The organism is Ruegeria sp. N4, assembly GCF_056531425.1.
Genome location: NZ_JBQFLT010000012.1, coordinates 111,612 through 159,048 on the forward strand (window position 1 = coordinate 111,612; position 47,437 = coordinate 159,048).

52 protein-coding genes and 3 tRNA genes (2 of these 55 only partly in view) are annotated in these 47,437 nt (G+C 57.3%); 32 read left to right on the forward strand and 23 right to left on the reverse strand.

The window, feature by feature from the left end; genetic code table 11:
* A protein-coding gene (bfr, locus tag ACR0LW_RS17160; protein ID WP_170452473.1) for a bacterioferritin crosses the window boundary here: on the reverse strand, positions 1–29 show its 5' portion. It extends 457 nt beyond the left edge of the window; only the first 29 of its 486 coding nucleotides appear in the window; its start codon is at positions 27–29; its stop codon lies off the left edge, out of view.
* Positions 1–270 carry the 5' portion of a (2Fe-2S)-binding protein gene (locus tag ACR0LW_RS17165; RefSeq protein WP_170452471.1) on the reverse strand. The gene continues 24 nt to the left of window position 1, outside the view, so the window shows 270 of its 294 coding nt (coding positions 1–270); it begins with the start codon at positions 268–270; its stop codon lies beyond the left edge, outside the window. The genes bfr and ACR0LW_RS17165 overlap by 53 nt, the downstream gene beginning before the upstream one ends.
* A 134-nt stretch (positions 271–404) precedes the next feature.
* Positions 405–1,676, reverse strand: a complete 1,272-nt coding sequence (locus ACR0LW_RS17170) for an imelysin family protein (protein WP_480883514.1) — start codon at positions 1,674–1,676, stop codon at positions 405–407.
* 270 nt (positions 1,677–1,946) lie between these two features.
* Between ACR0LW_RS17170 and ACR0LW_RS17175 the strand changes: the two genes are divergently transcribed.
* Positions 1,947–2,483: a ZrgA family zinc uptake protein gene (locus ACR0LW_RS17175; protein WP_170521835.1), complete on the forward strand. Its 537-nt coding sequence runs from the start codon at positions 1,947–1,949 to the stop codon at positions 2,481–2,483.
* Between the two features lie 71 nt (positions 2,484–2,554).
* Here the strand turns inward: ACR0LW_RS17175 and ACR0LW_RS17180 are convergent.
* The 6 genes from ACR0LW_RS17180 to ACR0LW_RS17205 form a co-directional block, all read right to left on the reverse strand.
* Positions 2,555–2,631: transfer RNA gene (locus ACR0LW_RS17180), tRNA-Met, on the reverse strand.
* A 73-nt stretch (positions 2,632–2,704) separates the two neighbouring features.
* Positions 2,705–3,691 carry an alpha/beta fold hydrolase gene (locus ACR0LW_RS17185; protein ID WP_480883516.1) on the reverse strand — a complete coding sequence of 329 codons (987 nt, stop codon included), beginning with the start codon at positions 3,689–3,691 and terminating at the stop codon, positions 2,705–2,707.
* Between the two features lie 4 nt (positions 3,692–3,695).
* Complete coding sequence (locus ACR0LW_RS17190) at positions 3,696–5,165, reverse strand: flavin-containing monooxygenase (RefSeq protein ID WP_480883518.1); 1,470 nt, start codon at positions 5,163–5,165, stop codon at positions 3,696–3,698.
* 133 nt (positions 5,166–5,298) lie between these two features.
* Positions 5,299–5,538, reverse strand: a complete 240-nt coding sequence (locus ACR0LW_RS17195; protein ID WP_480883584.1) for a hypothetical protein — start codon at positions 5,536–5,538, stop codon at positions 5,299–5,301.
* Positions 5,539–5,548: 10 nt separating this feature from the next.
* Positions 5,549–6,703, reverse strand: coding sequence for an aromatic ring-hydroxylating oxygenase subunit alpha (locus ACR0LW_RS17200; protein WP_170521842.1), 1,155 nt, complete (start codon positions 6,701–6,703; stop codon positions 5,549–5,551).
* A gap of 99 nt (positions 6,704–6,802) precedes the next feature.
* Positions 6,803–7,708, reverse strand: coding sequence for a LysR substrate-binding domain-containing protein (locus ACR0LW_RS17205; RefSeq protein WP_170521845.1), 906 nt, complete (start codon positions 7,706–7,708; stop codon positions 6,803–6,805).
* Between the two features lie 460 nt (positions 7,709–8,168).
* Here ACR0LW_RS17205 and ACR0LW_RS17210 point away from each other — a divergent pair, with 460 nt between their 5' ends.
* The 5 genes from ACR0LW_RS17210 to ACR0LW_RS17230 all read left to right on the forward strand — a co-directional run bounded on the left by ACR0LW_RS17210 (position 8,169) and on the right by ACR0LW_RS17230 (position 14,338).
* A complete protein-coding gene (locus ACR0LW_RS17210; RefSeq protein WP_480780223.1) occupies positions 8,169–9,995 on the forward strand; it encodes a BCCT family transporter in 1,827 nt (608 codons plus the stop codon).
* 146 nt (positions 9,996–10,141) lie between these two features.
* Positions 10,142–11,689 (forward strand): trimethylamine methyltransferase family protein, encoded by a 1,548-nt coding sequence (locus ACR0LW_RS17215; protein WP_480883521.1) that lies wholly within the window; start codon positions 10,142–10,144, stop codon positions 11,687–11,689.
* A gap of 69 nt (positions 11,690–11,758) precedes the next feature.
* Entirely contained in the window at positions 11,759–12,862 is a 1,104-nt protein-coding gene (locus ACR0LW_RS17220) for a mandelate racemase/muconate lactonizing enzyme family protein (protein ID WP_480582489.1), read from the forward strand.
* Between the two features lie 13 nt (positions 12,863–12,875).
* On the forward strand, positions 12,876–13,607 hold the full coding sequence (locus ACR0LW_RS17225) for an SDR family NAD(P)-dependent oxidoreductase (protein WP_480582487.1): 732 nt from the start codon (positions 12,876–12,878) through the stop codon (positions 13,605–13,607).
* Positions 13,604–14,338, forward strand: coding sequence for an SDR family NAD(P)-dependent oxidoreductase (locus tag ACR0LW_RS17230; RefSeq protein ID WP_480582485.1), 735 nt, complete (start codon positions 13,604–13,606; stop codon positions 14,336–14,338). Before ACR0LW_RS17225 ends, ACR0LW_RS17230 begins: the two co-directional genes overlap by 4 nt.
* 11 nt (positions 14,339–14,349) lie before the next feature.
* On the opposite strand, the gene ACR0LW_RS17235 is transcribed toward ACR0LW_RS17230, so the two are convergent.
* Genes ACR0LW_RS17235 through ACR0LW_RS17250 form a run of 4 tightly spaced genes read right to left on the reverse strand, consistent with a single transcriptional unit; the run spans position 14,350 to position 18,819 of the window.
* Positions 14,350–15,690 carry an NAD(P)/FAD-dependent oxidoreductase gene (locus tag ACR0LW_RS17235; protein ID WP_480883524.1) on the reverse strand — a complete coding sequence of 447 codons (1,341 nt, stop codon included), beginning with the start codon at positions 15,688–15,690 and terminating at the stop codon, positions 14,350–14,352.
* Positions 15,687–17,183: an aldehyde dehydrogenase gene (locus ACR0LW_RS17240; RefSeq protein WP_480883526.1), complete on the reverse strand. Its 1,497-nt coding sequence runs from the start codon at positions 17,181–17,183 to the stop codon at positions 15,687–15,689. Before ACR0LW_RS17240 ends, ACR0LW_RS17235 begins: the two co-directional genes overlap by 4 nt.
* Positions 17,184–17,186: 3 nt before the next feature.
* Positions 17,187–18,104 (reverse strand): dihydrodipicolinate synthase family protein, encoded by a 918-nt coding sequence (locus ACR0LW_RS17245; protein ID WP_480883528.1) that lies wholly within the window; start codon positions 18,102–18,104, stop codon positions 17,187–17,189.
* A gap of 7 nt (positions 18,105–18,111) precedes the next feature.
* A complete protein-coding gene (locus ACR0LW_RS17250; protein WP_480883530.1) occupies positions 18,112–18,819 on the reverse strand; it encodes a GntR family transcriptional regulator in 708 nt (235 codons plus the stop codon).
* Positions 18,820–18,975: 156 nt separating this feature from the next.
* Here ACR0LW_RS17250 and ACR0LW_RS17255 point away from each other — a divergent pair, with 156 nt between their 5' ends.
* Positions 18,976–19,926, forward strand: coding sequence for a GlxA family transcriptional regulator (locus ACR0LW_RS17255; protein ID WP_170521863.1), 951 nt, complete (start codon positions 18,976–18,978; stop codon positions 19,924–19,926).
* A 294-nt stretch (positions 19,927–20,220) separates the two neighbouring features.
* Here ACR0LW_RS17255 and ACR0LW_RS17260 read toward each other — a convergent pair whose 3' ends face one another.
* The gene (locus tag ACR0LW_RS17260; protein ID WP_480780226.1) at positions 20,221–21,228 is read right to left on the reverse strand and encodes an endonuclease/exonuclease/phosphatase family protein; all 1,008 of its coding nucleotides are present in this window, start codon (positions 21,226–21,228) and stop codon (positions 20,221–20,223) included.
* Positions 21,229–21,493: 265 nt separating this feature from the next.
* Positions 21,494–21,568: transfer RNA gene (locus ACR0LW_RS17265), tRNA-Thr, on the reverse strand.
* Between the two features lie 83 nt (positions 21,569–21,651).
* On the opposite strand from ACR0LW_RS17265, the gene ACR0LW_RS17270 reads away from it, so the two are divergent.
* From ACR0LW_RS17270 to ACR0LW_RS17345, 16 genes are all read left to right on the forward strand, one after another.
* A complete protein-coding gene (locus ACR0LW_RS17270) occupies positions 21,652–21,807 on the forward strand; it encodes a hypothetical protein (RefSeq protein WP_170521867.1) in 156 nt (51 codons plus the stop codon).
* A gap of 6 nt (positions 21,808–21,813) precedes the next feature.
* A complete protein-coding gene (gene murA / locus ACR0LW_RS17275; protein WP_480883532.1) occupies positions 21,814–23,082 on the forward strand; it encodes a UDP-N-acetylglucosamine 1-carboxyvinyltransferase in 1,269 nt (422 codons plus the stop codon).
* The gene (locus tag ACR0LW_RS17280) at positions 23,079–23,555 is read left to right on the forward strand and encodes a DUF2948 family protein (RefSeq protein WP_480883534.1); all 477 of its coding nucleotides are present in this window, start codon (positions 23,079–23,081) and stop codon (positions 23,553–23,555) included. Before murA ends, ACR0LW_RS17280 begins: the two co-directional genes overlap by 4 nt.
* Positions 23,556–23,598: 43 nt before the next feature.
* Positions 23,599–24,072, forward strand: a complete 474-nt coding sequence (locus ACR0LW_RS17285; RefSeq protein ID WP_480883536.1) for a GNAT family N-acetyltransferase — start codon at positions 23,599–23,601, stop codon at positions 24,070–24,072.
* Positions 24,073–24,125: 53 nt separating this feature from the next.
* Positions 24,126–25,427: a histidinol dehydrogenase gene (hisD, locus tag ACR0LW_RS17290; RefSeq protein WP_480883538.1), complete on the forward strand. Its 1,302-nt coding sequence runs from the start codon at positions 24,126–24,128 to the stop codon at positions 25,425–25,427.
* 99 nt (positions 25,428–25,526) lie between these two features.
* Positions 25,527–26,006: a UPF0262 family protein gene (locus ACR0LW_RS17295; RefSeq protein WP_170452413.1), complete on the forward strand. Its 480-nt coding sequence runs from the start codon at positions 25,527–25,529 to the stop codon at positions 26,004–26,006.
* A 3-nt stretch (positions 26,007–26,009) separates the two neighbouring features.
* Positions 26,010–26,462: an arsenate-mycothiol transferase ArsC gene (locus ACR0LW_RS17300; RefSeq protein ID WP_170452411.1), complete on the forward strand. Its 453-nt coding sequence runs from the start codon at positions 26,010–26,012 to the stop codon at positions 26,460–26,462.
* Positions 26,463–26,465: 3 nt separating this feature from the next.
* Positions 26,466–26,864 (forward strand): ketosteroid isomerase-related protein, encoded by a 399-nt coding sequence (locus ACR0LW_RS17305; RefSeq protein ID WP_480883540.1) that lies wholly within the window; start codon positions 26,466–26,468, stop codon positions 26,862–26,864.
* Positions 26,857–27,450, forward strand: coding sequence for a GNAT family N-acetyltransferase (locus ACR0LW_RS17310; RefSeq protein WP_480582469.1), 594 nt, complete (start codon positions 26,857–26,859; stop codon positions 27,448–27,450). The genes ACR0LW_RS17305 and ACR0LW_RS17310 overlap by 8 nt, the downstream gene beginning before the upstream one ends.
* 167 nt (positions 27,451–27,617) lie before the next feature.
* The gene (locus ACR0LW_RS17315) at positions 27,618–27,881 is read left to right on the forward strand and encodes a hypothetical protein (protein ID WP_170521877.1); all 264 of its coding nucleotides are present in this window, start codon (positions 27,618–27,620) and stop codon (positions 27,879–27,881) included.
* A gap of 126 nt (positions 27,882–28,007) precedes the next feature.
* Entirely contained in the window at positions 28,008–28,883 is an 876-nt protein-coding gene (locus ACR0LW_RS17320) for a carbon-nitrogen hydrolase family protein (protein WP_480883543.1), read from the forward strand.
* 90 nt (positions 28,884–28,973) lie between these two features.
* Positions 28,974–29,192, forward strand: a complete 219-nt coding sequence (gene infA, locus ACR0LW_RS17325; RefSeq protein ID WP_005978431.1) for a translation initiation factor IF-1 — start codon at positions 28,974–28,976, stop codon at positions 29,190–29,192.
* An 11-nt stretch (positions 29,193–29,203) separates the two neighbouring features.
* On the forward strand, positions 29,204–29,782 hold the full coding sequence (locus ACR0LW_RS17330; RefSeq protein ID WP_480883545.1) for a Maf family protein: 579 nt from the start codon (positions 29,204–29,206) through the stop codon (positions 29,780–29,782).
* Positions 29,779–30,801, forward strand: a complete 1,023-nt coding sequence (locus tag ACR0LW_RS17335) for a ribonuclease E/G (RefSeq protein ID WP_480883547.1) — start codon at positions 29,779–29,781, stop codon at positions 30,799–30,801. Before ACR0LW_RS17330 ends, ACR0LW_RS17335 begins: the two co-directional genes overlap by 4 nt.
* Positions 30,798–30,980, forward strand: a complete 183-nt coding sequence (locus ACR0LW_RS17340; protein ID WP_480883549.1) for a DNA gyrase inhibitor YacG — start codon at positions 30,798–30,800, stop codon at positions 30,978–30,980. The genes ACR0LW_RS17335 and ACR0LW_RS17340 overlap by 4 nt, the downstream gene beginning before the upstream one ends.
* 79 nt (positions 30,981–31,059) lie before the next feature.
* A tRNA-Phe gene (locus ACR0LW_RS17345) sits at positions 31,060–31,134 on the forward strand.
* Between the two features lie 223 nt (positions 31,135–31,357).
* Here the strand turns inward: ACR0LW_RS17345 and ACR0LW_RS17350 are convergent.
* The 3 genes from ACR0LW_RS17350 to ACR0LW_RS17360 all read right to left on the reverse strand — a co-directional run bounded on the left by ACR0LW_RS17350 (position 31,358) and on the right by ACR0LW_RS17360 (position 35,184).
* Positions 31,358–32,176, reverse strand: coding sequence for an outer membrane protein (locus ACR0LW_RS17350; RefSeq protein ID WP_480883551.1), 819 nt, complete (start codon positions 32,174–32,176; stop codon positions 31,358–31,360).
* 69 nt (positions 32,177–32,245) lie between these two features.
* A complete protein-coding gene (locus tag ACR0LW_RS17355; RefSeq protein WP_480883553.1) occupies positions 32,246–33,910 on the reverse strand; it encodes a sulfatase-like hydrolase/transferase in 1,665 nt (554 codons plus the stop codon).
* 14 nt (positions 33,911–33,924) lie between these two features.
* Positions 33,925–35,184 (reverse strand): DUF3179 domain-containing (seleno)protein, encoded by a 1,260-nt coding sequence (locus tag ACR0LW_RS17360; protein ID WP_480883555.1) that lies wholly within the window; start codon positions 35,182–35,184, stop codon positions 33,925–33,927.
* 428 nt (positions 35,185–35,612) lie between these two features.
* On the opposite strand from ACR0LW_RS17360, the gene ACR0LW_RS17365 reads away from it, so the two are divergent.
* A complete protein-coding gene (locus ACR0LW_RS17365; protein WP_480883557.1) occupies positions 35,613–36,968 on the forward strand; it encodes a tetratricopeptide repeat protein in 1,356 nt (451 codons plus the stop codon).
* Between the two features lie 358 nt (positions 36,969–37,326).
* Here ACR0LW_RS17365 and ACR0LW_RS17370 read toward each other — a convergent pair whose 3' ends face one another.
* Positions 37,327–37,671, reverse strand: a complete 345-nt coding sequence (locus ACR0LW_RS17370) for a type II toxin-antitoxin system RelE/ParE family toxin (RefSeq protein WP_480883559.1) — start codon at positions 37,669–37,671, stop codon at positions 37,327–37,329.
* Positions 37,661–37,918 (reverse strand): ribbon-helix-helix domain-containing protein, encoded by a 258-nt coding sequence (locus ACR0LW_RS17375; protein WP_480883561.1) that lies wholly within the window; start codon positions 37,916–37,918, stop codon positions 37,661–37,663. Before ACR0LW_RS17375 ends, ACR0LW_RS17370 begins: the two co-directional genes overlap by 11 nt.
* A gap of 216 nt (positions 37,919–38,134) precedes the next feature.
* Between ACR0LW_RS17375 and ACR0LW_RS17380 the strand changes: the two genes are divergently transcribed.
* Positions 38,135–38,332: a hypothetical protein gene (locus ACR0LW_RS17380; RefSeq protein WP_480883562.1), complete on the forward strand. Its 198-nt coding sequence runs from the start codon at positions 38,135–38,137 to the stop codon at positions 38,330–38,332.
* A gap of 12 nt (positions 38,333–38,344) precedes the next feature.
* Here ACR0LW_RS17380 and ACR0LW_RS17385 read toward each other — a convergent pair whose 3' ends face one another.
* Positions 38,345–38,725 (reverse strand): VOC family protein, encoded by a 381-nt coding sequence (locus tag ACR0LW_RS17385; RefSeq protein WP_480883564.1) that lies wholly within the window; start codon positions 38,723–38,725, stop codon positions 38,345–38,347.
* A gap of 61 nt (positions 38,726–38,786) precedes the next feature.
* Here ACR0LW_RS17385 and ACR0LW_RS17390 point away from each other — a divergent pair, with 61 nt between their 5' ends.
* On the forward strand, positions 38,787–39,563 hold the full coding sequence (locus ACR0LW_RS17390; RefSeq protein ID WP_480883566.1) for a DeoR/GlpR family DNA-binding transcription regulator: 777 nt from the start codon (positions 38,787–38,789) through the stop codon (positions 39,561–39,563).
* Positions 39,560–40,741, forward strand: coding sequence for an MFS transporter (locus tag ACR0LW_RS17395; protein ID WP_480883568.1), 1,182 nt, complete (start codon positions 39,560–39,562; stop codon positions 40,739–40,741). The genes ACR0LW_RS17390 and ACR0LW_RS17395 overlap by 4 nt, the downstream gene beginning before the upstream one ends.
* Positions 40,742–40,774: 33 nt before the next feature.
* Here the strand turns inward: ACR0LW_RS17395 and ACR0LW_RS17400 are convergent, their stop codons facing one another.
* Complete coding sequence (locus ACR0LW_RS17400) at positions 40,775–42,109, reverse strand: tetratricopeptide repeat protein (protein WP_480883570.1); 1,335 nt, start codon at positions 42,107–42,109, stop codon at positions 40,775–40,777.
* Between the two features lie 99 nt (positions 42,110–42,208).
* On the opposite strand from ACR0LW_RS17400, the gene ACR0LW_RS17405 reads away from it, so the two are divergent.
* The 4 genes from ACR0LW_RS17405 (at position 42,209) to ACR0LW_RS17420 (ending at position 45,876) form a co-directional block, all read left to right on the forward strand.
* Positions 42,209–42,427, forward strand: a complete 219-nt coding sequence (locus tag ACR0LW_RS17405) for a hypothetical protein (RefSeq protein WP_170624857.1) — start codon at positions 42,209–42,211, stop codon at positions 42,425–42,427.
* A gap of 25 nt (positions 42,428–42,452) precedes the next feature.
* Positions 42,453–43,919, forward strand: coding sequence for a guanitoxin biosynthesis MBL fold metallo-hydrolase GntH (gene gntH / locus ACR0LW_RS17410; RefSeq protein WP_480883572.1), 1,467 nt, complete (start codon positions 42,453–42,455; stop codon positions 43,917–43,919).
* Between the two features lie 14 nt (positions 43,920–43,933).
* Entirely contained in the window at positions 43,934–44,914 is a 981-nt protein-coding gene (locus ACR0LW_RS17415; protein WP_480883574.1) for a CobW family GTP-binding protein, read from the forward strand.
* Between the two features lie 164 nt (positions 44,915–45,078).
* Positions 45,079–45,876 carry a transporter family protein gene (locus ACR0LW_RS17420; protein ID WP_480883576.1) on the forward strand — a complete coding sequence of 266 codons (798 nt, stop codon included), beginning with the start codon at positions 45,079–45,081 and terminating at the stop codon, positions 45,874–45,876.
* A 314-nt stretch (positions 45,877–46,190) separates the two neighbouring features.
* Here ACR0LW_RS17420 and ACR0LW_RS17425 read toward each other — a convergent pair whose 3' ends face one another.
* Complete coding sequence (locus ACR0LW_RS17425) at positions 46,191–46,409, reverse strand: GDCCVxC domain-containing (seleno)protein (RefSeq protein WP_480883578.1); 219 nt, start codon at positions 46,407–46,409, stop codon at positions 46,191–46,193.
* 82 nt (positions 46,410–46,491) lie between these two features.
* Between ACR0LW_RS17425 and ACR0LW_RS17430 the strand changes: the two genes are divergently transcribed.
* Positions 46,492–47,085 carry an ATP-binding protein gene (locus tag ACR0LW_RS17430; RefSeq protein WP_480883580.1) on the forward strand — a complete coding sequence of 198 codons (594 nt, stop codon included), beginning with the start codon at positions 46,492–46,494 and terminating at the stop codon, positions 47,083–47,085.
* Positions 47,086–47,437: the final 352 nt, after the last annotated feature.

Below are 47,437 nucleotides of genomic sequence, written 5' to 3' on the forward strand. Positions count from 1 at the left end.
TATTCTATGACCTTGGGATCGCCCTTCATCAGCTTTCTCCTGTGATACTCCGCTGCGCAACGCGCGGAGTTGCATGGGGACTTCCAGATTATCGCTTGAACGCATCGTGTCTAGGAAAAGCGGCATGCACCCGCCGCAATCCGCCGACTTTCCGAGGGCGTGGTAGATTTTGCCCGGCGTGATGATGGCCTGCGAATCCGCCGCGCGCATCCAGTCAATCGCGGCGCGGATGTCGTGGTCAGAGATGTTGGTGCAGTGGCATACGATCATGGCGAATCGAGGCTCGTTAGATTTCTTACTTAAATAGTAGGTTATTTGTTTCAGGTCCAGCGCGCTTTCATACGTCTTCGTGACCAGACCGGTCGGAACCGAGGTGTCGCCCCGTTTCCGACCGACGGGGCCGTTTAGTGGAAAACCGCGTCGGGGTTGTCCAGGCTGTCCGAGCCTTCGAACTCGATGTTGTCAAGCTCAAGTGCTGTGACGATGCGTTCGATGGTCTTGGTCTGGTCGATCAGGCCGTTGACGCCGCCCATGATCAGCGCCTCGCCACCGGCATTGCCGCGTTCCAGCATCTGGTCATAGGCAAATCCGGCCTCGGCGGTCGATTTCATCACGCCAAGCGCCAGCATCGTGTTTGCCAGCTTGGTCTTCATTTCCGCGTCCAGCGCAGGATCGCTTGCGATCACCAGCTCCGACAGCGATGCGCCGCTGACCGGCGTACCGTCGATACGGGTATAGCTGCCCAGATAGACGTTCTGGATGCCAACCCCGTTATAGTAGTGGTCGTTATGGGTGTTGTCGGCAAAGCACGAATGCTCTTCTTCTGGATCGTTCAGCATCACGCCCAACCGCATGCGTTCACCTGCGGTTTCCCCATATGACAGCGAACCCATGCCGGTCAGGATTGCACTGATGCCAGCGTCTTCGTTTTGGGTCAGAGCGGCGCGGGCTTCTCCACCTTCGGCCCACTGTGCCGCCATCCATTCCAGATCGCTGACCAGCAGATCGGTGGCAGCGCTCAGATATTGCGCGCGGCGGTCGCAATTGCCGTTGGTGCAGTCATCGCCCTGCGCATAGTCGGTGGCCGGACGGTTGCCCGCGCCAGCACCGTGGCCGTTCAGATCCTGACCCCACAAAAGGAACTCGATCGCGTGGTAGCCGGTGGCGACGTTTGCCTCGACCCCATCTGCCTCGTGCAGCGTGTCGGCCAGCAGCTCTGGCGTGATCCGGGACGCGTCAACAGTGTTACCCGACAGATCAAAGCTGGGGTTGGCGATCACGTTCAGAACGGCGAACTCGTTTTCGTCGCTGGGCCCACCATAAGAGGCGTCAACATAGTCGATCAGCCCCTCGTCCAGCGGCCATGCGTTCACCTTGCCTTCCCAGTCATCGACGATGGCATTCCCAAAGCGATAGACCTCGGTCTGCTGATAGGGAACACGCGCCGCCAGCCATGCTGCGCGGACGGCGTTCAGCGTGGCATCCGACGGATCGGTGATCAGGGCGTTAACGGCCGCTTGCAGCGTTTTTGCCGCGATCAGGCTGTCGTCATATTTGGCTTCGGCGATGTCGGCATAGGTGTTCAGAACATCGGCTTTTGCGGGCGCATCACCGGCAAAAGCGCTGGTTGCGGCACAAAGTGTCAAAGCGCTGGCAGCGGTCAATAATCTGGTCATGAGGTTTGAGTCTTTCCTGTCAGAAACGGCTAAGTGGGCGAGTGGCCACATGGAGTTATGCAGCAATAACTGAGTGATTAAGTAAGATTTGTCAACCTGAGTTTTATTGTCAGAAATTAAGCCGGGCAAGGTAGCAATCACCCGCTTATTCCCCATATCTGGCGAGGCCTGAACGCCGGGCTTGCGTTGCGCAACAGGGGATTCGGGCTAAACTGATCGGTGTGATTCTATTTTGGTGGTACTTGGTTAATGAAATGCGCGGTTTTGGCATTGTCCCTTTTGCCGGCGGCTGTCACGGCCCAGGCAACGCAGCTGGAAAGCCAGCCTGAACGTGGGACCGGACGGTTAGCCATTCAATTTTCGGGTGCCGAGTTTGCACTGTCTCTGGCGGTTCCCAGCGCAGATATCGTCGGGTTCGAGCGGCCTGCCGCCTCGGATGAGGACCGCGCCATGGTTGCGGTGGCAATTTCGGACTTGTCTAAACCATTGGAGTTGTTCGTACTTCCGGAAGAAGCCGGGTGCTTTACTGCTTCGGCCAATGTGGCCCTGACATCTGATACGCAAGGCGAGCCAACTCAGGCGATCGGAACCGAAACAAGCCCATCCGAGACCCCCGAATTGTCCGAGTTTCAGGCCGATTACGTGATCCAATGTCAGAGCATCGAGGCGCTGAACACAATCGAATTCGCCTATTTTGATCGGTTCGAAGCGACTCAGAAATTTCAGGTCAGCGTCGAGCGGTCTGATGGGCTGCACACATTCGACGTCACCCGCGCCACGCCACTGGTGGATCTGTCGGGGCTTTAGAGACAATCCTAGCGCTCAACGCCCAATGAGCCCGCCAAGGGGACATTCAAACCATCTGTTGTCGGGAATTTTGGTAGCGGAGGAGGGACTTGAACCCCCGACACGCGGATTATGATTCCGCTGCTCTAACCAACTGAGCTACTCCGCCATGAGTGAGAGGCGATTTAAGGGAGCCGCTGGGGAGGGTCAAGGGGGAAAAGACCGGATCACAGCGGATTCTTTCAGATCGTTTGCGTGTTTTCGTCCTCGCCGGAATTCGATGTGTCCGCAGCGGATTGAATGACCCTGCGGATGAAATCTGCGCACTGGTCCGGAACCGTGATTGGCGTCATGTGGCCCAGTCCGTCAACCTCTTCGTAGAACAACCCAAACTCCGTCATCGGAGGTCCGTGCAGCGCCGGAGACAGGATCGTGTCCTGCGCGCCGTAGAACACGCCGCCCGGGGTTCGCAGTTCGGGGTAGCGGGCGCTTTGGGCTGCGATGCTGTCATCCACGCCGACAAGATCCTGCGAGGCGGTGACGAAGGCTGACGGCCTTAACCCCAATGCGCCGCCCGCGCGGCTTAGAAAGTCGTCTGGCACCGGTTCCGGGTCAAAGGCGAAATGCAGGGAATGGGGGGCCGTTTTGGCGGCAATCGGAACCGCCAGCGTGTTGCCAACCAGATTGCGTATCCATTCCGAACGGATTTCCAGCGATTTGAAGATCACTGGCGGGGCGGGCATCTTGTGGGTCAGGGGTGCCAGCAGGGCAAGGGCTGCCACCCGGTCCGGGTAATCCAGTGCGATGGCCAGTGACAGCGCGCCGCCCAGGGAATGCCCCACCAGCACCGCGTCGGATATGCCTTTGACCTCAAGAAATTCGTTGATCATCCGGGCCTGTTCCGGCAGCCGCCCGACCTCGGGCGCTTCGCGGGTCGAGTAGCCGCAGCCGGGGCGATCCAGGGCGATGACGTGATATTCATCGGCCAGCGCGTCGACCAAAGCATAGGTGAAATGCTGCAACTGCCCGGCCAGACCGTGGATCATGACAATGGTTTGCGCCTCGGGGTTGCCTTTTTCAACATAGTGAATGCTGCCCCCGGTGACAGGAACGATCTGCCCCAACTGCGGAACAGTTTTGAACCCCTCGTTGGTCAGATGCCGGGTCCAGAGGTGCATAACCAGCAGGACGGCCACCAAAAGGGCGATTAGGATCAGCACAATTGTCATCTCATCAATCTCCTGCCGCGTCAGGCGCGGGCCCGTAGTGTTCCATTCCTGACCGGGCCATACGCTTTTGGAATTCTGCGACGGTTCCGGGCCACAGCGTCGTGTTGCGCCCCTTGGCATCCAGATACCAGGACGTGCAACCGCCGGATTTCCAGACACCGTCTGCGTGGCGGTCCTGCATTTCTTTGGTGAACGCCTCTTGTTTCTCGGCATGCGGCGTGATGGCGTCCAGCCCTTGATCCGCCATCGCGCTCAGTACTTCGCCGATATGGCTGACCTGCGCTTCGATCATCAGCACGACCGAGTTGTGGCCAAGCCCGGTATGTGGCCCGAGCAGAATGAAGAAATTCGGGAATCCCGCGACGGCGGTGCCCAGATTGGCCTGCATCCCGTCCGACCACGCCTGCCTCAGCGTCAGCCCGTCCAGGCCGGTAATGTCCAGACGTTCGGCAATGTCGGTGACGTGAAAGCCGGTGCCCCAGACCAGAATGTCGGCCTGCGTTTCTGACCCATCGGTCGCAAGTATCTTGTCGCCGTCGATGGATGCCACGCCCGACGGGATAACGTGAACATTGTCCCGTGTCAGGGTGGGGTACCAGTCGTTGGAACTGAGGATGCGCTTGCAACCGATCTGATAGTCCGGGGTCAGCTTCTCGCGCTCGGCCGGATCGGATATGGCCCCGTGCAGCGATTTGCGCCACATGTTCATCGCATACGCCACCATGAGCTTTTCGCCCCGGAACACGCGGTGGCGAAACTCGAAAAAGGCGAAAATCAACCCGCGTCTGATCCGGGCCAGCAAGGGGACGCGCCGGTACAGCCGCCGGACCCAGGGCGCAATTGGACCGTCCGGGCGCGGCAGGACATAGGGCGCACTGCGTTGAAAGACCGTCACCTGTTTCGCGGTCTTTGCGATTTCGGGCACAAACTGAATGGCCGATGCCCCGGTTCCGACAACAGCAACGCTCGCGCCGGTCATGTCAACGTCGTGGTTCCATTCCGCTGAATGGAAGCTGGGACCGGGGAAGCTGTCGGCACCGGGAATGGTCGGAATGCTTGGAATATGCAGCGCACCGATTGCGGACACCAGAAACCGTGCCGTCCAGGTCTGGCCGCTTTCGCTTTCGACATGCCAGTGATCCCCATCCCATTTGGCGGATTTCAGGCGTTGGTTGAAATGGCACAGATCGTACAGTCCTTCATCCCGCGCGACGTTCTGCAGGTAAGCCTGTATTTCCGCGCCGCCCGCATAAGACTGGCTCCAGTCCGGATTCGGATGCGTTGCCATGGAATACAGGTGCGAGGGCACATCGCAGGCAACACCGGGATAGGTGTTCTCGCGCCAGGTGCCGCCGATGTCATCGGCCTTTTCAAGAATGATGATGTCGCGAATGCCGCGTTTGCGGGCCTCCAGCGCCATGGTCAACCCGGCGAACCCCGCGCCGACGATCAGCATCTGTGTCTTTTGCGTCAAAACCTTGCCTCCCGGCACAACCATATGGAGATAAACCAAAGATAGGAAGGGGTGTGGTTTTGAGAAGCAAGTTATCGGGAATAAAAGTAAATCAGCGGGTGCTTGCGCTGTGAACAATTGGCACGTGTGCGTGTCACAGGTGCAGCCGATTGGCCCGCCCGTGTTGCACCAATCGCAGGTTCAGCTCATCCGCCTCGGGTGCGCCGTGTTCCAGTGCAAAGACAAAGGCGTGGGTCAAGTAAAAACAGGCGGCGTCAATGTCGCCTGCCTCCTCGCGTTCATCTGCGGCCATGGTGTAGTATCGGACAAGGGCCGCGTGATCGTTGCGGGCGTGCGCAGCCAGAAGCAAATCGTCAAGCGCGGCCCTGTCCATGCCCAACGGCCTATTCTGACCGTCCATTTTCAATCTGTGTCGCCACCCAATGGTGGAAATTATGCGTGGGGCCGTCCATCGCGGGTGAAAAGCGGCCACCGTCGAACAGCATACCATGACGCCCCTTTTGCATCCCTTCGACGACAAAGACATCCTCTTCGAACACGGTTTTCCAAAGCTGCGCGTTTGATGCCCGCAGACCGTCATGCTGGGGTGTCTCAGCTTCGCTTTTGGCATAGTAGAGCTCGATATGTTCGACGGTGTTTTCCTGATCCACCGGTTCCAGCACAATTGCAAAGCTGTGATCGCGCTGAACGCCCAACAGCACGTTGGGATACAGCGCCACATATTCCGCGCCCTCATCCCATTTGTCGCTAAGGCCTTCGAAATCCGGCAGGGTCGCACCGTCCTGATCTGTCAGTTGCCGGTAGACCAGCGTGCCCTGACCCGAGTAATGCCCGCGCTTTTCGATGTTGTAGTGGTCCTCCAGCCGGGAATAGCTGTTCAGGCCGGGATGCACCCAGGGCAGGTGATAGCTTTCGCAGTAATTTTCGACCGCCAGCTTCCAGTTGGTTTTCACCTCCAGCTTGAAAGAGGATTCGTCGCCGCCGTGAAACAGCGGGGTTTCGAATTCTTTCCAACGTTCCAGCAGCTCGCCGTGGGCGTCTTCGAAAGAGGGCGCATTGCCGTCGACATTCACAAAGATCACATCGCGCCAGACATGCGAGCGGATACGCACCAGCCCGAGGTCTTCGTTCTTGACGTCTTCGTGCTTGTTCTGACCGGGGCCGCCAACATGAGGGGTCGCACGCAGCTCACCCTTCAGGCTGTAGCACCAGCTGTGATAGGGGCAGCGGATGGCCCCGCCGATCTTCTTTGGCGCGTCCACAAGGATCATGCCCCGGTGGCGGCAGGTGTTTTGAAACACGCCGATCTGCCCATCGCGATCCCGGACGATCAGCAGCGGCATTCCCAGAAAATCGACCGGCTTGGCATCACCGATTTCAGGCACGTCCTTGCCGAACCCGATGCCTGACCAATTCGCGTACAGGACAGATTTCCGTTCCTCCGCGAACATGGCCGGATCGACGTAATGTTCATTCGGCAGACCATTGGCTGTGTTCACATCGGTCAGAACCGACGAGAGCGGGCTGTGCTTGTTCATCGAACTCTCCTGCGGTTGGGAATTGCCTTTCAGTTTCCTATTGGCGGACAGGTTGGGGGGACATCAATATCAGAAAAGCTCATCAATGGATGAGTTGAACTAAACCGAGCCATCGCGCACCTCGTCGATGATCCAATTTTTCAGGGCTCGGGCGTTGTCGGACAATTCCTCATCCGGGCGTCCGACAAGGTAAAACTGGTTCGGCGCTTCCAGAAAATGTGATCCGATCGGCACCAGTTTGCCGGATTGCAGCATCGGTTGAATCAAGCGTTTCCACCCCAGGGCCAGACCCGCCCCCTTGCGGGCCATCTGCAATGCGACCGAATAGCTGTTGACCCGCGTTTCCATCGTGATCCGGTCTGTATGGCCGAGTTGACGAAACCAGTCGGGCCAGGTTGTCCAACTGTTGTCTTCGGAATCAAGATGTATCAGCCGCTGTTGCGCAAGGGTTCTTAGCCCGGTGCCCGCCAACTGTTCGGCAAGTTCGGGGCTGCCAACCGGCATCAGGTGATCCCGGTACAGCGGCGTATGATCCAAGTTGGGATCACCATCGCGCCCGTAGCGGATAAAAAAGTCCAGATCGGAACGATCCTTGAACGGGCGATCCTGCGAGATCTGGTCGATGCTTACTTCGGGCATGTCTCGCCAGAACCGGATCACGGATGGCGACAGCCACAAAGCAGCGACGGAGGTGGTCGATCCGACCGTGACCTTACCGCCATATGACCGATCCCGGATGGTCGACAGCGATTTCGAGATGCGTCCGAAGGATGATGACAGCGCCTCGTACAGGGCCTTGCCGTCATCCGTCAGGGCAACGCTGCGGTGTTTGCGCTGAAACAGCGGTGCCTCCAGATAGGCCTCCAACGCCTTGATCTGATGGCTGACCGCGCCGGGTGTCACCGAAAGCTCTTCGGCGGCGTTTTTGAAGCTGAGATGGCGGGCGGCCGCCTCAAAAGCCGACAGGGTTGTCAGGGGCGGCAGTTTGTAGTGGCGACGGGACATAGAGACCTGGCTGGCTTCGGGTTAGTCATGCTCGTGCGACTATGAAAATTTTTATCGTTGAACGCCAGCATTTGATGCATTGAGAATGTGTCAAATTTCAACGTTTGCGATTTTGGAGTCGCGAAAAACATCAAACAGGTCGGTTCCTGCGCGCCGGTTCGGCGGACGCCCCGTTACGCAGGCATACCAAGCAAAGTCAATTCCGATACACAGTCGGACATAAGTGTTCAGGGTCGCATTCGGGCCGCCTTCCCGGAGATGCGGTTCAAGCGTGCTGGTCTAAACCTGCAAAGGACCAAGGATGGAAATGTGCGATGCAAATTCAAAAGGCAAGCATTCTTGGGACCTTGTTCTAACTTCGCATGTGGCATGGAAAGTCACCCATTCAAAAAGAATCTGAGAGGGCTTCGCCTTTGTAGCGGCCCCCAAAAACCACGGATCGACAACACGGAGGAGAATTATGTCGGTACCTGAACCATTCACGGATCTAGAGATAGAAACGGCAGATGCCGGATTCTATGAAAATTACAGCGTGCCAATTGCGCTGATCAGCAAGGGCATCATGGTGGCCTTGGTGCTGTGGGCGCTGGTGTTTCCGGCAAACGCAAACAGTACATTGGGCAGCTGGAACGGTCGGCTGCTCGAAAGCTTCAACGGCTTTTACGTGATTATTGTTGGCCTGTTCTTTTTCTTTCTGGCGATTGTCGCGATCATCCCCTCGACCGGAAAGCGGATCATGGGCACGCCTGGCGAAAAGCCCGAATTCTCGAATTTCTCGTGGTTTTCGATGATGTTTGGCGCTGGTCTGGGCGTTGGCCTGATGGTGTTTGCCACCGCCGAACCGCTGGGCCTGTGGGGGTCGAACCCTGTTGTCGTGTCCGGCTCGGTCGAAGGCAACAGCCCCGAGGCGCTGCAATCGGCCTACCGGTTCACCTATCTGCACTATGGCTTCCACGCCTGGGCGATCTATGTGGTGACCGGCCTGTCGCTGGCCTATTACGCCTATACGCGCAACATGCCCCTTACCATTCGCTCGGCGCTGACACCTTTGTTCGGTCGACTGATGAACGGGTTCCTGGGCCATGTGGTTGATGTGCTGGGCGTTGTGGCAACGATCCTCGGTGTTTCGGTGACCATCGGCTACGGTGTCAGCCAGTTCATCGATGGGGTCTACGCCATCACCGGCATGCAGTGGGTCATGGATCTGGGCGGTGACGTGCCAACCCCCAGCAAAGTGGGTCTGATTGCAGGTCTTCTGGTCATCATGTGCCTGTCGATCATCTCGGCTGTTTCGGGTGTCGGGCGCGGGGTAAAGTACCTGTCGAACCTCAATCTGGTGCTTTCGATCATCCTGCTGGGAACGTTCGTCGTGTTCGGATCGTTCGTCTTTGCCATGACGACCTATGGTTCGGCGATGGTCGATTACATCCTGAACTTCCTGTCGCTCAGCTTTAGCGCCTATGGCCCGTTGTCTGCGGAATCCTTCGCAGCGGCCTTGCCTGCCGAGGCGCAGGCGCACGCCAACGACCTGTTCGGCGGCGCAACCAACGCCTGGGGCAGCTTTGACGGCTTCAAAAGCGGCCTTGAAGGCGCCGCAGCCGAGTTGGACGAGGCCACTCTGACCGCAGCATATGCTGCTGGTGAGCAGGGCCGTCAGTTCGGATGGCAGGCCGGTTGGACCACGTTCTACTGGGCCTGGTGGATCGCGTTCTCGCCTTTCGTGGGCCTGTTCCTTGCGCGTATCTCCAAGGGTCGCTCGGTGCGCGAGTTCATTCTGGGCTGTGTCTTTGCACCGGCGCTGGTCTGCTTCGCGTGGATGACGGTTCTGGGTGGTACGGCGATTGATCTGGAGCTGGCAGGTGCCGCAGAGGGTGCGATCATTGGGGCATCGAACACCAACAAACTGTTCGTGACCCTGTCTTACATGATCGATGGCGGGCTGCTGTCCATGCTGAACGTCATGTGCGTGATCCTGATCATGACCTTCCTCGTGACCTCAGCGGACTCGGGCATTCTGGTGATGAACACCATCATGTCGGGCGGCAGTCAGGAAACCGGCGTCAAGCACCGTATCATCTGGGGTGTGATCCTGACCGCTGTGATCGGTGCGCTGATCCTTGCAGCCGGGGACAACAACCCGATGGACGCGTTGCGCAACGCGATGATCATCGGGGCGTTGCCGTTCACGATGGTCATGGGTCTGATGTGCGTCGCACTGGGCAAGGCCCTGTTCCGCGACGGGCAGCGTGACAAACACGCGGCCTCGTCTACGCAGGCGGCTGAATAGCGCCTGTTGCGATCCCTTGAAAACAACGGACGCCGCCCAACCCGGGCGGCGTTTTTCGTGTCGCTTCCTGCAAGCACATATCGCAATCAGAGAGGTGACAGCGCGGCGAATCCCCCAAAGTGAAACGCAAGATGGAGGATTGCCAAGTGAACATCCGTACGACAACGCGCGCCGGTGGGCGCTCGGCCCGCCGCGCACTGCGCACCGCACCGAACTTTGACATGTTGCCCGGCCTGAAGCGGGGCATTCCGCTATGCGAGGTTATGGACGGCAGCCAGGTTGAACGCATCGACGACGCCTCGATGGACATCCTTGAAAACGTCGGCGTTCAGTTCCGCGACCCGATTGCCCTGGAGGATTGGAGGAGGGCAGGGGCCAAGGTTGAAGGTGAGTTGGTCTTTCTGGGTCGTGACCTCGTCCGCGAATTGATCGCGACGATCCCGTCGGACTTCACTTACCACGCCCGCGATCCCAACAAGAATGTGCGTTTGGGTGGGAAACACTCGATCTTTGTGCCGATGACCGGCGCGCCGTTCCTGCGCGATCTGGACGATGTGCGCAGGAACCCCACGCTGGACGATCTGGCGATGTTTCACAAACTCAGCCACATGATGCCCGCGCTGCATTCCTCGGCGCATCATATCGTGGAACCGTATGACCATCCGATCAGCCAGCGGCATCTGCGCATAACCTATTCGTCAATGAAACACTCGGACAAGACATTCATGGGCATGACCACCTCGCCCAAGAACGCCGAAGACGTGATGGAGATGTGCGCGATCCTGTTTGGCGAGGATTTCCTTGAGGATCACCCCGTTACCACTGGCAATTGCAATGGAAACTCACCGCTGGTCTGGGATGAGACGATGCTGGGCGCGATGCGGGCCTTTTGCCGCCGCAATCAGCCTGTCTTGTGTTCTCCGTTCGTTTTGGGCGGGGCCAATACGCCTGCCTCTGTTCCCGCCACGGTCGCACAGCTAAACGCCGAGGCGCTGAGCGCGCTGGCCTATACGCAGGTCATCCGCAAAGGGGCTCCGGCGATCTATGGTCATTACCTGTCGACAGTATCGATGAAATCCGGCGCACCGATGGCGGGTACGCCCGAGATCAGCCTGATGAATTTCATGATCGGTCAAATGGCGCGGTATTACGATGTACCATGGCGCACCTCGAACACGTTGGGCGGGGCCAAAACCTTTGACGCACAGGCAGGGTATGAATCGGCGACGACGCTGAGTGCGGTGATGCACGCCGGGGCAAATTACATCTGGCACAGCGCCGGGTGGAACGAGGCCGGAATGCATTGTTCGGTTGCCAAGTTCATTGTCGATGCCGAGCAATGCGCGATGGCCTACCGCATGGCCGAGGGGCCCAAATGGGGCGATTTCGACGAAGCACTCTCTGCCGTCCCCGAGGTCGGGCCTGGCGGGCACTATCTGGGTCACCCCCACACGCAGGACAATTTCCAAACCGCGTTCTTCATGCCTGAGATGTTCGATAACAACTCGATCGAACAATGGGTGGCCGAAGGTGAGGTCGAAATAACCGAACGCGCGTTGACCCACGCCCGCAAACTGCTGGCCGAGTATCAGGAACCCACGCTCGACATCGCCAAGAACGAAGAGCTGTTGGACTACATCGCCCGCCGGGAACGAGAGATCCCGGCCGCCGATGAGTTGAACCAGACCTACTGAAGAACACTCCCCGTACTGGCCCGCCCCTGCACAGGCGGGCCCTTTTTTGTTCATGATCCGAAGGCCAAAATGAAGATCGCCGAAATTCACATCTACAGCCACGAACTGCCGGTCAAAAACGGCCCCTACACGATGGCAAATGCCGAAGTTTGGGCGCTGGACACGACCCTTGTGAAACTTGTGGCCGAGAATGGTCTGGTGGGGTGGGGGGAAACCTGCCCGGTCGGTCCGACCTATGCCGAGGCCCATGCCGCCGGTGCCCGCGCCGCATTGGCCACAATGGCACCGGGCCTGATCGGGGCCGAGGTGCTGCCGGTGCCGCTGCATCGCAGGATGGATGCGGTGTTGAACGGGCATAACTACGCCAAGGCGGCGGTGGATATTGCGGCGCATGATCTGTTGGGCAAAGCGCTGGGCGTTTCGGTTGCTGATTTGTTGGGTGGCGCAGTGAGCCGCAGATTGCCGTCCTACTACGCGACCGGGGTCGGGGCACCGGACGACATCGCGCGGCTGGCGGGTGAGAAGCTGGCAGAAGGCTATCCTCGATTGCAGATCAAGGTTGGCGGGCGCCCGGTCGAGCTGGATATCGAGACGATCCGCAAAGTGTGGGAGGTGATCCGGGGCTCGGGCATGAAGCTGGCGGTCGATGGCAATCGAGGCTGGACCACCCACGACGCGCTGCGTGTCAGTCGCGAATGCCCCGAGATCCCGTTCATCATGGAACAACCCTGCAACACCATTGAGGATCTGCAGAAAATCCGGCCACAGATTCAGCATCCGATCTACATGGATGAAAACAGCACCAGCCTGAACACCGTTATCACTGCCGCGGGAACCGGGCTGGTGGACGGATTCGGTATGAAACTCACTCGGATCGGCGGTTTGCACCCCATGCGCGCCTTCCGTGACATTTGCGAGGCGCGCAACCTGCCGCATACCTGCGATGACAGTTGGGGCGGGGATATCATCGCTGCCGCCTGCACACATATCGCCGCGACTGTGCGCCCGGACTTGTTGGAGGGCGTCTGGCTCGCAGCACCTTATATTGATGGGCATTACGATCCGAAAAATGGCATTCAAATCAACGGCGGGCATATCGATCTGCCAACCGGGCCGGGCTTGGGTGTTATGCCTGACGAAAGCCTGTTCGGCGCGCCTGCCGCGTCATTTTAGATGGGGTCAGAGAATGGATTTGAACGGAAAAGCAGCCCTTGTGACAGGTGCGGCAGGTGGGATCGGCATCGCACTGGTGCAGCGTTTGCGCGATGCCGGTGCGCGTGTCGCCGTGGCTGATCGCAATGTGGACGGGATCGAGGCCGAGGCGCATTTGCCGGGTGATCTTCTGAACCCTGATTACGCGGACGCTTTGCCCAAGGCGGCAGCTTCGGCTTTGGGTGGTTTGGACATCGTTCTCAACAATGCGGGCGTTATTACGCGTGGGTCTGTCGCCGAGACCTCGGATGACGATTGGTCCTTGTCTTTGGGCGTGAATGTCGAAGCCCCGTTTCGCATCTGCCGGGCCGCGATTCCGATCATGGCTGATGGTGGCGGCGGGGTGATCGTCAACACGGCCTCTTGCTGGGGGCTGCGTCCGGGGCCGAACCACGCGGTCTATTGCATGACCAAGGCGGCCATCGCGTCGCTAACGCAATGCATGGGTATGGATCATGCGCATCAGGGCATCCGCATCAATGCCGTTTGCCCGAATGAGGTGAACACGCCGATGTTGCGCTCGGGCTTTGAAAAGCGGGGATTTGACCCCGACACCGCCGTGGCCGAGCTGGGCCAGACCGTACCGCTGGGCCGCATAGCCGAGCCTGAGGATATCGCAGATGTTATCATGTTCCTTGTCTCGGACGCGTCGCGCTATGTTTGCGGCACGTTGGTTGAGGTGAACGGAGGCAAACCTGTCTCATGACGCGATTTGAAGGCAAAACCGCGCTTGTTACCGGCGGACGCAGCGGGATTGGCCGGGCCATCGCCGAACGGCTGCGGCACGAAGGCGCGCGCGTGTTTACGACTCAGCGTGGGGCAGACCCGGAGTTTGAGGGGATCACGGCGGACTTTACCGATCCGGACAGCCCGCAGCGAGTGGTGGATGCCGTTATCGCCAAGGCCGGGCGTCTGGATGTTCTGGTCAACAACGCAGGCGTGATGCAGGAATCCTCGGTCGAGGATATGAGCCTTGAGGACTGGCAGCGCATTCTGACCGTCAATCTGACCGCGCCCTTCCTGATGATAAAAGCCGCGCTGCCGCATCTGCGCAAAACGCGGGGTTCCATAGTAAACACCGGATCGATCGAAGGTTTGGGCAGCAATCCCGGTCACGCGGCTTATTGCGCGTCCAAGGCGGGATTGCATGGCCTGACCCGCGCTGTTGCTGTGGATCACGGGGCCGAAGGCGTCCGCTGCAACGCGGTCGCGCCGGGGTGGATCGACACCGACCTGAACGAGGATTTCGTCAACGCGATGCCCGATCCCGATGCGTTTCGCCGAGATATTGCAAATATCCACCCTGTCGCCCGGACCGGACGGCCCGAGGAAGTTGCGGCGCTTGTCGCGTTTCTGGCCTCGGAGGATGCGGCATTCATCACCGGGCAGATCTACACCGTTGATGGCGGGCGAATGGCAAAGCTCAGCCTGCCCTGAGACCTTCGGTTCTATTCCTTGCCCGAGCGCCATTCCTTCCAGATCAGATAGCTGTTTGCCCCAAGCGAGGCGAAGGGCTCGGGCGGCAGGCGCGGCAGGTCCGGCTGCGCCAGAAAGTGATCCGCGATTTCTGAACCGCCCTGCAGCACAAGCTCGGCAATGCCCATTCCTTGCAACGTCCCTCGGGCGATGCCGAGGCCGTTCTGGCAGCAGGCAGAAAAGACGCCGTCCTCCAACTGCCCAAACGCGGCCGATCCATTGCGACTGAGGCAGAGCATTCCGGCCCAGCGATGCTCCATCTTCACATCAGGCAAATGCGGGAAGCGTTCCATGAACTTCCGGTCATGCACCCAGCCCGCGTTGCGCAACCGCATCGGGCTGGTCTCGATGCTCGGGTGAAAGCTGGAACAGGTGCGGATCAGGATACGATCCCCATAGCTACTCGACACGCGCCGGACCGAGGTGCCCATCGGATCGGCTGGCGTTGCCGACCAGCGCAACTGCCCGCCCAGCGTATTGATCTGCGCCTCGGTCAGTGGGGCTGTGATCGAGGCATAAAGGCAGATATGCATCAACTGCCGCTGGTAGAATCCAAAGCTTTCAAGATGGCCGTTGTTGGCCAGAATGATCCGCCCGGTGCTGACCTTGGCCTTGGGGGTGTTGACCACCCAGCCTGCACCTTGCTTTTCAAAACCGGTGACCGGAGAGTTCTCGAACACGTCGATCTGTTCCGCCAGTCGGGCCGACAGCGCCCGGATATAGGCTGCTGGCTGGATCATCACCGTTCCCGGTGCATAAAGACCCGAGGTATAATGCGGGCTGCCCGTAATCTCTTGCATCTGCTGTTGATCATAAAGCGTATGCGGCTCGCCCAGTTTGGTCAGATGCTCGGCAAATTCGTGATTATGCGCGTCACCCGCCTTGGTGGCGGCGGCGTTGTACTTGCCGCACGGGTCGAACATCTCCTGCGGCAGGTCGCACTCATCGGCCACTTCGGTCGCAAAACCGATGGCCTTGCGGTTCAGCGCGATGGCGGCGCGATCCGCCTCTAACCCTTCGCCCGCGTAATTGTCCGAGGCCAGATCATGCGGCAGGTCGATCATGAACCCCGAGTTCCGCCCTGCCGAGCTGTCAGCGAATTGGGCCGCCTCCAGCAGAACGATTTTCAGGGACGGATCCAGTTGGTGCAGCCGTCGCGCCGTGCTGAGCCCGGCAAACCCGCCACCGACAATGGTGATGTCGGCGTTTTGGTCCTGTTCCAGCACCGGCAGGGGCGTCTGGGATGGCAGGATGGCATTCCATCCCGCCGGGCCGGTCTGCCGGGGCAGTCTTTTGGCCTTGAACCGTGTCAATCCACGGCCTCGTCCGCGTCATCGGCCAGATCGATCCAGATGGTTTTCAACTGAGTGTACTGGTCATGGGCATGGACCGAGTTGTCGCGACCACCAAAACCCGATTGCTTGTAGCCGCCAAACGGGGTGGTGATGTCGCCCTCACCAAAACTGTTGACTGTGACGGTACCCGCCCGGATCGCCCGCGCGCCGCGAATGGCGCGCTTTGCGTTGGCGGTGAAGATCGAGGCGCAGAGGCCATAGTCGGTGTCGTTGGCAAGCTTGATGGCCTCATCAAAGCCCGACACTTCGATCACCGACAGAACGGGGCCGAAGATTTCCTCGCGCGCCAGAGTGGCGTCATTGCCGGGCACTTCGACCACAGTGGCTTCGACAAAGCCCCTCTCAGCTTTTCCTCCAATGACCACGTTTTCGGCCTGATCCAGATAGCCGCACACTTTGTTGTAGTGCCCTTCGCTGACCAGCGCGCCCATACGGGTTTCCAGGTCAAGCGGGTCGCCGATATTCCACTGTTTGGCGTGATATGCGATGCGCTCCAGCAGTTCCTCTTTCACGTCCTTATGCACGATCAGGCGGGACGAGGCCGAGCAGTTCTCGCCCATATTCCAGAACGCGCCGTTCACCACATGCGCGGCCACACGATCCAGGTTTTCGGCGTCCTCCATCACGATGGCGGGGTTCTTTCCGCCCATCTCAAGCACCACCTCTTTGGCGTTGCTTTCAGCCGAGTAGGTCAGGAACCGCTTGCCGGTCACGGTCGATCCGGTGAAGGACACCATGTCGATATCCATATGCCGTCCGATGGGTTCCCCGACTTCGGCCCCGCCGCCGGGCACAATATTCAGCACGCCGCGCGGCAGACCGGCCTCCATCGACAGTTCGGCCAGACGCAGAGCAGTAAGCGTGGTTTCCGCTGCCGGTTTGACAACGACCGAACAGCCTGCTGCCAGAGCAGGCCCGATCTTCCACGCCAGCATCAGCAGGGGGAAGTTCCACGGTAGCACCAGCCCGACAACGCCGATGGGTTCGCGCACCACCATGGCGATGTGATCGTCGCTGGCAGGGCTAACCTGATCGTAAATCTTGTCAATCGCCTCGGCGTGCCATTTCAGGCAATGGATTGTCTCGGGCACGTCCACGGTTTCGCAGTCATAGATGGTCTTGCCGCTGTCGATGCTCTCCATCACCGCCAGTTCGCGCGCGTTGCGTGTCATCAGCTTGCACAGCCGGATCAGCACGTCCTTGCGCTCGGATGGGTGCAGTTTGGACCAGCGGCCATCGTCAAACGCCTCACGCGCTTTTTCAACGGCAAAATCCACATCCGCAGCGCCGCAGGCGGCGATATCGGCCAGCGTGTCGCCGGTGGCGGGGTTCACCGTTTCAAACGTCTCGCCCGAGATCGCCGGGCGGAATGCGCCATCGATGAAGGCTCCGGTGGGCAGGTCCAGATTGACAGCGATGGATTTGTATTCGTCCTTAGTGAGCAATCCCATGCCTTAGCCCTCCGCCACGATATCTGCGATTGTCTTTTTCAATACGCGCGTCACCTGTTCCAGCGCGCGCTTATCGTCCTTGTTCAGACCTTTCAGCGGAGGCCGCATCGCGCCCGCGTCGATCCCGTTCATGGTCACACCATGCTTGATGGTCTGGATAAACTTGCCACCCTGTTCCAGCACCCGCATCAGCGGCATCATTGCCGACATGATCCGGCGACCCTTGGCGAAATTGCCCTGGGTCACGCAGGCCTGATACAGGGCCACATGTTCGGCAGGCAGGAAATTCGACCCGCCGCACACCCAGAACGGCGCGCCCCAGGCAAAGAACTCCAGCGCCTGATCGTCCATGCCGCAGCCCAGCTGGATATGCGGATAATCGCGCGCCAGCAGATGCACCCGGTTGATATCCCCCGAGCTTTCCTTGATGCCGCAGAAGTTGCGACTGCGACCCACGCGGTCGAGGAATTCCTCACCCATCATCGTGCCGGTGCGGTGTGGGTAGTTGTACAGCATGACAGGCAAGTCAGCGGCTTTGTCGATGGCCAGCGCGTTCAGTGCGTTTTCGCGGTCGGTTGGCACTGAATAGGGCGGGCTGGCCAGCAGGATGGCATCGGCACCGATCTCACGCGCGCCCGAGGCCAGAGCAATCGAATCCGGTGTCAGCATTGCCCCGGTTCCGACGACCAACGGCAGACGGCCCTTCAACTGCTCATGCGTGAACCGCGCCAGTTCCAGCCGTTCCTCGACAGTCTGCGCATAGTTCTCACCGGTCGACCCGCCCGAGATCAGACCGTGCACGCCGTTCTCAATCAGGTATTCGATCACCTGCGCCAGAGCGTCCCAATTCACGCGTCCATCGTCGTGATAGGGCGTGACCACCGGGGTATAGATCCCCTCAAATCTGAAAATCGGGTTCATTCCGTCCTCATGCAGGTTTCGAAAGTGGGATGCCCATCGGGACATCCAGCGCGTCAGGCATCACGAACAGCTCGATCTGATCGCGTGACAGGTTCCAGTGGTCCTCGGCCAGCTGCGCAGCAGCCGCCTCATCGCCCGCCTCGATGGCGGCGATGATGGCGTCGTGCTGACGGCTGGCTTCTGACAGGTTTTCGGACATCTTGGCCGTCTGAGGCCGGTAAAAGGTCATCCCGATCCGGGCGTGATCGATCAGCAACCGGTTAAACGACGGCAGCAAGTAGACATTGCCGGACATCTCTCCAGTCACGTCATGAAAGCGGTTGTTGGCCAGCGCGCGATCCTCGGCAGACCCCGACCGCAGCGCTGCCTTAAAGGCCTGTTGGGCGTCTTTCAAAGCGTCCATCTGCGCGTGCGTGGCGTTTTGCGCCGCCAGCCGAAGGATTGCGCCGTAGATCATTGGGGCTGCCAGAAAGAAGTCGCGCAATGTGGTGTAAGACATTTCGGACACCCGCGCGCTGCGATTGGCGCGCAGATCCAGATAGCCCTCGCCTGCCAACTGCCTGAACACTTCGCGCAGCGGCGTCCGGGACAGGCCAAACGCATCGGACAGATGCGCTTCATCCAGATCGGTGCCGGGTTGCAGGCGCAGCGTCAGAATCGCGACCTTCAGATGCTCGGTCAGTTCGGTTTTGCGGGACTTGGCATCGTCTTTCATCAGGACCCTCTGGCTTGGCGCGGGCGAATCACAAATTCGGTCGCTGTGCACCACCTGTATTCGAAAAAAATACAACTTGTATACAGAAAAAAATCGTGCAGCATGTCACTTCTTGAAAGACTCGGGCGCGAACTGCCCAATTGAACTGGAAACACCATGCGCCATACGCGGCACATCACCTTCATCCTGGTCGAGGAGTTTTCGCACCTCGCCTTTTCCTGCGCGGTCGAGCCGTTGCGGATTGCCAATCTGGTCAGCGATGAAAAGCTATATGAGTGGACCCTGCTGTCCGAAGATGGCGAACGTGCGGTGTGCTCGAACGAGCTGGTGACTTTGGTGCATGGCGGTTTGGATGACCTGACCAAAACGGACCAATTATTCGTGTTGTCGGGCATTCACATGCGCAATCACGTCACGCGACCGTTGCTGTCCACTCTCAGGCGCGAACGGGCGCGGGGAACACCAATTGGGGCGTTGTGTTCCGGGGCGTGGCTGCTGGCCGAGGCTGGTTTTCTGGACGGGATGCAGGCCGCAATTCACTGGGAATATCACGACGCGTTCATGGAAGCGTTTCCCGAAGTGAACCTGGTGCGCAGCGTGTTTGTGGCTGACGAAAAACACATCACCGCCTCGGGCGGCACGGCAACGGCGGACCTGATGCTGCACCTGATTGAGCGGGACCATGGAGAGGAACTGGCCATCGAGGTGGCCGATCAGATGGTCTATAACGCCGTCCGAAACGCCACTGCAAAACAGCGCGTCTCGCTTCAGTCGCGCAACGGGATGCGCAATGCGCATCTGGCCAAAGCAATCCAGATCATGCAGGGCAGTATCGAAACGCCGGTTTCACCTTCGGATATTGCCGAGACCTTGGGCATTTCAACCCGTCAATTAGAGCGTTTGTTCGGCAAGTACCTCAACACCTCGCCCAAGAAATACCTGATGGAAATGCGGCTGGAGCGGGCGCAGAAACTGCTGTTGCAAACCGAAGCTTCGATCACCGAGGTCGCCATTGCCTGTGGCTTTGAAAATCCCGGCCATTTCTCACGCGTGTACCGGTCAAGCTTTGGCGTGACGCCCCATTCGCAAAGAAACAAGATCGACTGAGAACGGCAAGGCGGGGGGAGCACAGCAATCATCCGAAAATCGGACAATCGCGTGCTCACCCCCTGAACCCGCCGAGATACCCCCTCGTTAAAAAATGTGACTAGTCAACCGTTCGGCGGGCTTAGGTGTCGATATATATCGATATTGGCATAACTATTGCGAGATCATGTCACTTGTGCGTTAGTTTCTGCCACAATGATTAACATTTGAACTTTGACGAGGTCAGATGCTGGATATGAAACGCGAAATCGGGCGCTGATGATCGCGGCTAAGTTCGCCGAAATTGGCCCCAAATCAATCACCCGCCCACATCCCGAAAGAGCTTTCGTCAAACTCGGCGACCATGGGTGCGTGATCGGATTCTGGGAATTTGCTGTCGGTTGCGAAGGCGATGCTTTCGTCGTGGATAAGTTCGTTATGAATCTCGGCATTCACAAAACTTGCCATCATTCGGCGCGACACAAGCATATGGTCCAGCAGGTTGGGCTTTCCGTGATGATACAGGGTAAAGCGGCGGCTTTGCGCGACGGATAGCGCGACAGGGTGCATGACCCGGTCATTCAACGCGGGGTTTCCAGTGTCTTCGGTCGTTCCGCGAATGGCCATGATCGGCACGTCGTTGGGCTCGGCGTTGAAATCGCCGCAGATCAGGATTTTGGCGTTCGGCTCATTCTCGAAGATACCGTCGACAAACAGACGCGCCTCCAGTGCTGCACCGACCCGTTTCATGGATGAAATGAAGTACCCTTCGGCCCAACCCGCCGCGCTGGCCCATTTGTAATTTGTTGGCCCCTGTCCTGGAATCGGAGTGGGGATCTTCGACTTGAAGTGGACGTTCAGAATGTGGATCGGATCCTCCTGACCTTTCCTCAACCGCACATAAAGGGACGGACGTTCCCATTTGACGTCCACAGGACCCGGATTGCCGGTTGCCGTGACCCGCGAATAGGACGGCGGATTCACCAGCGTGTTCTGAACCTCCCGAACCTCTTCAACAGCCATGTCGGGCGAGGACGCAACAACCAGATTGCGGTATCTTTCGACATCGGGTTTGTTTTTCAGCGTGGTAGAAGAGAGCGTAAATTGCTCGTACCTGGTGCCCGTCAGCAACGTGCCAAGCGCCCGAAGCTGCCGCGGGCCGCTGTCCATATCCTGCCCGTGAACTTCCTGAAAACAGATGACATCTGCCCGCAGTCTTTCCAGCATCGGCTGCAGGATTTTGACGCGATCATTAAAGGCGGCGGTGCTGTTTTCTGATGTGCCGTCGTCGAGGTTCTCAATGTTGAAAGTCGCAAAACGCATGGCGTGGTCCTCAATGAAATGAATACAAAAACGCTATCATATTGGGGTAGAAATGATACCGTTTTGAGACAAACGGCTGAACAGATGGCGGATCTTCTGATAGGGCCACATGATCGCTATTCGTGCAAAAACTGGACCCTGAGGACAAGTTTACCACCCGGTTCAAGGGTCATATTCGGTAGGTTTGCCTGAGGATTGCCCGAAGCGACCATTGCCGCCAGCGAAATCATGGCTTCGCAAGGATTGCACAACACTGAAAGCGGGATGGTGCTGCTGGAGAGAATTGAACTCTCGACCTCTCCCTTACCAAGGGAGTGCTCTACCTCTGAGCTACAGCAGCGCTGTGGGCGGGTGATTAGACTCAAACGAAACGGGGCGCAAGGGTGTCTGGACGGTTTTTTTCGCCTCCTGTAGAGAAAGACCATGGCAGACAAAGATACACCTAAAAAACACGGCAAATCCGGGGATGCGCGGGAAGAGCGCTTGAAGGCTGCGCTTAAGGCGAACATGGCGCGGCGCAAGGCGCAGGCCAGGGCGCGGGCGGCATCCGACGACAAGGCCGGTAAGGACGAGGGATAAGAGCAGATGGATTCGATTCTGGTGACGGGCAACGGCCCGCTAAACGGTCAGATACCGATTGCGGGGGCCAAGAACGCGTGCCTGACGCTGATGCCTGCAACGCTGTTGAGCGAAGAACCGCTGACGCTGACCAATGCGCCGCGGCTGAGTGATATCAAGACCATGACCGCCTTGTTGCAGTCGTTGGGGGCCGAGGTGTCGTCTTTGCAGGACGGGCAGGTGATCGCAATGTCGAGCCACAGCCTGACCAGCCAGACCGCTGATTATGACATCGTGCGCAAGATGCGCGCCTCGAATCTGGTGCTGGGACCGTTGCTGGCGCGGTTCGGACAGGCGGTTGTGTCGCTGCCGGGCGGGTGTGCGATTGGCGCGCGGCCGATGGACCTGCATGTCGAAGGGCTTGAGGCGCTGGGGGCCGAGATTGAGCTGAAAGACGGCTATTTGCACGCCAAGGCACCGGGCGGGTTGAAAGGTGCGGTGCACGAGATGCGCTTTGCCTCGGTCGGGGCCACCGAGAACATCGTCATGGCCGCCACGTTGGCCAAGGGCACTACGGTTCTGAAAAACGCTGCGCGCGAGCCCGAGATTGTCGATCTGGTCGACTGCTTGCGCAAGATGGGGGCGCAGATTTCCGGCGAGGGCACTTCGACCATCGAAATTCAGGGGGTCGAGCGGCTGCACGGTGCAACGCATCAGGTTGTGACCGACCGGATCGAGCTGGGCACCTATATGCTGGCCCCGGCGATTTGCGGCGGCGAGGTCGAGCTGCTGGGCGGGCGGATGTCTCTGGTCGACTCGTTCGCGGCCAAGCTGGATGCAGCGGGCGTCAGCGTGACAGAGACCGAGAAAGGCCTGAAAGTGACCCGCAAAAACGGACCGGTGCGCGCAGTGGACGTGGTGACCGAGCCCTTCCCCGGTTTCCCGACCGATCTGCAGGCGCAGATGATGGCGCTGATGTGCACGGCCGAGGGGACTTCGGTACTGGAAGAGCGTATCTTCGAGAACCGCTTTATGCATGCGCCCGAACTCGTGCGCATGGGTGCGAATATCGAGGTACATGGCGGCACCGCCACGGTGACGGGTGTCGAACGTCTGAAAGGTGCGCCCGTGATGGCGACCGACCTGCGCGCCTCGGTCTCGCTGATCCTTGCGGGGCTGGCGGCGGAAGGTGAGACTACGGTCAGCCGGGTCTATCATCTGGATCGCGGATATGAACATGTGGTGCGCAAGCTGGAAGGTGTGGGTGCCAAAATCGAACGGATCAAGGGCCAATGACAGACGCAAGCTTTGAAGACGGGCGCGAGGCCCCGCTGAATCTGGGGGCTGAGGATGCGGATGACCTGCAGGTAATCTCAACCCTCGCGCAGGACGCCGTGTTTCCAGTGACAGAGATGACATGGCATCCTTCGCAGCGCCGGTTTGGCCTGTTGCTCAACCGGTTCCGCTGGGAGGACAAGGACGCAGCCACGCGCCGTGATCGCCCGTTCGAGCGGGTGCAATCGGTGTTGGTTTTCGATTCCGTGATGTCGGTGGCCAGTCAGGGTGTCGATCGCAGCGACACGGATTTGGTCATGTCCCTGCTGTCGGTCGATTTTGAACCCGGTGAAGATGGCGCGGGTCAGATCATGCTGACGCTCGCCGGAGATGGAGCGATCCGACTGACGGTTGAGGCCATTGAAGCAACGCTCAAAGACGTGACGCGGCCCTATCAGGCCCCGTCCGGTCAGGCCCCGAACCATCCGGAATAAACGCGGCATATCGCAGGCGTTCACCAACCCCGTCGAGGGGGTGGTGCTGCGCCGCGCCACCGTGTTCGACGTGTTCCAGATGAGCCGGGTGTTGATCCGGTCGATCACCCATCTTTGTGCTGCGGATCATGGGAAAGACCCGCATCTTCTGTCCCTGTGGACGGCCAACAAGGATCCGCAGACCATTCGGGGATGGATTCAATCCGGGTCAGAGGTCTGGGTCGCGGAACTGGCCGGGCAGATTGCAGCCGTCGGCGGCGTGCGGCTGGGGTCCAAGATTTCTCTGCTATACGTCGATCCGTCTTATGTCCGTCGTGGGATCGGTCGGGCGCTTTTGGCGCGGCTGGAGCAAGAACTTGCAGATCAGGGATGTGAACAAGCGTCCTTGGATGCCACGCATACCGCGCGCGCCTTTTACCTGAGATATGGGTGGGTGCAGGCGGGCGAGCCGGAAGACTGGCGCGGGATGACCCAGTTTCCCATGCGCAAATCGCTGCACCCCGCCAAGAAGGGTTGAGACCTGCGGGTCCCGGCGATATGTCCCCGTGAAACGCTCCGGAGTGCCCGATCATGCCCGTATTCCTTGATACCACATCGCCCGAGTTTGAAGCCGCTTTTCAAACCCTGCTGTCCGCCAAGCGCGAGGACAGCCCGGATGTGGATGCAGTTGTGGCCGGGATCATTGACGATGTCCGGGCGCGCGGCGATGCGGCGGTGATCGAGCTGACTGCCAAATTCGACCGGCTGCAACTGACGCCGGACACAATGGCGTTTTCGACCGAAGAGGTGACGGAAGCGGTTGCACAGGTATCAGAGGCCGACCGTGCGGCATTGGAACTGGCGGCTGCGCGTATCCGTGACTATCACCAAAAACAGATGCCTCAGGATCAGCAATGGACGGATGCTGCGGGGGCAACGCTGGGCTGGCGCTGGTCGGCGGTTTCGGCGGCGGGGCTTTATGTGCCGGGCGGGTTGGCCTCTTACCCGTCATCCGTGCTGATGAACGCCATACCAGCAAAGGTTGCGGGCGTGGAGCGGCTGGCCATCGTGGTGCCGACGCCGGGAGGTCAGGTGAATCCCTTGGTTCTGCTGGCGGCGCAACTGGCAGGCGTAGACGAAATCTATCGCATCGGCGGCGCGCAGGCTGTTGCCGCGCTGGCCTATGGCACGCAGACCATTGCGCCGGTCGACAAGATCACAGGTCCGGGCAATGCCTTTGTCGCGGCTGCCAAGCGGCGGGTTTTTGGCAAAGTGGGCATCGACATGATCGCGGGCCCGTCCGAGATTCTGGTCATTGCCGACAAGGACAATGACCCGGACTGGATCGCGCTGGACCTGCTCAGCCAGGCCGAACATGACGAAAGCGCGCAGTCGATCCTGATCACGGATGATGCCGCATTCGGACAGGCCGTGGCGCGGGCCGTTGATAAACGTCTGGAAACCCTGCAGCGGCGCGAGATTGCCGGGGCAAGCTGGCGCGATTTTGGCGCGATCATCACCGTGCGTGATCTGGATGAAGCCGCCGCGCTGTCCAACCGTATTGCCCCTGAACATCTTGAGCTGTGTGTCGCAGACCCGGTGGTGCTGAGTGAAAAGACCATCCACGCTGGCGCGATCTTTCTGGGTCAATACACGCCCGAAGCCATTGGCGATTATGTGGGCGGCCCCAACCACGTGCTGCCCACGGCACGGTCTGCGCGGTTCTCGTCCGGCCTCAGCGTGATGGACTTCCTCAAACGCACGACGCTAAGCCAGATGACCCCCGAAGCGTTGCGTGCCATCGGCCCGGCAGCCGAACAACTGGCGCAATCCGAAAGCCTTGAGGCGCATGGATTGTCAGTGTCGGCACGTCTGAAACGGCTGAACGGCTGATGTGACGCAAAGACCTGTGGAATATGGCGCTTCTGTGCGTTGCCCAATGAAATGCGTTGTTATAGGTCTGAGCAGACGTGAAGGATTGTGACCGTTAAGATGACCCGCATTTCGCATATCGAACTGGACGACCGTAACCTGCCCCCGCCGACCCCCGAGATCGAGCAGGAGCGTAAGGTCGCCATCTATGATCTGTTGGAAGACAACAGCTTTGCCCTGCCAGCGCGGGACGGGCGTCAGGTGCCGGACGGGCCGTATCATCTGCAACTGTCGATCCGCGACAAGCGGCTGGTTTTCGACATTGCCACCGAAGCTGCGGAAAAAGCGGCTGAGTTCCACCTGTCGCTTGGCCCGTTCCGTCAGGTGGTCAAAGACTATTTCCAGATTTGCGAAAGCTATTTCAACGCGGTCAAAACCCTGCCGCCCAGCCAGATCGAGACCATCGACATGGCCCGGCGCGGCATCCACAACGAAGGCAGTCGGGTGTTGCAGGAGCGGCTTGAGGGCAAGGCCGATGTGGACACTGACACCGCCCGACGCCTGTTCACGCTGATCTGCGTGCTGCATTTCGGAGGCTAACGGGTGACGCCTCTGCCGCAGTCGATCCTGTTCTGTTGCGACCACAACTCGGTTCGGTCTCCGATGGCCGAGGGCATCATGAAAAAGTTCTACGGCACCGGCACCTATGTGCAGTCTGCCGGCGTGCATAATGATCTTGAGATTGACGGGTTCTGCATCTCGGTCTGCCACGAGATCGATGTTGAGCTGTCCCGCCATCGTTCACGGTCATTCGACGAGATGGAGGAATGGGGCGATGACCTCAGTTCCTTCGACCTGATCGTCGCCCTGTCCCCCGCCAGTCAGCGCAAAGCGCTAGAACTGACCCGGATTTTTCATCTGGATGTCGATTATTGGCCAATAATGGACCCTACCGGGATGGGTGAGACGCGCGAAACAAAGCTACACCACTACCGACAGACCCGCGATCAGATCATCAAGCATCTGAAAGACCGCTGGGGCGAACCAACGGAGTGACCCATGAACCAGACCGTTCAGACCTATTTCGATGCCTTCAACGCCGGGGATGTAGACGGCATGCTGGCCTGTTTGTCCGATAACGTGGCCCATCACGTGAACGAAGGCCAGATTCGCGTTGGCAAAGAGAAATTCGCGGCTTTCTGCGCCCATATGAACCGCTGCTATAGCGAGAACCTGACCGACATTGTGGTGTTCGAGGCCGAAGGCGGCACCCGCGCGGCAGCCGAGTTTATCGTCAACGGCACCTATCTGGAAACCGACGAAGGGTTGCCGGATGCCCATGGTCAGACCTATCGCTTGCCGGCCGGGTCGTTCTTCGATCTGAAAGACGGCAAGATCACTCGCGTCACCACCTTCTACAACCTTGCGGATTGGACCAAGCAGGTCTCGAATGGCTGAGGTCACTGCGGTTCGCGCCCTGACCGGAGCGGCGCTTGAGGCTGCTCTGGACGACGTGGCGCGCCTGCGGATCGAGGTGTTTCGGGCCTGGCCGTATTTGTACGATGGCGATCTGGAGTACGAGCGGACGTATCTGCAATCCTACCGTGACAGTGACAAGGCCATTGTTGTTGGCGCGTTTGATGGGAATCGTCTGGTTGGTGCGTCAACAGGCGCACCGTTGATGGATCACGCTGACGATTTCGCGGCGGCGTTCGATGGAACGGGACTGGACCTGTCGCAGATCTTCTATTGTGCGGAATCCGTCCTGTTGCCTGACTATCGCGGGCAGGGCGTCGGGCATAAGTTCTTTGACTTGCGCGAAGCTCATGCGCGCGCCTTGGGCTTCACCAAATGCGCCTTTTGCGGCGTGCAGCGCCCGTCGAATCACCCATTGAGACCCGAGAACTATCGCCCGCTGGACGTATTCTGGCGCGCCCGTGGCTATGAGCCCCTGCAGGGTGTGATTGCGCAGTTTTCGTGGAAGGATATCGGGGAAGGCGGTGAGACGCTGAAGCCGTTGCAGTTCTGGATCAGAAATCTTTAGGCATTTCTTGATAGGCGGAACACCTTTAGACAGCCGGAGCCGACCAGATCGTCCAAGTGGCTGTTGCTTGGACCTTTTTTCCTGCCAACATCTTGTGACTTCTTGCCATCAGACTTGTCGGCGAGGGTTTTCCCCTCAAGTTGGCCTTGGATTAACGAGGTCACAGAATGATTGAGAACGAACCCAAGCCAGCCCGCTATTATGACGAGCACGATATTTGGACATTGGACCCAACAGCGGCAGATGCTGTGGTCTATGAACGTTTCGCCTCAACCATCGTGGACCTTGTGAATGTGCTGGATGACAGTAAGCCGATGATGTCACGGGACGTATACGCCAGATTGTTTGATTCCCTGCTGAATATGTCGCGGCTTTTGGGGCAGTACGAAGAGAGTTGGGGTCTGGCTTCGGGCAGCCAACGGACCGATTGACCTAACACCGGCCAAAAGTTGTTTGGCAAATCGACGGTTTTCGCGTTTCCGCGCCCATGCTCACTATACAAACTCGGACATAGACGATTAGTCTCGCCCGCGGACCGATAAGCTGGGATCGCTGACATGAAAGTCGCCACCGCCGCCTACAATCTCGACTGGCTCGACAGTTGGGCGCAGTATGAGGACAAGCTGGACCGCTGGGTCTCGGACGCCGTAGGGCAGGGGGCCGAGCTTCTGGTTTTCCCTGAATACGGTGCGATGGAGTTGTCGACACTGGACGGGCCCGAGGTGGCAGGCGATCTGGAACGCTCGATCCGGGCGGTGTCCGACCGGATGGAGGATGCGCAGGCCCTGCATCAGCGCCTTGCGGCTGAGCACAAAGTGTACATTCTGGGTGCCTCGGCGCCGGTGATTACCGGGCCGGGCCGTCCTGTGAACCGCGCCGAGCTATATGCGCCGGACGGCCGGCAGGATCATCAGGACAAGCAAATCATGACCCGGTTCGAGCGTGAAGACTGGGACATCGTCCCCGGCGGTCCGCTCAAACTGTTCGATACGGCACTGGGCAAGATCGGTATTCTGATCTGCTATGACAGTGAATTTCCCCTTTTGGGCCGCGCGCTGAGCGATGCGGATATCATCCTCGTTCCGTCCTGTACCGAGGCGCTTTCGGGCTATTGGCGGGTTCGGATTGGTGCAATGTCGCGGGCGTTGGAAAACCAGTGTGTGACGGTGATGTCCTCGCTGGTCGGCAGCAATGACTGGTCCGAGGCGGTAGATATGAACACCGGCACCGGGGGCATCTTTGGCCCGCCCGACAAGGGTTTTCCGCAAACCGGCGTTCTGGCCGAGGGTGCCCTGAACCAGCCCGGCTGGACTTATGCCGACGTCGATCTGACCGCCATCGCCAATGTCCGCGCCGATGGTCATGTTCTGAACCGAACCCATTGGGACGAACAAATCCCCCGAGTCGAATCGGCCACAATCTCTCAGCTTTGATGATTCTGGCCTTGAAATAAGGCCGAAATAGGCTCATTTAAGCGCACATCCCCGCAGATTCTGCGGGTGCAACGTAACGATGGAGACAACATGGCCAAGGAAGATACGCTCGAATTTCCCGGTGTCGTGAAGGAACTCCTGCCTAATGCGACGTTTCGGGTCGAGCTGGAAAACGGCCATGAGATCATCGCACATACGGCAGGCAAGATGCGCAAGAACCGCATCCGTGTTCTGGCCGGCGACAAGGTTCAGGTCGAGATGACCCCCTATGATCTGACCAAGGGTCGGATCAACTACCGCTTCAAGTAACGCCTGCCGCAATGGCGTTTATCTTAGGATCGGGCAGCCCAAGGCGGCTGGACCTGCTGGCGCAGCTTGGCGTGCAGCCGGATGCTGTCCGACCCCCGGATATCGACGAAACGCCGCTGAAGGGGGAACTGCCGGTTCCCTATTGCAGCCGCATCGCACGCGAAAAAGTGCAGGCCGTGCAGGCCGATGCCGATGATATCGTTCTGTGCGCGGATACCACGGTTGCTTTGGGCCGCCGCATTCTGGGAAAGCCTGAAGATGCAGGTGAGGCGGCGGCATTTCTTTTTACCCTGTCCGGTCGGCGTCACCGCGTCATCACCTCGGTTGCCGTACGCCGTGGTGACCGTGTTCTGCAAAAGGACGTGGTTTCGCAGGTTCGGGTAAAGCGTCTGTCCGATACTGAGGTCAACGCCTACCTTGAAACAGGGGACTGGAAAGGCAAGGCTGGAGCTTATGCCATCCAAGGTCCGGCGGGCGCTTTCATCCCCTGGATTTCCGGTTCATTCACCGGCATCGTTGGTCTGCCTTTGGCCGAAACATCGGGGCTGCTGCAAGCGATCGGTTACCCGTTACATCGAGGAACGCCATGAAGGGCCGCACCATTGTTCTGGATCACATAGAAGGCCGCGAAGCTGCGGCCTTGATGGTGGACGGCAAGCTTGACGACTTTCTGATCGCTGGCGACGCGCCAACCCCCGGTACGATCTACCGCGCCCGCGCGGATCGCCCGGTCAAGGGGCAGGGTGGCATGTTCCTGACAACCCCAGACGGCCCTGCGTTTCTGCGGCAAGTGAAGGGTCTGGCCCCGGGTGCCTTGGTGCTGGTTCAGGTCACGGGCTACGCAGAAGACGGCAAGGCGCTGCCGGTCACGGATCGCGTTCTGTTCAAAAGCCGTTACGCCATTGTCACACCCGATGCACCCGGCCTGAACATCTCGCGCAGTATCAGGGACGAGGACGAACGGGACCGGCTGCTTGAAATTGCGCATGAGATGATGGGCGACAGTCCCTACGGGCTGATCCTGCGTTCCTGTTGCGCCGGGGCCGATGCTGACGAGATTGCAGAAGACATCAGCGCCATGCTCGCACAGTCCGAACAAGTGGTGAACGATCCCGGAACAGAGCCGGAAACCCTGTGCGAAGGGGATGGTCCACATCTGCTTGCATGGCGCGACTGGACCGGCCCGGCAGAAGTTGTCACTCAGACTGGCGGGTTTGAAACCCACGGCGTGCTGGACGCGCTCGAAACCGCGCGCAGTATCAAAGAGCCTTTGTCCGGAGGAGGGTTCTTGTACATCGAACCCACGCGGGCACTGGTGGCAGTGGACGTAAACACCGGCTCTGACACCTCTTTGGCGGCGGGAACCAAGGCCAACTTCGCCTGCGCGAAACAATTAGCCCGCGCCTTGCGTGTACGGGGCCTAGGCGGACAGATCACGCTGGATCTGGCCCCGATGCCCAAGAAGGACCGCCGCGGCTTCGAACAAGCCCTGCGCACCGCCTTCCGGCATGACCCCGTCGAAACAACGCTGGCAGGCTGGACCCCTCTGGGCCACTTCGAACTGCAGCGCAAAAGGGGTCGTATCCCTTTGAAAGAGGTGTGGAAATGAGCTGCCCGATCTGTGGTGAAGAGACAGTGAACCGTTTTCGCCCTTTCTGCTCGAAGCGTTGCGCGGATATTGATCTGGCCAAATGGCTCAAAGGCTCATACGCGGTTCCATCGCAACGCGAAGAGGACATCGAGGCCGACACTTCCGACGCGCCCGAAGCCCTTCAGCGGCCACATTGAAAAAATGTAAAAAAGCCTCTGGACACTGCTGAACGCAAGTCATAGAACGCCTCCACCCAACGGCAAACACCGTTCCCGTGCCCGGGTAGCTCAGGGGTAGAGCAGTGGATTGAAAATCCTCGTGTCGGTGGTTCGATTCCGCCCCCGGGCACCATATCATCAGGTAAGCCCATGGTTTCACTCCAGCTTTTAACAGCAGGTTGGAGCCGTAGACCATGTAAGGGGCCATTTCACCCAAGTACACCTTCGTGGATGATGTTGTGTTTTACTTTTGTTTCTGCGTCGGCACTGTCGAAATATGAATAGAGCGGGGTAACACCTCACTCGACATTTGGCCGGGAAATATACCGAAACTCTGAAAGCACTGGGTCCGGAGCCTAGTTCAGAAAAATCTTAACCCCGAAATAGGGCCCGTGCTGTGTGACGTCATAGGCAAAGTCGCCAGTGTCGAGTGTATCGCTGTAATCGACGCTGAAATAACGGTAGCCAAACGTAACCGCCGTATTCTCCCAGGGCTGATAGTCAAATCCGATATTGGCCCCGACCTGAAGGTCGTTGCCTCCGGCCCCGAAGCCGCCAAGATCCAGTGAGGCGATGGTCGTCCAGCGCTCGTTGAGGCGCCACATGCCGCGGGCCCCTATGACTGGTTCGATCCAGTCCTGGTCTCCGCCAAGGGTGGGTGGGTTTGCTGGCCCGGATGTGGTGAAATCGATCTCTTGCCGGATCGAGTTATAGCGCAGGCCGCCTTGCAGATCGACGGTGTAGCGTTGGTTGTTCGCTCCATAGGTTCCGTCAGCAACGCGATATGCGCCGAGGATCGCGAACCACTTCTGCCGGACATCCACGTTCACGGCTGTCGCGCGTGGGCCGGGAAGTGTTGCATCCTCTTCGATGCCCACATAATTGGCGTCGACTATAATCCCCAGATCGCCGTTCCATGCCTCGTACCGCCCGGCGGCCGCGAAATCCAGAACGCTCAGCACATCGCCGAGATCAAGGTCAATATCGGCGGAAACACCCGCAACCGTTGACGTTCCAGAGGTCCTGAGTGGCGTAAACAAATAGAAGCCCAGGGTATGTCGCCACCCTTTGTCATTCTGGCCGGGCGCGGGCAGAGATTGGGCAGATGCGCCAAAAGCAAGCAGACAGGGCAGAGCAATTGTGCTTGCGGTGCAGGCGGCTGATCTGATGGTCATGTCTCAATCTCCTTAATCTACTCCGCGGCCAGGCGGACAGTCCGTTCGTCACGAATACAGCGCCTCTGGTCACTTGCTGACCGAGGATTGTTTGAGCAGAAAGGCCTCAACAGCGGCCTGGGTTTCGGGACGCAGGTTGTCGATGCCTTCATATGGAACGCCGCGTGCGGGTTCGGTGTCGGGGTACGTTTCCTTGCGCTTTAGATGCCGTCCGAGAATGCGTACAAATTCCTGCCCGCCCCAGGCGCCAACCTCGGTAGAGACCGGGTATTTTTCATGCGTGTCCCGGTAAACATCGAAGAAGTCAGCAAGGATTGCGCTTTCTCCGGATCCTGGAATACGCAGCTTTAGCTGATCCTTGATGATCGCCTTGGGCGTTTTGACCGAATAGACGATCAGGTGATCCCGCCGGCCCTTTGTTTCCCCCAAAAGCAACAGTGCAGATTGATCGACGCCATCTACCAACCGGTCCCTGGGGATACCTGCATCCGCCCCCGCAAACCGAGCCAGTGTTGTGTACAGATCAGAGACATGGACGATATCCCCAACAATCCCGTCTGCCTCGATCATGCCGGGCCAGCGGATGAAGCTGTCGACCCGGATACCGCCTTCGGATACATCGCCTTTGCCGCCCGAGAAAACCATCGGTGTGAACCCGGACTGAGGGGCGTATTTGGTGAAGTGACCGTTGTCGCCCATGACGACGACGATGGTGTTTTGGGCGATGCCAAGTGCCTCTAATTCGGCAAAGATGTCGCCCAGCCACTCATCAAGCAGTTGCATTTTATCGACATAAAGCCCGCCGTTTGGCGATTGCGGCCCGCTGCGGCCTGCGCGTGTATTATCGAGCGGGATCAGAGGCCAGTATTGCAGGAAAAAGGGCTGATCACCGCCCGCAAGCTTGCGCAGCTGTTCCAGGGTCTGATCCTGATAGCGCTGGTTCATGTCGTCGTATTTTTCTGCTGTCCAGCGTTCGCCCGCGGTCATATGAACTTCGCGCGCGGTTCCTCCTTTTTCGGCCTCTAGCCCGGTCACCATGGCTGCCGGGTCGGGGCGAAAGAAGTGGTCCAGAACAAAGCGATCATCGAAATCCGATATCCCGACAGAGACCTGTTCCCGGATTGCGTCATCATTGAAGATCGTAAGCTGCCCCTGCTGGTGCACCGGGAAACCGGCCCAGTCGAACCCCTGATTATGCGGCCAGGCTTCGGGGATATCGCCCATATGCCATTTGCCGACATGCGCTGTCGCATACCCCGCACCTGACAGGACCTCGGCCAGTGTCACCTCTTCAGCGGGCAGGCCGAACCCTGCGATGTCGACGGTGGTGTCGCCCATTCCCATCCGCACCGGCAGCCGTCCGGTCATCATCGCAACCCGGGTGGGTGTGCACGAAGGCTCGGTATACATGCGCACCATACGCATCGCCTGATCCGAAAAATCGTTGATGTTCGGGGTGGAATACCCGCGCACAGCGTTGAGTTCGGGAATGCCCAGATCGCCGAAACCAATATCGTCAATCAATATGTTTAGGATGTTCGGCGGCTTACCTTCGTTTGTGGCCCGGAAGTCCTCCAGCAGCTGATCGACCTCGGCATTATCCGCCGCCCATTGTTCCGCGTTTTGCGCTTCGAGGATATAGTACTCGGCGTCGTGGACAATGGGTGCGTTCTGCGCTGTTGCGACGTTTGCAGCGAGACAGATGAGTGCCGAAAGGCCAATCCGTTTTTTCATTTCGGTGCTCCTCATTAATTCTGTTTAGGTGTGTGTTCGGTTGCGGATTCGACAGCGGGCTGCGGGCGAGTGGGCTCGGTGTACCCTGCGGTTGTGCGGTTGATGTCGGTGCCGGGGAAGAACTCGACCCAGACGTGCCAGAACATCCCGGATCGCAGGGTTTCGACCCGGTTCAGCTTGCCGCAATCTGCATTTCCGAAGAAATCGATCTCTGTCACTGGCGTGCCGCTGTCATTGTACCAGACGCCAACGCTTTCATAGGTCGGGTCATAGGACACGACGACGTCGCGACCGCCCACCGTGGCATTGATCAGCCCGTGATGTTCGGCAATGAAATCATCGGTCCAGCACACGGCATCGTCACCAACCGTCACGCCCCAGACGTATGTCTTGTTTGGAAGGCGGTCGTCGCTGTGGCTCATGTTGTCCATGACCGGCGCGGATTCCTGATGCTGCTTTGCGATGCCCGACGAGAACACGGTTTCTGTGAACATATCGAACAGCCTTAGAAATGGGTTCGATGACGGTTTGTTCAGAAAAACCTCACCGTCCGGGTAGGCTTTCTGAAATCCACGAAAGCTCATCCGGAAGGTTGGCCAGGGCTGCATTGCGGACTGCCCTGAGGCATCGCTGTCGAAATGGCCATAGATCTGTTGGATCGGTTCGCCACTGGTGTTGTCGCGCAGGATCAGGTTGTTGCCGTGCTGGGCCAGCACTTCCAGGTCCAGTCTTTTGCCATCGACTAAGGGCTTGTAGGCCAGACCCAGATTGGCCATCGCGCAATAGGTCATCACGATGTCGTCTCCACCCAGCCCTTTCGCATTCCCGGCCAGATGCGGGCGCATCAACTGCGCGTCGGAATGCGCGCGTGCGTGGCCATTGTTCTCGATCACCAGAACGCTTGCCGATGGATTGATGTAATCGCGCGCTTCTGAGATCGGGAAATACTGCGCGCTGTTTTGCTGATTGCGCAGGCCGATGTGGACCCAAACCCAGGGGAAGACGAACAGGAAGATGATCAGCACGGTCACGGCCGGCATGCCCAGGAAAAACAACCATCCGGGGCCACCGCCCATTAAATGGCCAATAAGCATAAGGATCAATGCTCCGATACCGGCGGCCAGATAGGCGTTTTCGTTGCGGATAAATCGGATCATGTTGTTCCGCTTCACCTTCAACACCATTTGGCTGATGTCGCCGAGGTCGCGGAAATACATGAACCCTATCGTCAACGATACGATGAGACCCGCGTAGAATAAGAGATTTGCCAGCATTTGGATCGCCTTTGCCGTGTTCTGGTTAGCCTTCGGGAGGTTTTGATCTGGACGCGAGGTAAAGGTGAATTTCGTCCTCAAGCCCCCGAAGGCTATCGATTAAATCAGAGTAGGTCGGATCACTGGCATCGCAGGGTAACAGGGCAGCCAGGCTTTCATAATCAACGCAGATTTGGGCAAACACAGTGTCCGCGCTTCGAAGGCGTCCGATTTCATTCGCCCGGTCCGGAAACAACATCGACAGTGTGTCCATAGTGATCCTCAAATCGCATGTTCCCAAGTTCTGCCCCAACGACGAGGCGCGCTCCCCCTCCTTTCCCATCCAATATCGCTGAAATTCATTTACATATTCAGGTATCTTAACGTATGTTACGACGTAACATGTTATTTTTCAGAGGCTTATAGGTTGCCTGAAGGCTTCCAAGGCGATGTCGTTGACGAAATTGCAGACAGATCCGGGTCCTGATCCGGTTGGGTCGACTCTTTCGGATGTAGAAATCCGGCGGGCTTTGGCATTGATTCTGGAAAGCCCCGAATTTGACGGGGCAGAGCGTTTGCAGTCTTTTCTAAGCTACGTCGTCGAAAAGCTATTGACGGGGCAAGCCGAGGACATTCGCGCCAAATCAATTGCCGAGGACGTCTATGGCAGATCGCTGGACGCAGGTGGCGACCCGATGGCGGTCGTACGTGTCGACGCGGGCCGAATGCGCCGACGGCTGGCCAGTTACTACTCGAACTCCGGGAAAGAACAGCGCCTACGTATTCATGTCGATCCCGGTGGGTATGTGCCCCGGTTCGAGTTGCTGGAGCCTGAGCGAGGAAAGAAACGGAAGCGGCCGTTGCCGAGATACCTGCTGCCCGGAATGGTCGTTCTGGCGGCGCTGGGGGTTGGGGTAGTCGTCTTTTTCTCCAAGGCTGCAGACATGCCGCAATTCACCTCTGTTCAGTCCGATGACACCTTGAAACAGCAAGCGGTCAGAGAAGCGTTGTTTTCCACCAACCCCACAAAGTTGCAGGCGGTTAACCTGGCCGCCGAGGCGCGCCCGTTGATGTTTCCGGTTCTTGATCGTGAACGCCTGCACGCAGTACTTGGTATGTTTGACCGGGCTATCGCTTTGGATGAGACATATTTCGGCGGTTTCGCAGGCTCGGCTCAAGCCATGGGTATTCTGGCAATCACCGCTCCGCCCGGTGAGGGAAAACGCGACCTGCTGAACCTCGCAAGGGTGCGCGCGAACAACGCAGTGGAACTGGCCCCCGATGAGGCGTGGAGCCACTCTGCGCTTGCTTTGGTCTCGTTCGCCAATCGCGATTTTGATGCGGCACTCAAGCAATCCGCTCGGGCGATCAGCCTCGCGCCGGACGACATACATGTCACAAATTTTGACGCTTTGTTTGCGTTGTTTGGCGGCGCGTTCGAACGCGCAATTGCCTCTGCCACGCGCGCGCAAGAAAGCGACCCGAACAATCGAAGGTTTCCATATCGAAGCGTCCTGGCCTCTGCGAGTTTCCATTTGGGGGATTTTCAGGATTCAGTGGACCAGTTCAACGAAGCGATAAGATTGGGCGACCCGGTAAGCGCAATTTCGATTGGGTATCTGGCCGCCGGATATCAACGGTTGGGAGAACACGAACAAGCCGGTGCAACAATCCTGCTTTTGCAGGAAGCCTGGCCTGACTACCCCCTTGCGGCTTTGTTTCGGACCTTGTTTGCTGATCCGGCCCATGCCGAAGATATTCTGTCCGCATTGGACGAAATCGCGCCGTCACCTGTTGATCAATGATCCGGTAGACATGCGACGCTGGAATTCAAACTCCGGAAGCAAGGCGCTCGTATTTTGCCTAAATCTGCTTTGCCAGAATGGAATAAGCAAAAAATTCCAATCGGAAGTGTCTCACTGCGTCTTTCAGGATCCGCAAACCACCAACCATTGCATGACCAAAGCTCACCAATCGCGCTGATCCAGCTCTGAGTGGACCACTCTCCTCCATGACCCTGATGGCATCCAGACTGAAATCCTTGGCTAGGTCTTGGTTTTGAACCGCAGGAATGCACTCGAGATTCAGCACTTTTCGACTATTAATAAGGTAGCCGACTTATGAGAACTGCCGGCCGATCGCACGGCCAATGGACGCGTGGGGTCAGGACAATAGGCGCAGCAGAATGTGCGCATCGTGGTTTTGACCACTATAGAAGACAGCGAGTACGCGTACGATCAGTTTGTCATCGTCGACTTCAAAATAAATGATCGCTTTGTTCTTGGTTACGTTCCGAATGCTATTGCCGAGATGTGGTCTTAGGGTGCCTTGATGTGGAACGTTCGCCAGGCTTTCGAGGCTCTCCTGAATTTCTATGACGCGCTTCTCAGCGCGCAGAAAAGCGGTTTCCAGATCTTCGCCAAAGTGCTCAGAGGTTTCAACAAGATAGTCAAATATGAGATCGAGATCTGAGGTGACTTCTTCGGCGCGAACGACTTTATAGACCACGCACAGCCCGCTTGCGTGCGATCATGTCTTTGGTGCGCTCATTGCCTTCTTCGAGAGTAACGAAGGTTCCGTTTCGACGCTGATCCAGCAGCTCTCGCAGTGCGTCAGTGTTTTGCGATTGCTCACGCATCAGTTCAAGCCCATGCTGAAGCACGGCGGACAGGCTAGCGTAATGACCCTGGGCGACAAGATTCCGCGCGTAGGCGTCTTGTGACTCAGTCAGGGATATTGATGCTTTAACGCTCATATCAAGCCTCATGTTTACTACTGAGTAGTATAAGCTGCTGCAAACAACAGTCAATATTGGGCGCGCACGAACGTGTTTTATTGCCATTGCTATCCGGAAACAAACTTCCTTGCATATCCCGCTATATCGTATTGGCACGCCAACGCCGTTCAAAGGAATCTGATCCCGTGCATTGATACCGGTTGAGCCCAAGTTCTTCGGTTCGAGGATGAGCTTTTGTCCAGCACCCTATCGGGGCAATGCTATCTGACCCTGTCTCGCTTTCGTTTGGGTGCGGGCACCCCGGTAGAGCCGTTTGAAAGATATTCCGTTGAAGGTGAACAACAAACGATTGTCCTGACCGTAGAAGTCGAGCCGCGTCTTGACAACGAAGTCGTCTTTGCTTTTGAAACCAAAAAATCAAAACACCTTTGACCATAAGTGAATTCATTCGACGATCTCCACCATGAGACCTTCCGGAGATCGAACCACTGCTTCATAGTATCCGTCGCCCGTTCGCCTCGGTTTGGACACCAGCAGCCCCGCGTGTTTGAAGCGATCTGCCACCTCATCAACTTTCGATACACTACCTACTAAAAAGGCAACGTGTGCCCAGCCACCTTCCTCGTGAAAGTAAGGCTTCACCCATGGTCCTTCCATCAGTTCGATGCGAACGTCTTCGTTAGGCAACGTGGCGAAGCGGGAGGCAAAGCCGAGGCGATTCACACTCTCATACCTGTCGCTGAGTTCCGCTTCAAAAAACTCTTCCCAAAATTTCGAGGAGCGCTCCAAGTCTGTTGTCCAAAGAGCAATGTGGTTCAATTTCATCCCAATCTCGCTCACATCTTTTCAGTATTGACGGGCGTCGCATAGCAGCCTATGCGGTTTATTGCAATATTCTGAAGGTTTCTGCATGAATTTGAATGTACCAGACACTCGTCAACTCGAACTGGCTCGGCGCTTGCGGGAAGGTCAACAAGTCATTGCGGTCGAGGCTGCTCAAGAATTTGACGTGTCAGTTGATACGATCCGGCGGGATATTCTCGCCCTCGAAGCAGAGGGAAAGGCCCAACGCGTTCGCGGTGGTGCTGTGCCTTTGTCCACTCCGGCACCGCCATTGCATAAAAGACTGTCGGGAGATGTCGCGCCTGACGCGAAGCTGGTTTCTGCCGCTATCCGAGAGATAGGCAGTGCGGCGACACTCCTGATCGATGGAGGCACGACAACACTTGCCATAGTCGAACGCCTGCCCCACGAAGAGGGTCGGCTTGTGATCACACCGTCGCCCTGGATTGCGATTGCCTGCCAGCAAAAAAACGTTCCGGTCTATGTTTTGGGTGGTAGCCTAAGGCCGCAAGGTGGCATTGCGACAGGAGACACCGCAATCGAACGGGTTGGGGATGTCGCGGCAGATGTTGCGATTCTGGGAGCGTGCGGACTGGAGGCTGAGTTCGGTTTAAGCTCGGACGATGCAGAAGAAGCCATGATGAAGAAGGCAATGCACCGGGCCGCAAGCCGCACTATTGTTGTGACTAGTCACGCGAAAATCGGCCTCAGAGCCCGTCATCGAACAGTAGCGCTCCCAAAGATAGATGCCGTTGTTACAGATTCAAACAACGCGACAACAGATTTGCTCGCGTCCCACACGCGTGTGGTGACCAAATGACCGAAAGTTCTCGTGTAAGTGAACTGACCCCGAGAATTGGCCAGCCGACTAAACATTCGGCTACAAACTCGGCGCGTTTAGCCACACGTTTGGCCTTTTTTACGGCGGGTTTCTCCCTGGCCTGCTGCGCGCCCCTTTTTCCCTTTTTCAAAGAATCCGTTGACGTCGATAAAACGCAATTTGGGCTACTCCTGCTTTGTCTTGGATTTGGATCTATAGTCGCCATGCCGATTACCGGTGTCTTGGCAGCGCGCAGTGGAGCGCGTCCACTTATTTTGCTTGGAGGCTATGGTCTGATCGCCATGCTTCCCCTACTGGCACTATCGCAAACGCCAATAGCTTTGGGTGCAGCTTTATTCGTTTTCGGAGCATCACTTGGAACCATCGACGTCGCAATGAACGTTCATGGCGCGGAAATTGAAGCTATCGAAAATCGCCCACTTATGTCGAACTTTCACGCCCAGTTCAGTATTGGTGGGTTTTTCGGCGCTGGTTTGGTTACACTGTTGTTGTCGTTGTCCATCCCAGTTCTGGCTTGTGCCATCGTGGGGGCTATCGTGGCATTGGCTTCAATGCTGCTGGCCCGCTCCCGGTTTTTGGAGGTCAGTGGCAAGGATCCGGAACCCATTGTGGTTCCGCGCGGGGTTGTTCTGCTCTTAGCCATTTTGGCGGCAATCACGTTTTTGATCGAAGGTGCTCTGCTGGACTGGGGCGCTCTTCTGATCATTGATCTTGAACTCACCGAACCCGAAAGCGCCGGCGTCGGTTACATATTGTTCTCAATCGCAATGGTATTAGCCCGCCTGACTGGTGACCGAATTGTTGAGCGATGTGGGGAATATCTCGTGCTGCTGGCTGGCGGATCAATCGCAGTTCTTGGCATCGCGAGTATTCTGCTATCGACCAACTCGGTTGTTGCCATGCTTGGGTTTGTCTTGATTGGGCTCGGAGCCGCGAATGTGGTGCCGATCTTATTCAGCGCCGCTGGACGTCAAAACTTGATGCCACCGGGGATTGCTATCGCCTCGGTTACTACAACGGGATATGCAGGCATCCTTATGGGGCCAGCATTGATTGGTTTCATATCTGGGGCATCGACACTGGCGACGGCATTCTGGATGCTTGCGCTGCTCATGGTATCAGTTCCGATTTTCGCGAGACTGGTGGCAAAAGTCTGAACCCAGCATAGGCAACAGTCTCGATAATTTTCGTCAGTACCTACTCAGTGTTTCCAGTATCATATTCCGCGTGTTGACGTCGTTGTGGAAAATCCTGTCGGCGAGAAACTCGGACGGAAACTCAGGCCATGTCCCGTGCATTTCAGCGACGAGCCGTCGTGCTTCTTCTGAATTTCCCAACTGATCGTACGCAACAGCTTGGAATAAGAGAGAAGGAGCACTGACTGGCGCTCCGGCAGCTGGTGCGCCCTGGAAGGCTTCAACAACATTTTCGTAGTTCCCGAGCATAAGTTGTGAAACGCCCCAGATGTTTCTCGCACCAAACCTACCAGAGCCTGATTTGGGCCTCTCCGGGTTGCTAACCTCGGCAGCAAGTTCCGGGGCGTTAGCCAAGATGGCGGTGATACCTGCAAGGTCGAGAATATGGCCATCATTCGGCGCCAGTTCGACGGACATTCTTGCGTACTTTAATGCCTCGTTTGGCTGGTTTTTGACAGCCAGCACCCAACCATTTGCGCCGTTTGCCCATGCATCGACGGGGGACAATTCAAGCCCTATTCCAGACATTTCTGAGGCTTGGTTGAAGAGATCCTCCCTCTGTGCTTCATCCGGCGACAGCACTGCTAGGATCGCCAGGACCTGCGCTGATCCAGCATAGCCATCAGACAGAGCCGGGTCGAGTTCCATCGCGTGCTGGAACATTCCCAGTGCTATTTGCTGACGTTTGACATCAAAAACGGGAAAAAACATGCCTCGGGCTTGGTCCGCAAGGTTGGCAGCCTGGAGTCTTGTCAATGATTGTTCACCAAGCGCCACACGTTCTGCTTCTTCGATGGATCGAGTTGTTGGCACAACCTCCCTGTTATCCTGGCTCGTCCAGATTCCAAGCACAGCGACTAATGCAAGAACACCCAGTCCGGCTGGCAGCAGATTCAGCGAACGCCGACCCTCATCAGGCTCATCGCTGTCCCACGCACTCGATGTGCGATCTTCATTTGTAGGTACGTATGAAAACCGCGGCTTGTATCCGCCGGGGTCAACAAAGATGCGAACTCCATTGCCGTCCCAGTGATCTTCGTAGAACTGATGCAAAAGACGACGCAGTCGCCTAGCCTCAACGCGAACCAGGTTTTGACCACCAGTACCATCTATGCGCCGTCCATAGACCTCAACAGCGATAGCTTTACCTCTAATCTGATTGCTTCGACCAGATAGAGATTCCTCGACTATGTAGGTGAGAAATTGCGTGAGTCGGGGTGAAGCTTGAAACCCGTCGCTTGATACAATTCGACTCAGAGCTTCCCGGATGAGCTCCGGAGAAGGCTGTCCAACATGTTGATTTATTGGCAATTCGTTGGATTTGTTCAATGTCAACTCACCCCCAACTCACGGTGACTCACTTGGCCTTTGCGGTCAACCGCACTCATCTTGATTTGAGAATAGATAGTGGGTGTCGGGATTTTTCCAGTGACGGTGGACCTGATTGAAGAAATTCCAGAACTTTCCGATGTGCTGTCGAGGCACATCGAAACGGACGCGCTTCTCGGCGAGGTCATCGAAGACCTGAAGAAAGCATCTGCGTTTTCGAAAGACGCATCGATCACGGCCTCAGAGCGCGCCGAATGGGCCCACATCAAATCTGAACTCATCAACGAGCTTCGCCGGATATTGAAGCGCAAACTGTGAGATACTTTTAACTGAGGACCGATCCATGACCAAGGAAGACAATAGAAAAGACCAGGACGACAAACAGGCTCAGGCGTCAGACCAAATTGAAGACCCGTCGCGGCGGAGTGTTCTAAAGGGCTTGGCTACTGGAGCGGCTGCGACAGGGGCAGCTGGGTTTGCGGCAGGAAGCACCGAGGCCCACGAAGGAGACGGCCCTCTAGGAGAAACACTCAAAAACCCATATGGTGGTCGACCCGCAGGCGGCATATCTTTGCCGGAGTACTTCCGTCCTACGAAGTACATGACTGGTTCAAACGCGAACTATTTTCCACTGAGTGAGGAGTTGGGGCCAGATGAGATGCGCATCTCATTCTGTGGTTCAACACCCTATCCGCCGCGCGAAGATCAGGCGGGTACTTGTATCATGGTAGAGTTGGGAAATGGAAAACGGTTCTTCTTCGACTTTGGATCCGGTTGTGTCCGCAACATCATCGCCATGCAGGTGCCGGGGCAGCTGATCAACGACATCTTTATCTCTCACCTGCATGTCGATCACTACGCCGACATCCCTTACATCTACCCGTTCCGGGCCTGGTCGGGAGGGTACACTCCACTTCGTATTCACGGCCCGTCCGGTCGGACACCCGAGCTTGGAACAGCCGGAATGGTTAAAGGCATGCAACAGATGCTCAAATGGCATCTGGAGGCCTTCGATGTTTTCCCGATTGGGGACGGCTACGAGATTGAAGTCAATGAATTCGATTTCCGCCAGGAAGGTGGCATCGTTTATGATGAAGACGGTGTGACTGTTCGGTCCTGGCCACGAAGCCATGCCAAGGACGGTGCGGTTGGCTATCGGCTCGATTGGAACGGGTTGAGCTTTGTATGGACCGGCGATGGTCGACCAGACGAGCTTTCACGAAAATACGGCGAAGGCGTTGATGTCTTTGTAACCGAAATGTCGGGACAGGATATTGGTCAGTTGATGACCTACAAATACGGTATCCCACAGGATCTCTTTAACTACACTATCGATACGCATCACACCTCCCACTATGCCGTGGGTAAGCTCTTTGCTGACACAAGGCCGCGTTTGGGAATGGTGACACACTATACCCAGGACGAAGACATCGATGCTGAAATGCTGGCTGGTATTCGCGCCCACTACGACGGTCTTTTCCAATGGGGTCTCGATGTAGCCGTTGTGAACGTGACCAAGGATGCGATTTGGTACAGGAAAGCCGCACTGCCCGGAAAATCCGGTACTGTCCCACCATTTCGTGAACTGGCGGCGGCAGCCGAGGCCGGGCGTATTGAGCTTCCGGATGAAATCACATTGCCAAATCCGAGGCTCACCCGAGCAGATCAGCAAGACCAGAAATACCGTGATATGGAGATCGATCCACGCGAATACTACCCAACTGACGTTTTCCGAGCACCCGGCGGGGACTGGCCGCAGGACTTTACCATCAAAGTTTCGGATGTAATCGGCTCGCGTGATGAAGACTGATAGGAGATCGAACAATGATTGAATTTGGTTCGACTTCTGCGATCCCCGTAACGATCCTTACCGGCTTTCTAGGAGCCGGTAAGACAACACTTCTGAACCGCATCCTCACCGGTAATCACGGATTACGAGTGGCAGTCCTGGTGAATGACTTTGGATCCATTAATGTAGATGCTGATCTCGTAGTTGGCTTGGAAGATGACGTAATGAGTCTGGCAAACGGCTGCGTGTGCTGCTCGATCCGTGATGATTTGATCGAAACCGTGGAAGCCGTTCTCGCCCGACCTGAGAAACCGGAATACATCGTCCTTGAAGCAAGTGGAGTGTCGGATCCATCGTCAATCGCGATGACATTTACAGATCAAAAGTTTCGGGACATGATCCGCTTGGACAGCCTCATGTGTCTTGTCGATGCGGAACAACTATTTGCTGCACCAGAACAAATGGAACTGAAGCTCCGTCAAATTGCGTTTTCGGACATGGTTATTTTGAACAAGGTCGACCTCGTCGACAGGGCGGCTGTTCAAAGGGTGCACGATTGGCTCGGATCTCGCTTCCGTCGATATCGCCTGGTCGAAGCTGTAAACGCAGACGTCCCACTCGACATACTTCTTTCTGTTGGTCGCTTTGCCGCCGAACAACTCGAAACGGAAATACCTGATCACCATGAACATGGACCAGATTGTGGTTGTCAACACTCTGATCACTCAGACAGCTTCTCAACAACTATGATGAAAGCTGAACGCCCGATAAGCCTATCCTCTCTCAGGAGTGCAATTCGGAAGCTTCCGGGCGACGTTTATCGTCTCAAGGGTTTTGTTTTCAGCGAGGAGGATCCAGATCATCGCATTCTTGTTCAGGTGGTTGGAAAACGTATGGACATCGCACGGGATAGTGCTTGGGGTGACCGCAAACCCGAAACACGGCTTGTCGCTATAGGCGCACCGGGGGCGCTCTCCGAGGATGTCCTTTCGGATACGCTTATGGAGACAGTCTGAAAGCCAAGTTCGATGAAGTATTTGGGCTAAAAGTCAGCCGTGCTGAATAATTTCATCTAGTTCGGCGGCGGCGGACTGTGAGCGGGCCATTGATGTCATTGCCAACCTGGCGATCTCAAGTGCAAGCCACCCATGAGAAAACGGCCAGCTGAAGGGAACCGCCTATGAATCTAGGGTTGCTACGCTGCTCCATACTTGCCGGGATTAGTGCCCTTTCTGGTACTGCGTGGGCAGAGTCCCAGGAAGAAGAGCTAGCAAAGCAACTTGCTAACCCAGTGGCCGCTCTCATTAGTGTGCCATTCCAGCTGAATTATGATCAGAATTTGGGTGCCGACGGAAATGGTTCGCGTTGGATATTAAACGTACAACCGGTTGTTCCCTTTGATCTTACGGATGATTGGAACCTCATATCCCGAACGATTCTTCCAATTGCCTCCATAGATGGCGGCCTAGCGGGTCCCGGTTCCGAAACTGGGCTAGGAGATACCGTCCAAAGTTTTTTTCTTTCGCCCAAAAAGCCGAGCGCTGGCGGTTGGATCTGGGGGGCTGGACCCGTTTTTCTGCTGCCGACGTCGACAGATAACAGTTTAGGTCTCGGAGAGTGGGGTGCTGGAGTTACCGGCGTGGCTCTCAAACAGCAGGGTCCTTGGACATATGGTGGCCTTACAAATCACATTTGGGACATTGATGGTAACACCGACATCAACCAGACGTTCTTACAGACATTTATTTCCTACACAAATTCGAACGCGTGGACGTTCACTTTAAACACTGAGTCCACCTACGACTGGGAAAACGATCAATGGTCTGTGCCAATCAACGGTGTTGTCACCAAAGTTACCCAGCTCGGCGATCAACTTATCAGCGTAGGCGGAGGAGTACGCTATTGGGCCGACGGCCCCGATAGTGGGCCCGACGGTTGGGGCGCGAGACTTGTGGCTACCTTTCTGTTTCCCAAATAGTTGAGCCTTTCCTCAGTGAATATCGCTACCGGATGCAGGCATTGCGTGGATGAAAGCGAATAGCGGTTTTGTCTCTCGAACGTCTGGGTCGTTGCGCAACTCTGAGTTTGCAAAACACGATTTTGAAGGTCTGCTTTGGGCTGCCATCAGCCAATCACGTGTACCGCAGGGAATGACTATTTAGAGCCCACATTGACCGATGCTGCGCTATGCCCCAATTACAGCAATGCGCAGAAACCAGACTTTGCAAACTTTGGCGGACGAGCCAATGCGGACTATCAACATCTTTCTCGGATATTGCGGTTGCGGCCCGCTTATCCACAACAGTGGTTTCCTAACTGAATTGGTGGACACGGGACAGTTGCATAGGAACAAAAAACACAGCAATAGCCTTCCAATGGTTTCAAGACTGCCTTGCATGATTTGCATTCATAAAACGACTGGCACGAGTCGGTTGGCATTCTTTCGGTTTCAATGCGTCCGCACTCAGGGCAAGTCAAAGTGCTATCCAGCACCACAGCTTGTTTTGTCATTGTCTCACATCTGCATGATTAGATAACCGCCTCCGCATGTGCGACATTCCGGGAACGCAATACCAGAGAAGGGAAGCCCACGATGTCCCCCGATTTCGCCAGTGATTTTCCGGCCCACAGACTGACCACACATTTGACAAAAGATGATCTGGTTCTATCACAGCAAACTCTGGACCAGATTGATCACATCGAGACCTGGCTCATGAATGAACGCGCGGCTCTCAGAGATAGAGCCCCCAACAGGAAGTTGAATTCAGGCTACCGAACCCTTTTTTACGGCCCCCCAGGCACCGGTAAAACGCTGGCGGCAACAGTTTTGGGTCAATCCACCGGTCGAGAAGTTTACAGAGTCGACCTATCCTTGGTGATGTCAAAATACATTGGCGAAACCGAGAAGAATCTTTCGCGTGTGTTCGATGAGGCCGAAAAGAAAGGCTGGATACTGTTCTTCGATGAGGCTGACGCACTCTTTGCGAAGCGAACTGAAGCTAGTTCGGGCAATGACCGATATGCAAACCTTGAAGTGTCCTACCTCTTGCAGCGAATCGAAACCTGCACTGCCGTCACGATACTTGCCACCAACTTGCGCAGTCGTATTGATGATGAGTTTTCGCGCCATTTCCAATCCATGATCGCATTTACTCTCCCCTCCAAAGGTGTGCAGAAACGACCCTGAAACCCAATTTCGCGAATAAGGGTATTCCGCTAAACGTTTCGGCCCAGAGCCGACATCCAAACCGCCATACTGATGCTGCGGTTGCAGCCCGCTTTGCAGACTTTCGCGGCGTCTATGCAGCGGTACCGAATGCAATCGATCAAATCGTAAGACTTTAGTGCTTGAAGTAAGACTAACCATAAGCACCCATCCTGGACGCGCTGAAACTCGTGTCGATCTTACTGGAGGTGATCCGTTTGACAGGCCCAACAATCCATTGATTATGTGCGCATGACCAAAGCTCAACGACCGCCAAAGCCAAAACCCATGCCGTACACCCCAGAGCCGGACCGCTACGAGCGGATGGTGTATC

Excerpts from the sequence above, each read along its gene's own strand:
- ACR0LW_RS17170 (WP_480883514.1), bottom strand. The coding sequence starts at position 1,676 with ATGACCAGATTATTGACCGCTGCCAGCGCTTTGACACTTTGTGCCGCA.
- ACR0LW_RS17185 (WP_480883516.1), bottom strand. The coding sequence starts at position 3,691 with ATGACAATTGTGCTGATCCTAATCGCCCTTTTGGTGGCCGTCCTGCTG.
- ACR0LW_RS17195 (WP_480883584.1), bottom strand. The coding sequence starts at position 5,538 with ATGGACAGGGCCGCGCTTGACGATTTGCTTCTGGCTGCGCACGCCCGC.
- ACR0LW_RS17200 (WP_170521842.1), bottom strand. The coding sequence starts at position 6,703 with ATGAACAAGCACAGCCCGCTCTCGTCGGTTCTGACCGATGTGAACACA.
- ACR0LW_RS17205 (WP_170521845.1), bottom strand. The coding sequence starts at position 7,708 with ATGTCCCGTCGCCACTACAAACTGCCGCCCCTGACAACCCTGTCGGCT.
- ACR0LW_RS17210 (WP_480780223.1), top strand. The coding sequence starts at position 8,169 with ATGTCGGTACCTGAACCATTCACGGATCTAGAGATAGAAACGGCAGAT.
- ACR0LW_RS17220 (WP_480582489.1), top strand. The coding sequence starts at position 11,759 with ATGAAGATCGCCGAAATTCACATCTACAGCCACGAACTGCCGGTCAAA.
- ACR0LW_RS17225 (WP_480582487.1), top strand. The coding sequence starts at position 12,876 with ATGGATTTGAACGGAAAAGCAGCCCTTGTGACAGGTGCGGCAGGTGGG.
- ACR0LW_RS17230 (WP_480582485.1), top strand. The coding sequence starts at position 13,604 with ATGACGCGATTTGAAGGCAAAACCGCGCTTGTTACCGGCGGACGCAGC.
- ACR0LW_RS17240 (WP_480883526.1), bottom strand. The coding sequence starts at position 17,183 with ATGGGATTGCTCACTAAGGACGAATACAAATCCATCGCTGTCAATCTG.
- ACR0LW_RS17245 (WP_480883528.1), bottom strand. The coding sequence starts at position 18,104 with ATGAACCCGATTTTCAGATTTGAGGGGATCTATACCCCGGTGGTCACG.
- ACR0LW_RS17250 (WP_480883530.1), bottom strand. The coding sequence starts at position 18,819 with ATGAAAGACGATGCCAAGTCCCGCAAAACCGAACTGACCGAGCATCTG.
- ACR0LW_RS17255 (WP_170521863.1), top strand. The coding sequence starts at position 18,976 with ATGCGCCATACGCGGCACATCACCTTCATCCTGGTCGAGGAGTTTTCG.
- ACR0LW_RS17260 (WP_480780226.1), bottom strand. The coding sequence starts at position 21,228 with ATGCGTTTTGCGACTTTCAACATTGAGAACCTCGACGACGGCACATCA.
- ACR0LW_RS17270 (WP_170521867.1), top strand. The coding sequence starts at position 21,652 with ATGGCAGACAAAGATACACCTAAAAAACACGGCAAATCCGGGGATGCG.
- murA (WP_480883532.1), top strand. The coding sequence starts at position 21,814 with ATGGATTCGATTCTGGTGACGGGCAACGGCCCGCTAAACGGTCAGATA.
- ACR0LW_RS17280 (WP_480883534.1), top strand. The coding sequence starts at position 23,079 with ATGACAGACGCAAGCTTTGAAGACGGGCGCGAGGCCCCGCTGAATCTG.
- hisD (WP_480883538.1), top strand. The coding sequence starts at position 24,126 with ATGCCCGTATTCCTTGATACCACATCGCCCGAGTTTGAAGCCGCTTTT.
- ACR0LW_RS17295 (WP_170452413.1), top strand. The coding sequence starts at position 25,527 with ATGACCCGCATTTCGCATATCGAACTGGACGACCGTAACCTGCCCCCG.
- ACR0LW_RS17305 (WP_480883540.1), top strand. The coding sequence starts at position 26,466 with ATGAACCAGACCGTTCAGACCTATTTCGATGCCTTCAACGCCGGGGAT.
- ACR0LW_RS17310 (WP_480582469.1), top strand. The coding sequence starts at position 26,857 with ATGGCTGAGGTCACTGCGGTTCGCGCCCTGACCGGAGCGGCGCTTGAG.
- ACR0LW_RS17315 (WP_170521877.1), top strand. The coding sequence starts at position 27,618 with ATGATTGAGAACGAACCCAAGCCAGCCCGCTATTATGACGAGCACGAT.
- ACR0LW_RS17320 (WP_480883543.1), top strand. The coding sequence starts at position 28,008 with ATGAAAGTCGCCACCGCCGCCTACAATCTCGACTGGCTCGACAGTTGG.
- infA (WP_005978431.1), top strand. The coding sequence starts at position 28,974 with ATGGCCAAGGAAGATACGCTCGAATTTCCCGGTGTCGTGAAGGAACTC.
- ACR0LW_RS17330 (WP_480883545.1), top strand. The coding sequence starts at position 29,204 with ATGGCGTTTATCTTAGGATCGGGCAGCCCAAGGCGGCTGGACCTGCTG.
- ACR0LW_RS17335 (WP_480883547.1), top strand. The coding sequence starts at position 29,779 with ATGAAGGGCCGCACCATTGTTCTGGATCACATAGAAGGCCGCGAAGCT.
- ACR0LW_RS17340 (WP_480883549.1), top strand. The coding sequence starts at position 30,798 with ATGAGCTGCCCGATCTGTGGTGAAGAGACAGTGAACCGTTTTCGCCCT.
- ACR0LW_RS17350 (WP_480883551.1), bottom strand. The coding sequence starts at position 32,176 with ATGACCATCAGATCAGCCGCCTGCACCGCAAGCACAATTGCTCTGCCC.
- ACR0LW_RS17355 (WP_480883553.1), bottom strand. The coding sequence starts at position 33,910 with ATGAAAAAACGGATTGGCCTTTCGGCACTCATCTGTCTCGCTGCAAAC.
- ACR0LW_RS17360 (WP_480883555.1), bottom strand. The coding sequence starts at position 35,184 with ATGCTGGCAAATCTCTTATTCTACGCGGGTCTCATCGTATCGTTGACG.
- ACR0LW_RS17365 (WP_480883557.1), top strand. The coding sequence starts at position 35,613 with ATGTCGTTGACGAAATTGCAGACAGATCCGGGTCCTGATCCGGTTGGG.
- ACR0LW_RS17375 (WP_480883561.1), bottom strand. The coding sequence starts at position 37,918 with ATGAGCGTTAAAGCATCAATATCCCTGACTGAGTCACAAGACGCCTAC.
- ACR0LW_RS17385 (WP_480883564.1), bottom strand. The coding sequence starts at position 38,725 with ATGAAATTGAACCACATTGCTCTTTGGACAACAGACTTGGAGCGCTCC.
- ACR0LW_RS17395 (WP_480883568.1), top strand. The coding sequence starts at position 39,560 with ATGACCGAAAGTTCTCGTGTAAGTGAACTGACCCCGAGAATTGGCCAG.
- gntH (WP_480883572.1), top strand. The coding sequence starts at position 42,453 with ATGACCAAGGAAGACAATAGAAAAGACCAGGACGACAAACAGGCTCAG.
- ACR0LW_RS17415 (WP_480883574.1), top strand. The coding sequence starts at position 43,934 with ATGATTGAATTTGGTTCGACTTCTGCGATCCCCGTAACGATCCTTACC.
- ACR0LW_RS17420 (WP_480883576.1), top strand. The coding sequence starts at position 45,079 with ATGAATCTAGGGTTGCTACGCTGCTCCATACTTGCCGGGATTAGTGCC.
- ACR0LW_RS17425 (WP_480883578.1), bottom strand. The coding sequence starts at position 46,409 with ATGACAAAACAAGCTGTGGTGCTGGATAGCACTTTGACTTGCCCTGAG.
- ACR0LW_RS17430 (WP_480883580.1), top strand. The coding sequence starts at position 46,492 with ATGTCCCCCGATTTCGCCAGTGATTTTCCGGCCCACAGACTGACCACA.